General features: G+C 41.3%; 54 protein-coding genes and 1 pseudogene (2 of these 55 only partly in view). 21 read left to right on the forward strand and 34 right to left on the reverse strand.

The genetic code is table 11. The features are described 5' to 3' along the window. Positions 1-206 carry the 3' end of a succinate--CoA ligase subunit alpha gene (gene sucD / locus DQW11_RS18625; RefSeq protein WP_113925624.1) on the forward strand. 676 nt of this gene lie to the left of the window's left edge, so only the last 206 of its 882 coding nucleotides appear in the window; its start codon lies off the left edge, out of view; its stop codon occupies positions 204-206. Positions 207-345: 139 nt separating this feature from the next. Here the strand turns inward: sucD and DQW11_RS18630 are convergent, their stop codons facing one another. Next, positions 346-615: a hypothetical protein gene (locus tag DQW11_RS18630; RefSeq protein WP_113925796.1), complete on the reverse strand. Its 270-nt coding sequence runs from the start codon at positions 613-615 to the stop codon at positions 346-348. A gap of 412 nt (positions 616-1,027) precedes the next feature. Here DQW11_RS18630 and DQW11_RS18635 point away from each other — a divergent pair, with 412 nt between their 5' ends. Together DQW11_RS18635 and DQW11_RS18640 are read left to right on the forward strand one after the other, a co-directional pair. After that, positions 1,028-2,623: a phytoene desaturase family protein gene (locus tag DQW11_RS18635; protein WP_113925625.1), complete on the forward strand. Its 1,596-nt coding sequence runs from the start codon at positions 1,028-1,030 to the stop codon at positions 2,621-2,623. 220 nt (positions 2,624-2,843) lie between these two features. Beyond that, the gene (locus DQW11_RS18640; protein ID WP_113925797.1) at positions 2,844-4,481 is read left to right on the forward strand and encodes an ABC-F family ATP-binding cassette domain-containing protein; all 1,638 of its coding nucleotides are present in this window, start codon (positions 2,844-2,846) and stop codon (positions 4,479-4,481) included. A 231-nt stretch (positions 4,482-4,712) separates the two neighbouring features. Here DQW11_RS18640 and DQW11_RS18645 read toward each other — a convergent pair whose 3' ends face one another. The 11 genes from DQW11_RS18645 to rpsT form a co-directional block, all read right to left on the reverse strand. After that, positions 4,713-5,999, reverse strand: coding sequence for a M20/M25/M40 family metallo-hydrolase (locus DQW11_RS18645; RefSeq protein WP_113925626.1), 1,287 nt, complete (start codon positions 5,997-5,999; stop codon positions 4,713-4,715). A 92-nt stretch (positions 6,000-6,091) separates the two neighbouring features. Then, a complete protein-coding gene (locus DQW11_RS18650) occupies positions 6,092-6,508 on the reverse strand; it encodes a putative toxin-antitoxin system toxin component, PIN family (RefSeq protein ID WP_113925627.1) in 417 nt (138 codons plus the stop codon). Beyond that, positions 6,498-6,722 carry a hypothetical protein gene (locus tag DQW11_RS18655; protein ID WP_113925628.1) on the reverse strand — a complete coding sequence of 75 codons (225 nt, stop codon included), beginning with the start codon at positions 6,720-6,722 and terminating at the stop codon, positions 6,498-6,500. Before DQW11_RS18655 ends, DQW11_RS18650 begins: the two co-directional genes overlap by 11 nt. A gap of 66 nt (positions 6,723-6,788) precedes the next feature. Further along, positions 6,789-7,541, reverse strand: coding sequence for a zinc-dependent peptidase (locus DQW11_RS18660; RefSeq protein WP_113925629.1), 753 nt, complete (start codon positions 7,539-7,541; stop codon positions 6,789-6,791). 106 nt (positions 7,542-7,647) lie between these two features. Continuing rightward, complete coding sequence (gene rny, locus DQW11_RS18665; protein ID WP_113925630.1) at positions 7,648-9,213, reverse strand: ribonuclease Y; 1,566 nt, start codon at positions 9,211-9,213, stop codon at positions 7,648-7,650. A 73-nt stretch (positions 9,214-9,286) separates the two neighbouring features. Continuing rightward, entirely contained in the window at positions 9,287-9,571 is a 285-nt protein-coding gene (locus DQW11_RS18670; RefSeq protein WP_113925631.1) for a cell division protein ZapA, read from the reverse strand. Between the two features lies 1 nt (position 9,572). Continuing rightward, positions 9,573-9,857: a hypothetical protein gene (locus DQW11_RS18675; RefSeq protein ID WP_113925632.1), complete on the reverse strand. Its 285-nt coding sequence runs from the start codon at positions 9,855-9,857 to the stop codon at positions 9,573-9,575. A gap of 2 nt (positions 9,858-9,859) precedes the next feature. Further along, entirely contained in the window at positions 9,860-12,271 is a 2,412-nt protein-coding gene (gene pheT, locus DQW11_RS18680) for a phenylalanine--tRNA ligase subunit beta (RefSeq protein ID WP_113925633.1), read from the reverse strand. 141 nt (positions 12,272-12,412) lie between these two features. Beyond that, positions 12,413-13,033, reverse strand: coding sequence for a DUF1684 domain-containing protein (locus tag DQW11_RS18685; protein WP_113925634.1), 621 nt, complete (start codon positions 13,031-13,033; stop codon positions 12,413-12,415). Positions 13,034-13,036: 3 nt separating this feature from the next. Then, positions 13,037-13,738 carry a RadC family protein gene (gene radC / locus DQW11_RS18690; protein WP_113925635.1) on the reverse strand — a complete coding sequence of 234 codons (702 nt, stop codon included), beginning with the start codon at positions 13,736-13,738 and terminating at the stop codon, positions 13,037-13,039. 199 nt (positions 13,739-13,937) lie between these two features. Then, the gene (gene rpsT, locus DQW11_RS18695; RefSeq protein WP_113925636.1) at positions 13,938-14,192 is read right to left on the reverse strand and encodes a 30S ribosomal protein S20; all 255 of its coding nucleotides are present in this window, start codon (positions 14,190-14,192) and stop codon (positions 13,938-13,940) included. A gap of 204 nt (positions 14,193-14,396) precedes the next feature. On the opposite strand from rpsT, the gene DQW11_RS18700 reads away from it, so the two are divergent. After that, the gene (locus DQW11_RS18700) at positions 14,397-15,407 is read left to right on the forward strand and encodes a zinc dependent phospholipase C family protein (RefSeq protein WP_113925637.1); all 1,011 of its coding nucleotides are present in this window, start codon (positions 14,397-14,399) and stop codon (positions 15,405-15,407) included. Positions 15,408-15,515: 108 nt separating this feature from the next. On the opposite strand, the gene DQW11_RS18705 is transcribed toward DQW11_RS18700, so the two are convergent. Next, a complete protein-coding gene (locus DQW11_RS18705; protein WP_113925798.1) occupies positions 15,516-16,838 on the reverse strand; it encodes a pyridoxal phosphate-dependent aminotransferase in 1,323 nt (440 codons plus the stop codon). Positions 16,839-17,135: 297 nt separating this feature from the next. On the opposite strand from DQW11_RS18705, the gene DQW11_RS18710 reads away from it, so the two are divergent. Continuing rightward, positions 17,136-18,491: an ATP-binding protein gene (locus DQW11_RS18710; protein ID WP_113925638.1), complete on the forward strand. Its 1,356-nt coding sequence runs from the start codon at positions 17,136-17,138 to the stop codon at positions 18,489-18,491. A 162-nt stretch (positions 18,492-18,653) separates the two neighbouring features. On the opposite strand, the gene ettA is transcribed toward DQW11_RS18710, so the two are convergent. Further along, on the reverse strand, positions 18,654-20,333 hold the full coding sequence (gene ettA / locus DQW11_RS18715) for an energy-dependent translational throttle protein EttA (protein ID WP_113925639.1): 1,680 nt from the start codon (positions 20,331-20,333) through the stop codon (positions 18,654-18,656). A gap of 138 nt (positions 20,334-20,471) precedes the next feature. On the opposite strand from ettA, the gene DQW11_RS18720 reads away from it, so the two are divergent. Together DQW11_RS18720 and DQW11_RS18725 are read left to right on the forward strand one after the other, a co-directional pair. After that, positions 20,472-21,719: a DUF349 domain-containing protein gene (locus DQW11_RS18720; RefSeq protein WP_113925640.1), complete on the forward strand. Its 1,248-nt coding sequence runs from the start codon at positions 20,472-20,474 to the stop codon at positions 21,717-21,719. Positions 21,720-21,795: 76 nt separating this feature from the next. Beyond that, on the forward strand, positions 21,796-22,017 hold the full coding sequence (locus DQW11_RS18725; protein WP_008625540.1) for a DUF2795 domain-containing protein: 222 nt from the start codon (positions 21,796-21,798) through the stop codon (positions 22,015-22,017). A gap of 24 nt (positions 22,018-22,041) precedes the next feature. On the opposite strand, the gene DQW11_RS18730 is transcribed toward DQW11_RS18725, so the two are convergent. The 5 genes from DQW11_RS18730 to queA all read right to left on the reverse strand — a co-directional run bounded on the left by DQW11_RS18730 (position 22,042) and on the right by queA (position 26,580). Then, positions 22,042-22,776, reverse strand: a complete 735-nt coding sequence (locus tag DQW11_RS18730) for a LytR/AlgR family response regulator transcription factor (protein WP_113925641.1) — start codon at positions 22,774-22,776, stop codon at positions 22,042-22,044. After that, a complete protein-coding gene (locus tag DQW11_RS18735; protein WP_113925642.1) occupies positions 22,769-23,812 on the reverse strand; it encodes a sensor histidine kinase in 1,044 nt (347 codons plus the stop codon). The genes DQW11_RS18730 and DQW11_RS18735 overlap by 8 nt, the downstream gene beginning before the upstream one ends. A gap of 12 nt (positions 23,813-23,824) precedes the next feature. Next, a complete protein-coding gene (locus DQW11_RS18740) occupies positions 23,825-24,613 on the reverse strand; it encodes a LiaF transmembrane domain-containing protein (RefSeq protein ID WP_113925643.1) in 789 nt (262 codons plus the stop codon). Between the two features lie 129 nt (positions 24,614-24,742). Then, on the reverse strand, positions 24,743-25,423 hold the full coding sequence (locus DQW11_RS18745; RefSeq protein ID WP_113925644.1) for a 2-C-methyl-D-erythritol 4-phosphate cytidylyltransferase: 681 nt from the start codon (positions 25,421-25,423) through the stop codon (positions 24,743-24,745). Between the two features lie 107 nt (positions 25,424-25,530). Then, positions 25,531-26,580, reverse strand: a complete 1,050-nt coding sequence (gene queA, locus DQW11_RS18750) for a tRNA preQ1(34) S-adenosylmethionine ribosyltransferase-isomerase QueA (RefSeq protein ID WP_113925645.1) — start codon at positions 26,578-26,580, stop codon at positions 25,531-25,533. Positions 26,581-26,703: 123 nt separating this feature from the next. Between queA and DQW11_RS18755 the strand changes: the two genes are divergently transcribed. After that, a complete protein-coding gene (locus DQW11_RS18755; protein ID WP_113925646.1) occupies positions 26,704-27,948 on the forward strand; it encodes an ABC transporter permease in 1,245 nt (414 codons plus the stop codon). A gap of 92 nt (positions 27,949-28,040) precedes the next feature. Here DQW11_RS18755 and recA read toward each other — a convergent pair whose 3' ends face one another. Next, positions 28,041-29,072, reverse strand: coding sequence for a recombinase RecA (gene recA, locus DQW11_RS18760; protein ID WP_113925647.1), 1,032 nt, complete (start codon positions 29,070-29,072; stop codon positions 28,041-28,043). Positions 29,073-29,252: 180 nt separating this feature from the next. Here recA and DQW11_RS18770 point away from each other — a divergent pair, with 180 nt between their 5' ends. The 3 genes from DQW11_RS18770 (at position 29,253) to DQW11_RS18780 (ending at position 31,967) form a co-directional block, all read left to right on the forward strand. Then, positions 29,253-30,041 (forward strand): DUF3108 domain-containing protein, encoded by a 789-nt coding sequence (locus DQW11_RS18770; RefSeq protein ID WP_113925649.1) that lies wholly within the window; start codon positions 29,253-29,255, stop codon positions 30,039-30,041. A gap of 151 nt (positions 30,042-30,192) precedes the next feature. Further along, the gene (locus tag DQW11_RS18775) at positions 30,193-30,882 is read left to right on the forward strand and encodes a response regulator transcription factor (RefSeq protein WP_113925650.1); all 690 of its coding nucleotides are present in this window, start codon (positions 30,193-30,195) and stop codon (positions 30,880-30,882) included. A 2-nt stretch (positions 30,883-30,884) separates the two neighbouring features. Beyond that, on the forward strand, positions 30,885-31,967 hold the full coding sequence (locus DQW11_RS18780) for a sensor histidine kinase (protein WP_113925651.1): 1,083 nt from the start codon (positions 30,885-30,887) through the stop codon (positions 31,965-31,967). 16 nt (positions 31,968-31,983) lie between these two features. On the opposite strand, the gene DQW11_RS18785 is transcribed toward DQW11_RS18780, so the two are convergent. Together DQW11_RS18785 and DQW11_RS18790 are read right to left on the reverse strand one after the other, a co-directional pair. After that, the gene (locus DQW11_RS18785; protein WP_113925652.1) at positions 31,984-32,367 is read right to left on the reverse strand and encodes a DUF3037 domain-containing protein; all 384 of its coding nucleotides are present in this window, start codon (positions 32,365-32,367) and stop codon (positions 31,984-31,986) included. Then, positions 32,345-33,148, reverse strand: a complete 804-nt coding sequence (locus tag DQW11_RS18790; RefSeq protein WP_113925653.1) for a HipA family kinase — start codon at positions 33,146-33,148, stop codon at positions 32,345-32,347. Before DQW11_RS18790 ends, DQW11_RS18785 begins: the two co-directional genes overlap by 23 nt. 212 nt (positions 33,149-33,360) lie before the next feature. Between DQW11_RS18790 and DQW11_RS18795 the strand changes: the two genes are divergently transcribed. The 5 genes from DQW11_RS18795 (at position 33,361) to tsf (ending at position 36,770) form a co-directional block, all read left to right on the forward strand. Further along, positions 33,361-34,071: an RluA family pseudouridine synthase gene (locus tag DQW11_RS18795; protein WP_113925654.1), complete on the forward strand. Its 711-nt coding sequence runs from the start codon at positions 33,361-33,363 to the stop codon at positions 34,069-34,071. A gap of 121 nt (positions 34,072-34,192) precedes the next feature. Then, complete coding sequence (gene rplM, locus DQW11_RS18800) at positions 34,193-34,636, forward strand: 50S ribosomal protein L13 (protein WP_113925655.1); 444 nt, start codon at positions 34,193-34,195, stop codon at positions 34,634-34,636. A gap of 11 nt (positions 34,637-34,647) precedes the next feature. Then, entirely contained in the window at positions 34,648-35,034 is a 387-nt protein-coding gene (rpsI, locus tag DQW11_RS18805) for a 30S ribosomal protein S9 (RefSeq protein WP_113925656.1), read from the forward strand. 41 nt (positions 35,035-35,075) lie between these two features. Continuing rightward, positions 35,076-35,837 carry a 30S ribosomal protein S2 gene (gene rpsB, locus DQW11_RS18810; protein ID WP_113925657.1) on the forward strand — a complete coding sequence of 254 codons (762 nt, stop codon included), beginning with the start codon at positions 35,076-35,078 and terminating at the stop codon, positions 35,835-35,837. Positions 35,838-35,939: 102 nt separating this feature from the next. Next, on the forward strand, positions 35,940-36,770 hold the full coding sequence (gene tsf / locus DQW11_RS18815; RefSeq protein ID WP_113925658.1) for a translation elongation factor Ts: 831 nt from the start codon (positions 35,940-35,942) through the stop codon (positions 36,768-36,770). 74 nt (positions 36,771-36,844) lie between these two features. On the opposite strand, the gene DQW11_RS18820 is transcribed toward tsf, so the two are convergent. The 4 genes from DQW11_RS18820 to DQW11_RS18835 all read right to left on the reverse strand — a co-directional run bounded on the left by DQW11_RS18820 (position 36,845) and on the right by DQW11_RS18835 (position 41,115). Further along, on the reverse strand, positions 36,845-38,305 hold the full coding sequence (locus DQW11_RS18820) for an arylsulfatase (protein WP_113925659.1): 1,461 nt from the start codon (positions 38,303-38,305) through the stop codon (positions 36,845-36,847). A 39-nt stretch (positions 38,306-38,344) separates the two neighbouring features. Continuing rightward, positions 38,345-38,959 carry a DUF4230 domain-containing protein gene (locus tag DQW11_RS18825; RefSeq protein WP_113925660.1) on the reverse strand — a complete coding sequence of 205 codons (615 nt, stop codon included), beginning with the start codon at positions 38,957-38,959 and terminating at the stop codon, positions 38,345-38,347. A gap of 67 nt (positions 38,960-39,026) precedes the next feature. Beyond that, positions 39,027-39,722: a hypothetical protein gene (locus DQW11_RS18830; protein WP_113925661.1), complete on the reverse strand. Its 696-nt coding sequence runs from the start codon at positions 39,720-39,722 to the stop codon at positions 39,027-39,029. Between the two features lie 10 nt (positions 39,723-39,732). Continuing rightward, a complete protein-coding gene (locus DQW11_RS18835) occupies positions 39,733-41,115 on the reverse strand; it encodes a site-specific DNA-methyltransferase (RefSeq protein WP_113925662.1) in 1,383 nt (460 codons plus the stop codon). A 285-nt stretch (positions 41,116-41,400) separates the two neighbouring features. Here DQW11_RS18835 and DQW11_RS18840 point away from each other — a divergent pair, with 285 nt between their 5' ends. Then, positions 41,401-41,631, forward strand: a complete 231-nt coding sequence (locus tag DQW11_RS18840) for a hypothetical protein (protein ID WP_157966150.1) — start codon at positions 41,401-41,403, stop codon at positions 41,629-41,631. 209 nt (positions 41,632-41,840) lie between these two features. Here DQW11_RS18840 and DQW11_RS18845 read toward each other — a convergent pair whose 3' ends face one another. After that, positions 41,841-43,163, reverse strand: a complete 1,323-nt coding sequence (locus DQW11_RS18845; RefSeq protein WP_232826799.1) for an acetylxylan esterase — start codon at positions 43,161-43,163, stop codon at positions 41,841-41,843. 190 nt (positions 43,164-43,353) lie between these two features. Here DQW11_RS18845 and DQW11_RS18850 point away from each other — a divergent pair, with 190 nt between their 5' ends. Further along, positions 43,354-45,390 carry a S9 family peptidase gene (locus tag DQW11_RS18850; RefSeq protein ID WP_113925800.1) on the forward strand — a complete coding sequence of 679 codons (2,037 nt, stop codon included), beginning with the start codon at positions 43,354-43,356 and terminating at the stop codon, positions 45,388-45,390. Between the two features lie 224 nt (positions 45,391-45,614). Here DQW11_RS18850 and DQW11_RS18855 read toward each other — a convergent pair whose 3' ends face one another. The 4 genes from DQW11_RS18855 to DQW11_RS18870 all read right to left on the reverse strand — a co-directional run bounded on the left by DQW11_RS18855 (position 45,615) and on the right by DQW11_RS18870 (position 52,298). Continuing rightward, the gene (locus DQW11_RS18855; protein ID WP_113925664.1) at positions 45,615-46,259 is read right to left on the reverse strand and encodes a hypothetical protein; all 645 of its coding nucleotides are present in this window, start codon (positions 46,257-46,259) and stop codon (positions 45,615-45,617) included. A gap of 253 nt (positions 46,260-46,512) precedes the next feature. After that, a complete protein-coding gene (locus DQW11_RS18860) occupies positions 46,513-49,782 on the reverse strand; it encodes a S41 family peptidase (RefSeq protein ID WP_113925665.1) in 3,270 nt (1,089 codons plus the stop codon). 106 nt (positions 49,783-49,888) lie between these two features. After that, positions 49,889-50,785 carry an alpha/beta hydrolase gene (locus tag DQW11_RS18865; RefSeq protein WP_113925666.1) on the reverse strand — a complete coding sequence of 299 codons (897 nt, stop codon included), beginning with the start codon at positions 50,783-50,785 and terminating at the stop codon, positions 49,889-49,891. Between the two features lie 85 nt (positions 50,786-50,870). Further along, positions 50,871-52,298 carry a DUF1593 domain-containing protein gene (locus tag DQW11_RS18870; protein WP_113925667.1) on the reverse strand — a complete coding sequence of 476 codons (1,428 nt, stop codon included), beginning with the start codon at positions 52,296-52,298 and terminating at the stop codon, positions 50,871-50,873. A gap of 296 nt (positions 52,299-52,594) precedes the next feature. On the opposite strand from DQW11_RS18870, the gene DQW11_RS18875 reads away from it, so the two are divergent. Together DQW11_RS18875 and DQW11_RS18880 are read left to right on the forward strand one after the other, a co-directional pair. After that, positions 52,595-53,239 carry an outer membrane beta-barrel protein gene (locus tag DQW11_RS18875; protein ID WP_157966151.1) on the forward strand — a complete coding sequence of 215 codons (645 nt, stop codon included), beginning with the start codon at positions 52,595-52,597 and terminating at the stop codon, positions 53,237-53,239. Further along, positions 53,239-54,741: a M43 family zinc metalloprotease gene (locus tag DQW11_RS18880; protein WP_113925669.1), complete on the forward strand. Its 1,503-nt coding sequence runs from the start codon at positions 53,239-53,241 to the stop codon at positions 54,739-54,741. The genes DQW11_RS18875 and DQW11_RS18880 overlap by 1 nt, the downstream gene beginning before the upstream one ends. 181 nt (positions 54,742-54,922) lie before the next feature. Here the strand turns inward: DQW11_RS18880 and DQW11_RS22665 are convergent. Both DQW11_RS22665 and DQW11_RS18895 read right to left on the reverse strand, forming a co-directional pair. After that, positions 54,923-55,360 (reverse strand): annotated as a pseudogene (locus DQW11_RS22665) (PIN domain-containing protein). Beyond that, the gene (locus DQW11_RS18895) at positions 55,357-55,560 is read right to left on the reverse strand and encodes a hypothetical protein (RefSeq protein WP_113925672.1); all 204 of its coding nucleotides are present in this window, start codon (positions 55,558-55,560) and stop codon (positions 55,357-55,359) included. The pseudogene DQW11_RS22665 and the gene DQW11_RS18895 overlap by 4 nt, the downstream one beginning before the upstream one ends. A gap of 184 nt (positions 55,561-55,744) precedes the next feature. Here DQW11_RS18895 and DQW11_RS18900 point away from each other — a divergent pair, with 184 nt between their 5' ends. Next, a complete protein-coding gene (locus tag DQW11_RS18900) occupies positions 55,745-56,788 on the forward strand; it encodes a ThuA domain-containing protein (protein ID WP_113925673.1) in 1,044 nt (347 codons plus the stop codon). A gap of 128 nt (positions 56,789-56,916) precedes the next feature. Here DQW11_RS18900 and DQW11_RS18905 read toward each other — a convergent pair whose 3' ends face one another. After that, positions 56,917-57,511 carry the final stretch of a TonB-dependent receptor plug domain-containing protein gene (locus DQW11_RS18905; protein WP_113925674.1) on the reverse strand. 1,961 nt of this gene lie beyond the right edge of the window, so the window shows 595 of its 2,556 coding nt (coding positions 1,962-2,556); its start codon lies beyond the right edge, outside the window; the stop codon is at positions 56,917-56,919.

The raw sequence follows: 57,511 nt of genomic DNA on the forward strand, positions 1-57,511 counted from the left end.
GCAACAAAAAACCCGTAGTAGGATTTATCGCCGGACAGACTGCCCCTCCGGGACGGAGAATGGGTCACGCAGGTGCCATCATCGGTGGTGCAGACGATACCGCGATAGCCAAAATGCGCATCATGGCCGAAAACGGAATCCACGTAGCTGAATCTCCCGCTGAGATCGGCGCTGTGATGGCGAAGGTTTTGGGAGTTACAGCATAATCAATACACAGATTTTGTAATCTGATATTTATTGATATTGGATATTTGGATATTAAAAAAACCGTTCTGATTGATTTCAGAACGGTTTTTTGTTTTAATAAAAATTGGTAAATGAGTTCAAAAAAGAATTCCGGACAACTTATTCTTCTACGATATTCAAACCGTGTTTTTTCTCGAATTCGTCTCTTTTCAATTCAAATCTCCCCGCCTCGGCGTTGACCATGTCCAAGGACTCGTTGTATCTTGTAAACAATTCCCCTATATTTTTTTCCATTTCAGAAAAATTGAACTGCATGGCGTCAACCTGCAATTGGGAGGCTTTTTCTACCATGGCAATCTGACTGTTTTTGAGATCTTCTAACAACATCAAAGCCCTATCCATTTTTACTAATTTCTCTCTGTTATCCATTTTATTTGATTTTTTCAATAAATCATACAATAACTATTCCTAAGTCATATTTAAAATTGTTTTTGTTTTAATGGAGATTTAAGATTTGAGACGTGAGAAATGAGACAGCCGCAACAATCAAATAAAGTTAATCTAATTTAGCCAGCCTCAGGATGAATGGTTTGGATACTCTTTTTAGCTCTTTGCAAATTTCAGCCAATAAAGATGTGCTCCAATTTTTCAATCTTTTAATGTCTAAATATCTTTGACTTATTTTTGGATTATCCTGCCAAAGACTATTTCAGACAAACGGAATGTCCTTCAGTAGCTTATGGAATACGCTCTCTTCATAGCGCATTCCCTCTCACACAGTTTAAAGAAATTTCTACCGCTATATATTTCTATTGCATATATTTAAGTAAAAAGCCTGATCATGCGCAATTTCCCTTCCTACAAACAAAGTAAACCTTCCGGCCAATATGATGCTATTGTTATTGGTTCGGGCCTGGGCGGGCTTACCACGGCTGCCCTACTTTCCCAACACGGCCAAAAAGTGCTGGTACTTGAAAAACACTACACCATCGGAGGTTTTACCCATGTTTTCAAAAGAAAAGATTATGAATGGGACGTAGGAATTCACTATGTCGGCGATATGCACAATAACCAAAAACTTATGCCACGCCTTTTCCAGCACATCACTCAGGGGAAATTACAGTGGAAAGACATGGGAGAAGTGTATGATAAGATCGTTTTTGAGGATAAAACCTATGATTTGGTAAAAGGCCGAAAAAATCTTGTTGCCAAACTAAAATCAGATTTTGATTCTCCTGAAGACCATGCTGCCATTGACCGCTATATGGAAGCAGTGAAAAATGTAATTGTAAGCAGCAGGGGTTTCTACAGCATGAAGGTTTTTCCAGGTTTAATAGGAAAATGGCTGCGAAAATGGAATTCAAAAAAGTTCCTTAAATTCTCAGATATCACCACCCTCGAAATGCTCCGGACTTTTACGGATAATCAAAAACTGATCGGCGTACTTTGTGGCCAGTACGGAGATTACGGTCTTCCTCCTGCACAAAGCAGCTTTGCCATGCACGCCATCCTGGTCAATCACTATTTCAACGGAGGGTACTTCCCTGTGGGTGGATCGGCCAAAATTGCGGAAAACATCTATCCCCAAATCACAGCAGGAGGTGGGGATGTGTATTCCAATGCTGAGGTGAAGGAGATTATTTTCGAAGGAAATAAGGCAGTAGGCGTGCGCATGGCAGATGACCATGTGCTGAAGGCTGACCGCATCATCAGCAATGCAGGAGTATTCAATACCTTTCAAAAACTCATCGACAAGCAGCATCCACTTTATCCCAAACTGGAACGTCAATTTGATGGCTTGCGTGCTTCCGTGGCACATTTATGTCTGTATATTGGGTTGAAAAAAAACAGCCAAGAATTACAATTGCCCACTTCTAATTTCTGGATTTACCCCGGCTATGACCACGATAAAACTGTGCGGGAATATCTCGCCAATCCAGATGAGAAGCCGTTTCCCGTTGTCTATATTTCCTTTCCTTCGACCAAAGATCCTGATTGGGTGAATCGTTACCCCGGGACTTCCACCATAGAGATAATCTCGCTGGCTCCGTATGAGTGGTTTAAAAACTGGGAAGATACCCGTTGGGGAAAAAGAGGGGAAGATTACAATGCCATGAAAGAGAAATGGTCCTTGCGGTTATTGGAAAACCTCTACAGCCAACTTCCCCATTTAAGAGGACAGGTAGATTATTACGAGCTTTCCACGCCTCTATCCACTAAAAATTTTACAGGCTACCAATCAGGTGAAATATATGGGCTCGAACATAGTCCTGAAAGATTTCGAAATGAACACCTCACTCCACATACTCCCTTTAAAAACCTGTATCTGACCGGGCAAGATATTGTTTCCTGTGGGATCGGAGGCGCGCTTATGAGCGGTCTGATTACTTCATCCGCTATTTTGAGGAAAAACCTAATTAAAAGTATTATGAAATGAAGATAAGTTCTTCTTTGGGAGCATGGCAACAAATAAACAAAGTTGAGAACAAGAAAAGAAGCAGAGAATTTCAGATTTCAAAGTCAAGGAATTTGTTTTTAGTAGCATTTAATACTTTAAGAACTTCTATCACCCAATTTTGAAATTTTCCAATCTTCCAATCCGCCACGGCGGACAAGTTCTTTCAATTCCTTACCTTTGCGGCTTCAATTTCTTTTCCATGATTTCAGTAGACAATATTTCCGTCATCCATGGCGGCAAAGCCCTTTTCAGTGATGTATCATTTTCCATCAACGAAAATGACAAAATAGCCCTTATGGGCAAAAACGGCGCTGGCAAATCCACCATGCTCAAAATCATCGCCGGCGGGACCAAACCATCCTCAGGGGGCGTTTCCGCTCCAAAAGGCGCGGTAATCGCTTACCTGCCACAGCATCTGTTGACGGCGGATGATTGTACGGTTTTTGAGGAAACATCCAAGGCATTTGCTTCCTACCTCGATATGAAAACCGAAATCGAAAGGCTCAATGAAGAACTGACTGTTCGTACTGACTATGACTCCGAAGATTATTATAAAATCATCGAGCAGGTTTCCGAACTCAGTGAAAAATTTTATGCCATAGAGGAAGTCAATTACGAAGCAGAAGTAGAGAAAGTGCTTTTGGGATTGGGATTTGAAAGGAAAGATTTCAAAAGATCGACGTCGGAGTTTTCCGGTGGATGGAGGATGAGGATCGAACTTGCCAAGATTCTTCTGCAAAAACCTGATTTGATCCTTTTGGATGAACCGACCAACCACCTTGACATAGAATCCATCCAATGGCTGGAAGATTTTTTGACCCAAAAAGCTAAAGCCGTGGTGGTCATCTCCCACGACCGGGCATTTGTGGACAACATCACCACCCGGACTATTGAAGTAACGATGGGCCGGATCTATGACTACAAAGCCAAATACAGCCATTACCTTGAATTGAGAAAAGAGCGCCGCGAGCAGCAACAAAAGCATTTCGAAGAGCAGCAGCGGACCATTGCCGATATTCAGGAATTCATCGACCGCTTCAAAGGGACTTATTCCAAAACCCTTCAGGTTCAGTCAAGGGTGAAAATGCTGGAGAAAATGGAAATTATTGAGGTGGACGAAGTAGATACTTCAGCCTTGAAGTTACGCTTCCCGCCTTCTCCAAGATCAGGAAAATATCCCGTGATCGTCGAAGAACTTACCAAATCCTATGGCGACCATGTTGTGTTCAAGGATGCTAGCATGATCATTGAAAGCGGTCAGAAAATCTCCTTTGTAGGTAAAAACGGTGAAGGAAAATCCACGATGATCAAAGCCATCATGGGTGAAATTGATTTTCAAGGAAAATGTGAATTGGGCCACAATGCCATGATCGGCTACTTTGCGCAGAACCAGGCTTCTTTATTGGATGAAAGTCTCACCATATTCGAAACCATTGATCAGATCGCTGTCGGAGAAATCAGGGGTAAGATCAAGGATTTGTTGGGCGCCTTTATGTTCAAGGGAGACGACATCAATAAAAAAGTGAAGGTCCTATCCGGCGGGGAAAAGACGAGGTTGGCGATGATCAAATTGCTTCTTGAACCCGTCAACCTTTTGATCCTCGATGAACCTACTAATCACCTGGATATGAAAACCAAAGACATCATCAAAGATGCTTTGAAGGCTTTTGACGGCACTTTGATCATCGTTTCCCACGACAGGGATTTCTTGGATGGTTTAGTGACCAAGGTATTTGAATTTGGAAACAAACGGGTGAAGGAGCACTTCGAAGATATCAATGGATTTTTGAGGAATAAGAAATTGGAGAATTTGAGGGAAGTTGAAAGGAAGTCGTAGCGAAGCGAAGATTCCGAGGATGAAGTAATTCGGAATAGAAATGATATATACTTCGTGATATTGAGAGATACATACTTCGTGATATACGTGGATATATTGCCTGCGGCGATATAATTGCTAAGATCTTGACCTTGATGCTAGAATCAGGGCTTTACAAATAATATCTAAAAATATCCTAATATCCACAAATATCAGTTTGATAGACCTCCTCTCAAAACTCAAGAATTATCCTTATTTCCATCCCCCCTGCATCAACACAAGCAACAAAGCCTGCTGAATAGCCAAGTAGCCATCTTTGTTGATGAAATACTCTCCTAGGCTGTGTGCACCATATCCGATGCCACCGCGGCCGATGGTCACTGCGGGAATTCCTTTGGAAAAAGGCACATTGCTGTTGGTAGAGCTTGAGCTTAGCTCTGGTTTTTTTCCACCTGTCAGGTAATCAGCGACGGCCATGGTCTGTTGGATTAAAGTCGATTCAGGTGATGCGATTCCACTTGGACGGTCTCCTACTTTTTCGATGTCGACAGTCAGGGCTTCGCCTCTGCGGATGATTTTGTTTTCTTTGGCCAAACCTTCCTGCATGGATTCCAAGAATATTTGGTTGATGCCCTTCAGCTTTTCCTGACTTTCGGAACGCATATCCACGAGCATCCACGATTCAAAGGGAATGGAATTGACCGAAGTTCCTCCACCCAAAACAGAAATGCTGTATGTTGTTTTCAAACCCTCTTTGGTAAATTCATCGGCTTTTGGAACAAATGAAGCAACTGCCTGTGCGAGTGCATTGTGTGGATTTCCAATCCCAAAAGCCCCATAGGAATGTCCCCCAGGGCCTTTGAAAGTTACTCTGTAACGGAGCGAGCCAATTCCACCATTGACAATATCTTCCAATCCTCCACCGTCAATGGCAATAAAAGAAGCAATAGGTTGCCCGCCATCGCGGAAAAGATGCTTCATGCCTTTCAGGTCACCGAGACCTTCTTCCCCGACAGAACCTGTAAACCAGATATCGCTTTCGGTCCTGATGTTTTGACTGCTCATCGTTTTGACCAAAGCCACCACTACTGCCAATGCCCTGTTGGCATCTGTGATTCCCGGAGCAAATAAGGTATCTCCTTTTTGTTTGACTTTCACATCAGTGCCAAAGGGAAAAACCGTATCCAAATGCGCGTCGACCACGATAGTCTTGTCCGATTTGGTTCCTTTTCGCAGCGCAATGACATTACCTACCTCATCAGTCCAAACGGAGTCGGCCCCAGCTTTGCGTAGCATGTCTGCATAGACAAGACCTTTTTCCTTTTCGTGGAAAGTCGGCGTCGGGATTTCTGTGAGTGTAATCATATCCTGAATGGTAACCGCATCGATCTCGATAATGTACTCAAATGCCTTTTTTATGGCAGGTTTCTTGGCCAGTTCCTGTACTTCTTTTTGGTATTTGGGTTGGATAGTCTGTGCAAAGACATGGTTTCCAATTACCAGGGAAAATACAAGAAGGAAGGTCAGATTCAGTTTCATTTTTGATGGGATTTGATCAAGCGAATTAGAATAAATTCAGGAAAAGGGACAATACCGTCTATAAATATCTCAATGAGAATCATTTAGTTTTTTTACAAATCTTCTGAAAGAAAATCAATAGGCCTTATGATTTTAATATTTTGGAAGGGATTCAAAACCAATAGATCAGGATCTCCTGACATGAGATAGTCTGCATGTCCATCAACAGCCAAATTCAAAAACATATCATCTTTTGGGTCTCTGCTTAATTTCAAGACACTGGAAACAGGGATTAAGGAGGACATTGCTATTAACCTTTCCCCGAATTTCACCCTCTTTTCTTTTAAAACATATTTATCAAATTTCTCTCTCTGAAGGACTTCAAAAAGCTCTGCAATGGTTTCATTGCTAAAAACAAGTACTCCATGATTGGTTGCTTTTTCAACCGCTAATCGACTTGTATTGGATGGAGATAAAATCACACTTACCAAAACATTGGTATCCACCACAAATCTGAAATCAGCCTTCATTCAAAATTTCATTAAGCTCTGCCTCAGTTAATCCATTTGCTTTAGCTTCATTTCGAATTTCATCAACAAATAACCAAAAATCATTATTCCCTTTTTCTAAGCTTGCCTTAAGCAATTGGTCAATTTTTTTTGCAAGCAATTTTTTCTTTTCCAAGGAAATTCTATCCCATTTTTCAGCAGTTTTTTTATCTACTTCAATGACAATTTTTCCCATAATTTGATAAGTTTTCAACAATATACAAATAATTGAATTTGAGTGAAAATAGTTTTTTTCACCGAATCACGATCCTCCATTACTCAAAACAATCGGATCTTGCTTCAATAAAAAGACCAAAGATTGGTACAGGCCGCTATCATAATCCTTTAGCCTTTGGGGATTTTCAAAAAACGATTCCAACGCCACTGCAAAAAACTCATGGGGATTGTTGGCCGCCGAATCCCTAAATATGGAGTCTTCCCCGTCCATAATTCGCTGGATTTCATTTTTGGCTAAAACCGAAAAATCCATCCATCTCTTGGGGTTAAAAAAATTACTCTGCCCGTTGTAATGGATTTGATTTTCTAGCTTCAGTGCATGTGCCATTTCATGTATCCCAAGGTTGACGCCGTCTGCCCCATTTGCCATTCCCTTGACAAAATTTTTCCAAGAAATCACAATGATTCCAAGCCTCGGATTGACTTCACCCTGATGGTATTGTTTGTTGATGGTGGAATAATAATTGTCATTGTAGACCAGTATCTTTTTGAAATGCTTCAAATTGACATCCCGAAAGCCAAATGAAATCATGACTGCTGTGGCACCGATCAGCAGTTCCATTTCCCGGGTTACCATTTCTATTCCTCTTGGGACAAATTTTTTGATGGCTAGAAAATAAACAAGCCGCTTCTCAAAATCTAATTTATGTTTTGGGTTAAGTTGGCGGTAATAGGCAAAAAAACCTTCCAAAATATCAACATCTTCCTTCGTCAACTTAAGAATTCCAAGCCGGATTTTGACTTTTTGGAAAAGGTAAAAAAACAGACTATATCGCATGTGGGTGGGTGAAATTGAACTTACACTATCCCGATAAAAATATAAAAAGAAAACCGAAGTTCAACTCAATGAACTTCGGTTTTCTTACTTCACTTTAATCTTGAATTTATTTTGCGTAGTTCACAGCCCTCATTTCACGGATCACCGTGATTTTGATCTGACCGGGATATTGCATTTCTTTTTCGATTTTTTGGGAAATGTCAAAGGAAAGCTTGCTTGCAGTCTGATCGTCCACATTGTCTGCATCTACAAGTACGCGAAGTTCACGTCCGGCCTGCATGGCAAAGCATTTGTTGACCCCATCAAAAGCCAGCGCAAGTTCTTCTAATTCCTTCAGACGCTTGATGTAGCTGTCCATGATTTCCCTTCTTGCACCCGGTCTGGAACCAGAGATCGCATCAGAGGCCTGCACTATTGGTGAGATCATCGAGGTCATCTCAATCTCGTCATGGTGGGCACCGATGGCATTGATGACTTCAGGATGCTCCTTGTACTTTTTAGCAAGCTCCATACCTAGGATGGCATGTGGCAATTCCGCTTCTTCAGGGTATACTTTTCCGATATCATGAAGCAGACCTGCTCTTTTTGCAAGCTTGGCATTCAATCCCATTTCGGCAGCCATGGTTGCGCATAACTTGGCTACTTCTCTTGAGTGCTGCAATAAGTTCTGTCCATACGAAGAACGGAATCTCATCCTTCCGACCATTCTGATCAGCTCTGGATGAAGTCCATGGATTCCAAGATCGATACAGGTTCTTTCGCCGATCTCAACGATTTCCTCCTCGATGTTTTTCTCTGTCTTGGCTACAACTTCCTCGATCCTTGCAGGGTGGATTCTACCGTCCTGCACCAATCTGTGGAGAGACAACCTCGCCACTTCTCTTCTTACAGGATCAAAACCCGATATGATGATCGCTTCAGGCGTATCGTCCACGATGATTTCCACTCCGGTAGCGGCTTCTAAGGCCCGGATATTTCTTCCTTCCCTGCCGATGATTTTACCTTTGACATCGTCTGATTCAATGTTGAATACAGAGACGCAGTTTTCGATCGCATGCTCTGTAGCTGTTCTTTGGATGGTGTCAAGAACGATTTTTTTGGCTTGCTTGGTAGCTGTCAATTTGGCCTGGTCCAAGATATCCTTGATATGGGAAGATGCTTTGGTGTTGGCCTCATCTTTGAGCATTTCGACCAATTGGTCTTTGGCTTCATCTCTTGTAAGTCCGGCGATTTTTTCCAAATCCGAGATCCGCTGACTTGTCACTTTGTCAAGTTCATCCTTCTTTACCTGCACGGAATGTAGCTGTGCAGAAAGGTTTTCTTTCTTGCTGTCGAGTTCCGCTTCTTTTCTTTTGATTTGCTCCAGTTCTTTGGCTAAAACCTGTTCCCTTTGCTTGATCTTGTTTTCATTGGTGATGATGAGGGCTTTCTTCTTGTTGGCATCTTCTTCAAACTCCAGTTTCAATTTCAGGTATTTCTCTTTGGCCTCAAGCATCCGCTCTTTTTTGATGGCTTCAGCGTTGATTTCTGCTTCGCGGATAAGGCTCTTGGCCTTTTCTTTGGCTTGTTCTTCGAGTTTTTTACTGTTGTTTTTTACAAAAAGACCGGCTGCAACCGCGCCAAGCCCCAGGCCTAAAATGCCTGCAATAATGATGTATAATGATGATTCCATAGGTGTTTTGGATAGATATATATTACCTACCGGAAAAAAAGAAAAACCTTCAAAAATGAGAGTGGAATTGGTATTACAAAAGGGAATTCAGTTGCTCATTGATCCTGTCGATACTTGATTTAATCAATTCACTGTCATCAGTATTGATCATATTCTGTTCCATGGATTCAACCATTGAATCAAAAGCCACCATTGCCAACAGGTCCTGACGGTCGTCCAGCCCAAATTCTTCCCTGTATCTTTTTATTTTATCATTAATCAATTTACCTGCATGTCTGATTTTGGCTTCGTCTTCTGTCTTCACCTTCATGGGATATTCGCGATCCCCGATTTTTAACCTTATAGAAAGTGTTTCCATATCACTCAGACAAATAGGCAATTATATTATCGATTTCCTTTATGTAATTATTGATTTTTTCTCTCAATTCAGCAGATTCCATTTCCTCTACCGGTATGCTGTTTACAAGTTTAGCTATTTTTATTTGATTTTTAAAATCCTCCAAGGCCCTCTCTTTCTCTTCGAGTTTGGAACGAAGCAAAAACGACTCTTCTACTAAAGCCTTATTGTCTTGTTCAAGTTGCTGAAGTTTGCGGCTGACCTGTGCAGCCAGCTTCTCTGTGCGCTGAAGTTCTTCGTGAATCATTTTTATTTTCTGATAAATGCCCCCACTTCTTTTTCAAAACTTTCAATAAGTCGGGACATGGCTTTGTCAATCACTTTGTCTGTAAGGGTCTGTTCATTGTCCTGAAGGTAAAAACTCAAGGCATAGGCTTTTTTCCCAGACTCGATTTTATCTCCCTGATAGACATCAAAGACGCCCACTTTCTGCAAAAGACTTCCTCCGGCTTTGTTGGCTACTTTTTTGATCTGGTCAAAAGTGACTTTTTTATCAATCACCAAGGACAAGTCCCTTCTAACTTCCGGGAATTTGGAAATTTCGCCGTACTTTTTCAAGCCTTTCGATTTTTTTGTTATCAATTCCCAATTCAGGTCCGCAAAAAAGACCTCCTGCCTGACCTCAGCCAACTTGCCGATTTCTTCTTGAACCAAACCTATTTTTCCTAATTCCTTTGTACCAAGATTGATTTGGAGGGCGTAGTCAAAAGGCGCTTCATGGACAATCTGAACCTCCGAATTGTCGATGCCCATTTTTTCCAAAATCAATTCAACAACAGCATAAATATCTGGAAAGGACACTGGTTTGGAAGGTGCCAGCCAACTTTCGGAAGCCTTGTCTCCGGTCAGGTATATCGCCAATCTCTTTTCTTCACGATAACCTGATTCTTCTTTGAAATAAACAGTGCCGAATTCAAATAATTTCAGGTCTTTCTGTCTGCGGTTGATATTATGTGACATCACTTCCAATCCGGAAAACAACAAAGACTGTCTCATCACGCCTAGATCCTCACTGAGTTTGTTTAGGATTTCAACATTTTTGTTTACTTCCAAAAAGCCCGATTTTTCAGCATAAACAGGTTTGGTCAGCGAATTGGTGATGATCTCAAAATAGCCCAATCCGGATAAAATTTCGCTAAGCCTGTATTGCAGCTTGTTCAGGTCCTTTGTAGGATGTTCGGCAAGGTAATCCGCTTTCAGATTCTCGGACAAAGGAACATTGTCAAATCCATGGATTCGCAAGATCTCTTCAATGACATCCGCTTCTCTCGTCACATCTACCCTGTACGGCTTTACCGAAACTGTGAATCCGGTCTCTGATTCTGAAAGTATCTTGATGTCAAGATTTTCCAAAGTGGTTTTGATCTCTTCCTTAGCGAGTTCTTTTCCTATCAATCTCTTGATATTGGCATAAGTCACTTCAACAGAAAGATCAGAAACAGGATGTGGATAAAGGTCTATGATATCCGAAGAGATTTCTCCTCCGGCTATTTCTTTGATGAGCATTGCTGCTCTTTTCAAGGCATACACAGGCATATTCGGATCTGTCCCTCTTTCAAAACGGAAAGAAGCGTCTGTCTTCAACCCATGAAACTGACTTCCCTTGCGGATAATATCAGGAGAGAAATACGCGGACTCCAAGAAAATAACAGTAGTAGAATCAGAAACACCCGATCCTTTTCCTCCAAAAACCCCGGCAATGCAAAGACCTCCCTTTTGATCACAGATCATCAGTTCTTCGCCGGAAAGCTTTCTTTCCTTGTCATCCAAGGTGACAAAAGAAGTCTCTTTAGGCAATTTTTTTACAATGATTTTTCCACCTTCAACTTTATCGGCATCAAAAGCGTGAAGCGGCTGACCCAAATCATGAAGAATAAAGTTGGTAATATCTACGATATTATTGATCGGCTCGAGGTCCAAAGCCCTGAGGTAATTTTGAAGCCAATTGGGAGAAGGTCCCACGTGGATATTGGAAACCGTCAATCCGGAATATCTGGGGCAATCTATGGCGCTTTCTACTTCCACAGGAATTGACCTTTTGTTATAGTCAATCTTGAATTTATCCACAGAAGGAAGGCAGATTTCTCTTTTCAACAAAGCTTTCAAATCCCTCGCCACACCAAGATGGGAAGCGGCGTCTGCTCTGTTGGGAGTCAGCCCAATTTCCAAAACATGGTCACTGACTACTTCGAAATATTGTGAAGCAGGAGTTCCATTTTGCAAATCCGTGTCCAACACCATGATTCCGGCATGGCTGTGACCGATGCCGATCTCATCTTCCGCACAGATCATTCCCTGGGAAACTTCCCCACGGATTTTTGCTTTTTTGATTTCCAAAGGTTCACCTGACACAGGATACAATACTGAACCTTCCTTTGCTACCACTACTTTCTGCCCTTTGGCAACATTGGGAGCTCCGCAAACAATGGGGACAATCTCTCCTCCAACGTCAACCGTGGTTACACTCAGTTTGTCTGCATTGGGATGTCTCTCACAGGTCAATACTTCACCGATTACCACACCTTCCAATCCTCCCCGGATGGATTCAAAACGCCCGATTCCTTCCACCTCCAACCCTGATCCTGTCAAGAGCGATGCGATTTCTTTGGGTGAATGGTCTAAAGCAATAAAATCCTTTAATCTATTGATGGAAATTTTCATGAATGCACGGTTATTTCAGAACAAGGCACAAATTTAAGAGAATTGGTGGAGGCGGGAAGGTAATGAATGAAAAATGTCAAATGATAAATGAACAAAGCCTTATGGGAAAATTGACTTATGAACTTTACATCTAATTATACTTCACTCTTTCTTATAATCTTTTTCACCTACCGGAATCGGGATTTGCATGATATTTTCCTTGGGAGGCAATGGACAGGCAAAATCAGGATTATAGGCACAATATGGGTTGTAGGCCAAATTGAAGTCAATGGTAATGCTGTTTTTCCCATCTTGGCGGAGATTGATATATCTTCCACCTCCATAGGTTTCTTCACCACTTGTTTCGTCAGCAAAGGCAAGGAAGAAGTTTCGCTTGTCCGCTTCTTTCATGGACTGGAGCAAAAGCAATTTTTGCGGTTTGCCATTTAAGTCAAATTCGGCGAAGGAATGTTTGAGATACTTCTCCACCGATCCGTCTGTCATAGGAAGCTCAACCATCTTTTTTTCTTCCAATTCCACCATTTTTGCTCTTACCTTATAGCTTGGATCAATGGTATAAAAATCAAGTTCTTTGAAGGCTTTTTTCTGCTCTTCAGTCAAAGGCGAGTCGATATTGAATTTGATAAATTTGTATTGCCTTTCACGTTCTTTTTCTATTTTCTCCAAATACACCTCGGGACTTTCAGTTCCGGTCATGGTATAGATTACAGCAAGTGCGACAACAGTCAATACGCCAATAATTAAAATATTTTTTGATTTCATAAACTACAAAATGCCTTCATCGGCGAAGCTAAAATAGGCAACATCTGTGAAAATCACATGGTCAATCACCTGCACTTCGAGATTTTCACCCACATGCTTGAGTTTATCGGTCAAAACCCTGTCTTGTTCTGATGGCCTCAGGTTCCCCGATGGATGGTTATGTACGAGTACAATCGAACATGCCAATGAATCCAAAGCATATTTGAATATGATTTTGGGATCTGCCACAGTACCGTTTGTGCCACCGGAACTTATCAATTGTTTCTTGATCAAATGGTTGCTCCGATTGAGCAGCAACACGTAAAAGTGCTCCACTTTTTCGTCCATAAGTTCACGTCCCATCAAGTTAAAGACATCTTTGGAACCGTTTATCTTTATCTTTTTTGGCTGATCGCTGACTAGTTTTCTCCTTCTTCCCAATTCCAATGCGCTGACGATGGAAATAGCTTTGGCTTCTCCTATTCCTTTAAATTTTTTGAGGTCCGGAATACTCATCTTGGCAAGCTCTCCCAAGTCATTGTTTACTGCAGAAAGAATATGTTTGGAAAGGTCCACTGCACTGAGTGACCTGGTACCCGAACCGATCAGGATGGCGATCAATTCCGCATCTGAAAGTGCTGATTTGCCTTTGAGAAGAAGTTTTTCTCTTGGTCTGTCCTCTTCTGCCAAAGCAGAAATTTTTATGGAATATTGATAGTCTTTCATAAACAGATTTTAAAAAGAAATTTTTCCTTAGTTGGAAAATTATCCTGTTTTTAAAAGTACATAATGCCAAAAAACAATGAAAGTCCGAGAGGCTTCCAAGGGGCATATTAAACGTTTAATTTTTTTCTTCAAAAAAACATGGAAACAAAAAAAGCCTTGGTGGAATCACCAAGGCTATTCTGATCTTAAAATTTCTTTGTTAGGCTAGTGCGTTGACAAACTTGGTCAATTTTGACTTTCTGTTGGCAGCGTTGTTTTTATGAATGATATTCTTTTTTGCAAGTTTATCGATCATAGAGGTAACTGTTTTCAAAAGCTCTTGCGCTTCCACTTTGTCAGTCACAGCTTTCAGTCTCTTGATGAAAGTTCTTGTAGTCTTGTGCTGATATCTGTTTCTCAAACGCTTGGCTTCGTTTGCACGGATTCTTTTTAATGCCGATTTGTGATTTGCCATATCCTTATTTTACTTAATTTCTGTTAATACACCCTACCCTAAACGGAGTGCAAATGTAATTGATTAATTTTGAAACACAAAAGGATTTCCGAACTAAACCTAGTAAAGTCCAGAAATCTGATAGATTTTTCAGATTCCGCCGTTAGGTTGCAAAGGTAACACAATTTCATTTTACAGAAATGGAAATTATGATTATTTTTAGAAATGCGTAAATTTTTGATTCTGAGCTTGATTTTCATTTTTTCCATCCCCGATCTTGGGGCTTGGGGGTTCTTTGCCCATCGAAGAATAAATAGACTTGCTGTTTTCAGCCTTCCCCCAGAAATGATGGGATTTTTCAAAAGCAACATAGATTTCATCGCCGAAAATGCAATCAATCCTGACAGAAGAAGGTATGCAGTCAATGGGGAGGCGGAAAAACACTTTTTGGATGCGGACGCTTACGGGGACAGTGCCATATATACCCTTCCAAGGTATTGGAATCAAGCATTGGAGATATTTACGGAAGAAGAGTTGCGTGCCCATGGCATCGGACCGTGGAATGCCTACCATACCAAAATCCAACTGACAGAGGCTTTCAAAAGAAAAGATACCAAAGCCATTCTGAGGCTTTCGGCCGATCTTGGGCACTACATTGCGGACATCAATGTCCCTTTGCATACCACCAAAAATTATAATGGCCAACTGACCAACCAATATGGGATACATGCATTTTGGGAAAGTAGGGTTCCTGAGTTGCTCTCAGATGATTTTGATTTTTTTGTGGGAAAAGCCGAATACTTGGAAAAACCACAACTTGAAGCCTGGGACGCAATTATAGTGGCGCATCTGGCGTTGGATTCAGTTTTGAATTTTGAGAAAAACCTGACCGAAAGCTTCTCGGAAGACAAAAAATACAGCTACGACGAAAGAGGCGGCATCAGCACCAAAGTCTATTCAAGGGATTTCACCATCGCTTACAACAACATGCTTTCAGGGCAAGTAGAAAGGCAGATGCGCCGATCAGTTAAAATGATCTCAGATTTTTGGTACACGGCTTGGATTGACGCCGGTCAGCCCGATCTGAATTCATTACTGAAAAACCCAATTGACTTGGAGGAAGAAAAAATCGAAAACCCAAAATCACTGAAAGTCCGTGAACACGAAGGAACGGCAAGCAGTGAAAATCCTGAGGAATTGAGAAGAGCCTTCTTCAGAAGTATGTGGAGGCCTTAAAAAATTGATATTGATAGATATTAGATATGATGGATATTATTTTGGTAGTGTGAAAACTTGAGTTAATAGAGGTCAGGGAGATGAAGGTAGCTCTTGCACATTGAGTATTTAAACCAATTCCTTTTTGGAAGAATTGAGGTAAAAGCGGATGGCTTCCCCCAATCTTTCGAAAGTCTGACGAAAAACAGATTCATCTTCTTCCAATAGAGTTACTCTAAAACCTCTCAGATCAGAACAGAACGAACTGATAGGAACCACACAGATATTGGCAGATGCCAAAAGATAATATACAAATCGCTTATCCAAAGGCATATTTTCCTCCTTTAGCCAGCCGTCCAACAACTCCTGTAGCTTTGGATTATTGATAGGCAAAAACTGCTTTCCGTCCAAAAAAGTCTCATCAAATACCACAGTATTGTAAAATGCGCCCTTTGTTGGATTGAATTTGATTCCGGGAATTTGCCCCAATATCTCTTCCATGATGCGGCTTCTTCTGCCGATTTTTTCATTGGCCTCCTGCCTGTATTCAAAGTATGCAGGATGACTCATGATTTTTGGAATGGATAACTGTGGAAGTATTGTCGAACACACTTCTATCATTTTTGCATTTTCCAAAGTCTGACAAAACTTTGCGAATTCCTTGGAAGCATTTCTGTTGTAAAATTCCATCCATCCGCATCTCGAACCCGGCCACGGGAATTCTTTGGAAATACCTTTCAGGGAGATTCCCGGCAAATCCCCGATTACTTCCGAGAGTGCTACGGCTTTCACGCCATTATAGGTGATATTCTGGTAGATTTCATCTGCAATCAACAGCAATTTGAATTCCTTGGCAATTTTGACAAAACCTTCCAAAACCTCTTTAGGATAAACCATTCCTGTAGGATTGTCAGGATTGATGATCAAAATCCCAACGATGGAAGGATTGTATTTTACCTTGTTATAAAGGTCCTCCATGTCCGGAAGCCATTGGTTATTGGGATCCAAAGTATACGTAATGGGTGCTGTATTGGCATGCGCTGCTTCCGCCGAACTATGTGTGCTGTAGGCTGGTGAAGGCCCGATGATCCTGGCGGTCGGTGTTAGGAACTGATAGACTTTGGCGATGGCATCCCCGAGTCCGTTAAAAAATAAAATATCTTCAGCTGTGATCTGAGATCCTCCTTTTTGGTTGTTCAATCCTGCCAAAAACTTTCTCGTTTCTAGAACACCTTTGGAATCCGCATACCCATACGTGCTGTCTTGGCTTACAAGGTCAGACACTATTTCTTTCATCCAAGAGGGGACGATATTATGTTTTTGGATAGGATCACCGATATTTTCCCATGTGATCTCATAACCCAAAGCTTCTACCTGACGGGCTTTTTTGACAATGCCCCTGATTTCATAATTCAATTCTTCGGCTCCCGGCCTCAATAACAATGTCCTCATCATGCTGGTGTTTGGAAATCGAAAACAAATAAACAAAAAACGAAATGAATGATTGCGGATTCATTAAAAAAGATACAACCTGATTGGGGTATTGAAAAAAAATCCATCTTGAATTTATACTGTCTGTTAAATCAAATTATTAAGACAAAAGGTGTTATTTGATTAACTTGCCCTTACTCTGTTACAAGAAATGAAAGAATTTACCCTTATTTTGTTACATAAAAAATGAAAATTGCCCTTACTTTGTTACAATGAAACCAATATTTTACCCTTACTTTGTGTCATAATCCGATAAATATGAGTTTCAATAGGCAGATATTCAAACATTTAGAATATTGGAAAAATAACAAGCAAAGAAAACCCTTGATCATTCGCGGTGCAAGGCAGGTTGGCAAGACCACTTTGGTAAAAGATTTCGCAAAAACCTACCCAAATTCAATACTTCTAAATCTTGAAAAACAAGTAGATAAATCTTTTTTTGAAGATTTAAACGATGTAAAAAGTATCCAAGAAGCTCTTTTTCTAAGCAACAATATCAATGCTGCAAACTTAGGAAAGACACTTCTATTTTTGGATGAAATTCAGGAGTCTCCTAAAGCCATCCAATTACTCAGGTATTTTTATGAAGAAATGCCTGAACTCCATGTCATTGCAGCAGGATCTTTATTGGAGTTTGCCATGAAAGAAGTAAAAAGCTTTCCTGTTGGACGGGTGGAATTCCTCTACCTTCATCCCATGAACTTTCCGGAATATCTTGAAGCGCTCGGTCATTCCGCCGCTTTGGAACAATTTTACCAAGTTCCAATTAAGCCCTTTGCCCATAAAGTTTTGATGGAGCTATTTCATCGATATGCAATTATTGGAGGAATGCCTGAGATAATCAAAACCGAAATCCAAAAAACAAATCTTGCCAGTTTACCACAAATTTACGAAAGCATTTGGGGAACCTATAAAAACGATGTTGAGAAATATACTTCCAATGATACTGAGAGAAAGATCATCAAACATATCATGGATATTGCGCCTTTGGCGATGGATCAAAGGGTGAAATTTCAAGGTTTTGGAAATTCTACTTACAAATCAAGGGAAGTTGGTGAATGCTTCAGAATATTGGAAGATGCTAGAGTATTGAGGCTGATTTATCCTACAACAGATGTGGTTCCACCAATTCAGTATGATGTCAAAAAATCACCCAGAATCCAAATTTTGGATACCGGCCTTACCAACTACACAATTGGCATTCAAAGCCAGCTTCTAGGAATGGATGATTTAAGCAGTGCCTACAAAGGCGCCTTGGTTCCGCATTTGGTAACTCAAGAATTGATATCAACCCAATCCATTTCAGATAAAAAACCAAACTTCTGGGTGCGCGAAAAGAACCAATCGAGTGCCGAAGTAGATCTGGTTTTTACCCATAAAAATAAAGTTATTCCTATTGAGATTAAGTCAGGTCCGACAGGATCACTGAGGTCTTTGCACCAATTTATCGACGCAAGCAACCATCCATTCGCCGTCAGGATTTATGGGGGAGAATTCAAAACTGAGGAAACCAAAACCCCTGGAGGCAAACCATATTATTTGATGAATCTACCATACTATTTGGGAACTAGGATTAAAGAATTTATTGATTGGTTTGTTCAGAGAAATGGTTAAAGAATCAAAAGCTTGTATTTGAAATACAAGCTTTATATAAACAACTCATATTCAGTATTTTAATCAAATAAAAACCTGACTCGGAGTAAAATCATGCCATAAAAAATACCTCCAACCCGCTATCTCAGGTTGGAGGTTTCAATATTAATTTAAGCTTAAATCTTACTTTAATTTCTTATACTTAATCCTTTTAGGAGCCACATCGCCTAGACGCTTTTTCTTGTTTTCCTCGTAATCGGAGAAATTTCCTTCAAACCAATACACTTGTGAATCCCCTTCAAAAGCAAGAATATGAGTACATATCCTGTCCAAAAACCACCTGTCGTGGGAAATGACTACTGCACAACCACCGAAATTTTCCAAAGCCTCTTCGAGTGCCCTAAGGGTATTTACATCCAAATCATTTGTCGGTTCATCGAGAAGTAGCAGGTTTCCACCTTCTTTTAATGTAATGGCCAAGTGTACCCGGTTTCTTTCTCCACCGGAGAGAATGCCTACTTTTTTCTCCTGATCGGATCCTACAAAGTTAAACTTGCCTACATATGCCCGGGCATTCATTTCTTTGTTGCCAAGTTTGATGATCTCATTTCCTTCTGATATGGTTTCATAAACCGATTTGTTTGGATCAAGTCTGTCATGTTCTTGATCGACATAGGCAAGTTTCACGGTTTCTCCCACCTCAAAATTCCCCGCATCGGCCTTTTCTTGACCGGTGATTAATTTGAAAAGTGTGGATTTACCTGCTCCGTTTGGACCGATGATCCCTACAATTCCTCCCTGAGGTAAGTTGAAGGATAAATTTTCGAACAATAATTTATCCCCATAGGCCTTGGACACACCATTGACCTCCAGAACTTTTGCCCCTAATCTTGGACCCGGCGGGATATACAATTCTAGCTTCGCTTCTTTCTCTCTTCCCTCTTCGCTGATGAGTTTGTCATAAGCGCTGAGCCTGGCTTTTCCCTTTGCCTGTCGGGCTTTTGGAGTCATACGGATCCATTCAAGTTCACGCTCCAAGGTTTTCTGCCTTTTGGACTCGGTCTTTTCTTCTTGTTTCAGACGGTTTTGTTTTTGATCCAGCCAAGAGGAATAGTTTCCTTTCCAAGGAATCCCTTCCCCCCTGTCGAGTTCCAAAATCCATCCGGCAACGTTGTCCAAGAAATACCTGTCGTGCGTGACTGCGATAACGGTTCCTTTATATTGCTGTAAATGCAGCTCAAGCCAAAGTACCGACTCAGCATCGAGGTGGTTGGTAGGTTCATCGAGAAGCAACACATCCGGTTCCATGAGTAAGAGTCTGCAAAGTGCTACCCTTCTTTTTTCTCCTCCCGAAAGGTTCCCTATAATGGCATCACTTGGTGGAAGGCGTAGGGCATCCATCGCTTTCTCTAACATGGTGTCCAATTCCCAAGCGTTGGCTGCATCGAGTTTTTCCTGTACTTCACCTTGTTTGGTGATCAGCTTGTCCATTGCATCCGGGTCATCCATAAGACCGGGATCCATAAATTTTTCATTGATCTCTTCAAATTCCTTGAGGAGCGCAACGGTGGAAGCTACTGCTTCTTCCACGATATCTTTGACGGTTTTGGTAGGGTCGAGTTTGGGTTCTTGTTCCAGCATCCCGACGGTATATCCCGGAGACCAAACTACTTCACCCAAAAACTCCTTGTCAACTCCGGCAATGATTTTCAAAAGGGAACTTTTCCCGGATCCGTTGAGACCCAAGACACCGATTTTAGCTCCATAAAAAAAAGAAAGGTATATATCCTTCAAAACTTTTTTCTGTGGGGGGTAAATTTTTGACACCCCCGCCATAGAAAATATGATTTTTTCTGCACTCATATTTAATATTTGATTGATTTGTAAACGATGATGGACAAAGATGGCAAAAAAAGGTCTTTCTTAGGATAAATGATTTTGAATTAATTAATTTGCAGAAACTTAGAATAACCATACCACAAACCAACCTATTAAATCGAAATGGAGCATCCCTACGGGTACATTAAAGATAACAAGGTTTATCTCAGGAAATTTTTGAATCAGCCGGATCGGGTGATTGGAGAAGTAAAAGAAGACGAGGCGTCTACTATCAAATACTTTGAAGACAGGTTTTCAACCTTAAAAGAAAAAATAGGACAACTCAAAAGAGACATTGAAGAGAACCAAAACAAGGGTTCTTTTCTAATGAAATTGATCCATTTAAAAGATTCTTTGCTGGAATATGATGCTTTGGGCGATTTTGTCCCTCTCATTGATGACTTAGAGCAGCAGCAAGTATACCTTGAAGACATCATCAAGAAAAACAGGGAGAAAAATCTCGAAATCAAACGTGGCTTGATTTTGGAAGCAGAAGCTTTAAAGAACAGCACAGAGTGGAAAGAAACTGCAGAAGAATTCAAAAACCTGAAAATGCGTTGGATCAAAACAGGTCCTGTTGAAAAGGAATTTGAGGAGGAAATAGAAGAATTATTTAATAAAGCGATCGATAAGTTTTTTGATAATAGAAAAAACTTTTTTGAGGACATGGCCGTACAGGCAGAAGTCAACATCAAGATATACGAACGACTTGTCCTTGAAGCCCGAGCCGCATTTGACAATCCCGATGCCAAAAGGGCATTTGAAATATCCAAAAGAATCCAAAAAGAATGGAAAGCTGCAGGAAGGGTGCCGGCCGAAAAGCGTCAACCACTTTGGGATGAGTTTTCCAAACTGAACAACAGGATTTTCAGCAGGTTTCGCAGGACCATGGAAACTGGTCCACAGATGAAGCCCTGGGAGCTGATGAAAAAAATGGAGTCCATGACGGATGAAATGAAAAAACTGGCCTATGCTGAAACAAATCCCGATGGGGTCTCGTCTGCAAAGAGATTGCAGGCAGAATGGAAAAAACTCCCACAGCGAAAGCCGAAAGAAGCCAATCTGATCATGCGTTCCTTTACCTTCTTTTCAGAGATTGTTTTTGAAAAATTGTTTTTGGAAAGGTTGGCTTTATCCAAGTATGAGGACTTCAATCAAAGAGACAGGGTAGAGCAGAAAAAAATTAAATCAGCAATCTTACGCGATCTAATCCATAGGGATGAAAGTGAGTTGGCAACGGTAAAGGACAATGCGGAGAATTTCAGAACAAATGAAGAAGATTTTGAAGTCATGATGAGAAGAAAAATCGGCACATTCAAAAGAAAAATTGATGTGAAAACTTTCATTCTCAAAGAACTTTCAAATAAATAATAAGTTAACATTGAAAATTTAAAACAATTTCTATTTTTGCAGACCGCTAAGGCTGTAATCATTTAAACCTCACACTATGTATTGGACACTAGAACTTGCGTCATATCTTGAAGACGCGCCATGGCCTGCAACCAAAGACGAATTGATTGATTATGCAATCCGTTCAGGTGCTCCTCTGGAAGTTGTTGAAAACCTCCAAGAATTAGAGGATGACGGCGAGCCTTACGAAAATATCGAAGAGATATGGCCCGATTATCCGACAAAAGATGATTTCTTCTTTAATGAAGACGAATATTAAAAAAGCCCAATTTTTGGGCTTTTTTTATAAACCCAAAACAGCCTTGAGTTTTGGGAGTCCAGATTTGCTTACAGGAATGCCTTCGCCGCCCTTAAGTTTCAGCAGGTATCCTTCCTTTTCGTAGGGTTCGATCTTGGTGATCTCTGAGATATTGACAAGATAGGACCTGTGTACCCTTACAAACTGAGAGGGTTCCAAAGTTTTTTCATAGAAAGAAAGCGTTTTGTTTTTAAGAAATTTGCCCTCTTTGGTATAAATATTCACATAATCATCATTGGCTTCAAGGTATTTGATATCCTGAACGGGAATGATTTTGATTTCATTTTTTACCTTCAATACCACCCGGCTGGCAGATTCCTGATTTACCCCAGCTTCATTTTTGAAGGCGTTGATAGATTCTGAATTGTTTCCCTGTAGTAGGAATTTTTCCAATGCCTTAGCAAAACGGGTTTTGGAAAATGGCTTGAGCAAATAATCCACAGCATGTGCATCAAAGGCCTTGAGCGCAAAGGCATCAAAGGCGGTGGTAAAAATCACTGCGGGCGGATGGTCCAGTAATTCCAACAATTCAAATCCGGTAAGTTTGGGCATCTGAATATCCAAAAAAATCAGGTCAGGCTTGTGTTCCTGAATGGCTTTCAAGCCTTCAAAGCCATCATGACAGACTTTTTGAATTTCAAACTGGGGAAAATCGGCCAGATATTCCTTGACCAATTCAGTTGCCAATGGCTCATCATCGATTATCAGGACTTTAATCATTCCTTTGAGGGATTTTTAAGTTGACAGCAAATACCTTTTCTTCTACTCTAGTTTCCAACAGGTCATTTCTTCCAAACATCAAATATAACCTCCTTTTGACAGCATCAAGGCCAAATCCTGTACCTTTTGCCTGTCCTGCTTCAAGGTCAAAAGGGTTTGTCAAAGACACATTCAGGTAATTATTTTTGATCTCAAAGTTTATGGTGATCAAAACTTCGCCTGTTACCCCATATAAACCATGCTTGATTGAGTTTTCAAGTAGCGGTTGTATCATCAAGGGTGGGACTTTTGCTGCCAATGCAGGTTCACCGATCTGAAATTCAACCCTTAATCTATGACCAAACCTAACTTTTTCAATATCAAGATACAGGTTAAGGTAATCCTTTTCTTCTGCCACAGTTAGCCAGTTTTGGTCATCTTTTTTGATAGTCCCTCTGAGAAATTCTGCCAACTGCAGCACCATTTCCCTGGCTTTCTCCGGCTGGCTTTTGATCAAAGAACTGATGGAATTCAGGCTATTAAATAAAAAATGGGGCTGAAGCTGCTGTCTCAAATGATAAAGTTCAGCATCTTTTGCCATCTGATTTATTATTTCCTGACGCTCTTTGGTTTTGAGCTGGTCCTCGATTTTAGCATTGAATACCAAAAGAGCTGCCCAAGAAACAAATAAGATGAATGCTACCAAACCTTTGAGTAGCATGATATGATTTGCAAAATTTTGATATTCCGGTTCATCTGCCATAAAAATTCTGAGCAGATAATTCCCTGCAAATACCAAAGCCGCTGCGAGCATCCATCCAAGGTTCACGACCATCCATACCTGGGAATTTCTGGGGAGGTAATATTTGAATATATTTTCCATCAACCAAAACCCGAATAAAACCAATACGGAATGGATCGAGGCGTCTATGAGGGCAGGTTTTAATGGAAATCCATAAAAAGTAATCAGGTAAGCCAAAGCCACTATCCAAAGTAGGACAGCGGCCAAGGCTTTCAACCAATCAAAATTATTGCGCGAAATTAGATTTCTCAGCATCAGATAGCTTGATTAGAAAGATTTGATCTCCAAGCCACCAAAAATGATAGATCCATATATTCTCAAAACTTTGGTTCCGTCGTTAGGAGTTTGCGGATACATTCTTTTATCCTCAATTCCCGCAAAGATATTGGTGACATTGATCTGGAGGTCCCAATGTGGCGGCACCACCAATTTGACTCCGCCAAATGCCACTTCCACATTGATGATCGCCCCATCGGCGAGGTCTGCCTGGGAAAAATCAATATCGGTTCCTCCGAAAATCGCGGAAACTTTCCCACCCTGAAAGTTTTTGGACAAAACTCTTTTTTGGATTCCTGTAAATAGAGCCTGGGCATTGATGGTGTCTCCATTATCGGTATATGGGATTCCCTGTGGCTTGGCAAAGGTGGCGGTGGACTGATCGGAGGTAGTTCCGAGTGGCTTATCTGACTTATTATATGTTTTGAAGAAATCCTCAGTGAATCTGTTCCTATCATTATTTCTCTTGAGAATCAAGAAAATCCCGAGTATGATCAATCCTATCGGAATCAGGAAAGGCTGGATTTCGTTGGGAATTCCAAGTTCTTTTTTGACTAAGAAGAATGAGCCAAACAACAACATAAATACTCCGAAGCCACTTTGGAAGTTATGTTTGATAAGGCTGACTACACCGATAGCGATGAAAATCATCGGCCATGAAAACACCCATGAAGGGAACCAAAAGCCAATTGCTTTCAATAACAACACCCCGCCGATCGCGAGAATGATAATGCCTGCTGTCAGGTCATTGTTTTTGGAGGAAAATTTATTCTTTGCCATGATTGAGATAATTTTATTTATTGATTTGATGATGACAAAGCTATATCATGGGGTAAAAATATGGGCATTGTAATAGGCTATCACCTCCGGTTTCTCGGTGAATGAAGGAAATCGGTAGGTAAACGGAATTTACTTATTCTTCCTTTGGATCAAAAAGTCGGCGTATGCCATATCCTCAGGACTGGTTATTTTTATGTTTTCCGGATTTCCCGAAATCAATTCCACCTGCCATCCCTGATGCTCATAGACTGTGGCATCATCGGTAAAATGGTACAATTCTGTCACTTCAAATGCCTTTCTGATTTTTGACAGCAAAAAAGTCTGCGGTGTCTGCACCAATCTGAAATTCTGCCTTTCCTGAAAAAAAGACTTTCCATCATCCGTCAATTTTCGGAGGGAATCTTTCAGTGCGACTACAGCTATGGCAGAACCGGATTTGTTGGCAACTTCAAAACTTTCCCTAATCACTGAAGGATTTACAAATGGTCTGACGCCGTCATGAATAGCAACTATCCCTTCTTCTTGAAATATGGATTCTAATCCATTTTTTACAGACTGGAACCGGCTGTTACCTCCATTCACAACCGAATGGGGGATTTCAAATTGATGTTGACCGCACAGATCAGCCCAATATCCAAAGTCCTTTTCAGGAATTACCAAGATCAATCGGATGTCTGGCAAGGTATTGTGAAAAACCTCCAGGGTATGCATAAGGATAGGTTTTCCCCCTACCTCTAAATATTGCTTGGGGACCGGCGCGCCCATCCGGGTACCGCTGCCTCCTGCTACAATGATGGCGAACTTGTTCATCAAAGGGACGGATGGTCAAAAATTGAAGCTGATTTCTTTTCCATAATTCACGCAAGATGAAAAAATCATAATAAATAAAAAAAGGCTCTCAGGAGCCTTTTTTTATTTTAGAGAATCAACATGGCATCTCCATAGGAGAAAAACCGATATTTTTCTTTGATTGCTTCTTTATAGGCCTTCATCACCAAATCATATCCTCCAAATGCAGATGCCGTCATCAACAAAGTAGATTCTGGCAAATGGAAATTGGTGATCAATGAATTGGCGATTTTGAAATCATAGGGAGGAATGATAAACTTATCCGTCCAACCGCTGCTGACTTTCAACCGGTTATTGGCAGTTACAGAAGATTCCACGGTTTTCAACGTAGTAGTGCCTACTGCAACAACCCTCTTTTTGTTATCCAAAGCTTCATTGACCAAATCAACAGTCTTTTGAGGGATATCATAATTTTCAGAATCCATTTTGTGCTTGGTAAGGTCTTCGACATCAACCTGTCTGAACGTTCCCAATCCTACATGTAGGGTAATTGGACAAACTTCCACACCTTTTAATTCCAATCTTTTTAGCAAATGTGGAGTAAAATGAAGACCTGCCGTCGGTGCTGCTACAGCGCCTACATGCTTTGCAAAAATGGTCTGGTATCTTTCTCTGTCCTCGGCTTCGACTTTTCTCTCGATGAATTCCTTTAGGATGGGGGTTTCTCCAAGGGTGTCAATGGTTTTGTAGAATTCCTCATCAGAACCGTCAAATAAGAATCTGATGGTTCTTCCACGAGAAGTGGTATTGTCAATAACCTCAGCTACCAAGTCACTGTCACCAAAATAAAGCTTGTTGCCTACCCTGATTTTTCTCGCCGGGTCAACCAACACGTCCCACAGCCTCAAATCTTGGTTAAGCTCTCTCAAAAGAAAAACCTCAATTTTTGCACCTGTTTTTTCTTTGTTTCCGTACAACCTTGCAGGGAAAACTTTGGTATCATTCATGACAAATACGTCACCGTCTCCAAAGTATTCAATGATATCTTTGAAAATACGGTGCTCAATCAGACCGGTTTTTCTATGGACCACCATGAGACGGGATTCGTCTCTATTGGGAGTGGGATATAAAGAAATTAATTTTTTGGGGACGTCGAATTTAAAGTCTGATAACTTCATAGGTTATGAATATGATATGCTAATTGCTTGGTCTTAATTTTAGATTTAAAAACCGCAAAGATAAAAATAAAAATCCCGAAATCTACTTATATTGCCAATTACTTTTAAAACAACTTCTAAGACGTGATATTTCTAAAATTAACCTGGGAAAGCTTGAGGTTTGCGATGCAGGCCCTCAAATCCAACTTGACAAGAACCATTCTTTCTCTTTTGGGGGTGACAGTGGGGATTTTTGCCATCATTGCCGTATTTACTTTGGTAGATTCTCTTGAAAAAAACATCAAGTCAAGTTTCAGCTTTTTGGGAAGCAATGTAGTTACAGTCAACAGATTCCAATTTGTGGGAGGACCGGATTATCCTTGGTGGAAGTACTTTAGGAGACCATATAGCACCTACTCGGAATATGTATTCCTCAAAGATAAATTGAGAAATGCGGAAGCTGTGTCCTTTTCAGCAGGCGCCAACACCACAGTCCAATTTGGAAGTAATTCTTACAAAGGAACTAATTTGAGCGGGGTTTCATATACTTATAAGGATGTCTATGAAGTACCTGTGCAATCAGGGAGATTTTTTACAGAATCAGAAATAAATGGTTCCAGAAACGTTGCCATAATCGGCGAAAAAGTGGCGAATACTTTATTTCCAAATTCGGACCCCATAGGAAAAGAAGTCAAAATCAAAGGCGCAAAATTCGTTGTAATTGGCCTTTTTGAATTAGAAGGCGAAGGTTTGTTTGAAATTGCCTCAAAAGACGAAGCGGTCATGATACCTTATGGCAGTTTTACGAAATTGTTTTTTGTAGGTAAAAATGGAATTGAACCAAGTATTGCTTTCAAAGGAATGGATAGCGATATCGGAATGGTGGCATTAGAAAATGAAATCATTGGGTCTTTGAGAGCCAAAAGAGGTTTGAAGCCTACAGAGGAAGATAATTTTTCTCTTAACAAATCGGAGTTTATCATGAACACTATCGGATCTATATTTGACGTCATCAGTGCGGCTGGATGGGTGATCGGAGGGTTTTCAATCTTGGTGGGCGGTTTCGGGATTGCCAATATCATGTTTGTATCCGTAAAGGAAAGGACCAACATCATCGGTATCCAAAAATCCCTTGGCGCAAAAAATTATTTCATTCTTTTTCAGTTTCTATTTGAGGCCATTTTCTTGAGTTTGATTGGTGGATTTGCAGGAATCATAATCGTCTATGGTTTGACTTTTATTCAGTTGGGATCGTTGGAATTGGTATTGTCATTTAAGAATATAGTCCTCGGATTGGGAATTTCTTCCATAATTGGAGTTGTATCCGGAATAGTCCCTGCCACACTTGCAGCAAGGCTCGATCCTGTAGAAGCCATCAGGGCAACCTAAATTAGGTGACTAAAAAAAATAAAAGCCCCCATAAAATTTAATTTTATGGGGGCTTATTTATGCGACAAATCAAGAGGATGAAACCCCTTGGACTATTCTTCTCCTTTTTCCTCTTTCAAAGCGACAACTCCCAAACCGGCTTTCTCCTTAATTTTCTTTTCGAGTTCTTCCATCAGCTCGGGATTGTCCAGCAAAATCGCTTTTACTGAATCTCTTCCCTGTCCCAATTTGTTTCCTTCATAAGAGAACCAAGAACCTGCTTTCTTGATGATTTCAAATTCAACACCGATATCAATGATTTCACCTACTTTGGAAATCCCCTGACCATACATGATGTCAAATTCCACTACTTTGAAAGGTGGTGCAACTTTGTTTTTTACGACTTTCACCTTTGTTCTATTTCCCAAAATATTGTCCGCACCTTCTTTGATCTGTCCGATTCTTCGGATGTCAAGTCTGACAGAAGCATAGAATTTTAGGGCGTTACCACCGGTAGTGGTTTCAGGATTGCCAAACATCACACCTATTTTGTCCCTCAATTGGTTGATGAATACACAAGCACAACCTGTTTTATTGATCGCTCCGGTCAATTTTCTCAATGCCTGCGACATCAATCTTGCCTGAAGCCCCATTTTGCTGTCACCCATTTCACCTTCCAGTTCGCCCTTTGGCACCAAAGCAGCAACAGAGTCAATCACGATGATATCAATGGCTCCTGAACGGATCAAGTGCTCTGCAATCTCCAATGCCTGCTCGCCGTTATCAGGTTGGGAAATCAGCAAGTTCTCGGTATCGATCCCGAGCTTTTCGGCATAACTTTTATCAAATGCATGTTCAGCATCAATGAATGCGGCAAGACCTCCGGCTTTTTGAGCTTCAGCGATGCAGTGAAGGGTCAGGGTTGTTTTACCCGAAGATTCAGGACCGTATATTTCTGTTACCCTTCCGCGTGGGATTCCACCGATACCCAAAGCCATGTCCAAGCCCAAAGAACCGGTGGAAATAGCCGGAATATCCTGTACCTTGTTGTCACTCAATTTCATGACAGTACCTTTGCCGTAGGTTTTTTCTAGCTTGTCTATGGTAAGCTGAAGTGCTTTTAATTTTTCAGTGTTTACGCTCATATTTGAATATTTTCAAAACTTTGATTTGAATTTGTTAAATTATTGGTTGATAATTGGAGACCGAACACTTCAAAAAAGGATTACGTATTTATACTTTGTGGCACCAAGAATCCGTATTATTAAATATATCGCTAATATTGAAATAAGAATTGAAAACCTTTTGGTAGAACAGAAAAATTAATGAAAAAACGGTTTAAAAAGTCAGTAATTGTCTCAATATTTTTTCTTTTGGGATGGTATTCTGGTTTTGCTCAAAAAAATACTGCTTTTCAAAAAGGTGAAGAACTGCTGTTTAAGGTTACTTATGGTTTCTTTGATGCAGCAGAAGCAAGGATGGTGGTCAATCCCGAAATTTCAACTATCAATGAAATACCCACTTACAAAATCGATGTTTTTGGTCAAACTTTGGGGGTTTTCAAGCTTTTCTATGTAAATGACAACTGGGGCAGCTATTTGGATACAACCAAAATAATCCCCTACCATTCTTACCGACATATCGAAGAAGGACGGTACCGCAAACATGAAAGGGTCAACTTTGACCATAAAAAGAAAAATGCCCATGTGAAGTTATACGACAGGGATAACCAAAATGTCATCGACACGAAAGATTATAAGATCCCAGCGCAGGTCCAGGATATAGTTAGTGGATTTTACTACTTAAGAACGATAGATTTTAAAAAATACAAACCCGGCGACACCATTCACCTTGTGGGTTTCTTTGACAAAGAGATATATAACGTAAAATTAATATTCAAGAAAAAGGAATGGATAGAAACAAGCATAGGGAAGTTTGAATCTTATGTCCTAGTGCCCGAAATTCCTAAAAACAAATTATTCAGAGGAGATCAGCCCGTCACTGTATGGGTGTCTGGGGACAAAAATAAAATCCCGCTGAGGATAAAAGCAAAGTTGATGATCGGATCTTTGGATATGGAAATCATGGAAGCCAAAAATTTGCGTAACAATTGATTAATGGCTATTTAATATTTAAATAACATTAGACGGCTGAATAAAAATTTTATGTTGTGTTTGGTGCCTTTGACATCATTAAAACATTTTTTTGTAATGGCTTTTTATAAATTAGCATCACATTAGCGCAAATATAACCCGCTATTTTACCATGAGTGACAAACAAAAAGTCAAAATACTGGTCGTTGACGATGAACCAGACATCGTAGATATTCTAACATACAACCTCAAAAAAGAAGGATATGATGTCGAATCCGCGGAGGATGGTATAAAAGCCGTAAAAATTGCTGCCAAATTTCATCCGGACGTCATTCTGCTTGACATCATGATGCCAAATCAAGACGGCGTAGAAACATGCCGTCAAATCAGAGATATCCCAGAACTCAAAGGAACATTTATCATATTTCTTACCGCAAGAGCTGAAGAATATTCTGAAGTAGCTGCTTTTGATGTCGGTGCTGATGATTACATCACCAAGCCGATCAAACCAAGAGCGCTCATGAGTAGGATTGCGGCACTCTTCAGAAGGGAATCCAAAAAAGAAAATGAAGTCGCCCAAATTAAAATCAAAGACCTTATCATTGACAGGACAAGCTATACAATAGATAAAAACGGCAAAACCATCACCCTTCCCAAAAAAGAATTTGAACTCCTTTATTTTCTAGCCAAAAACCCAAATATAGTTTTCAGTAGAGATGATTTATTGCAGAATATCTGGGGAACAGATGTATTTGTATTGGCAAGAACTGTCGATGTCCACATCAGAAAAGTCCGTGAAAAAATTGGGGAAGATTACATCACCACTGTGAAAGGAGTGGGTTATAAATTCGAATTGAATTAAGTATGCTCACCACATCGAGGGGTATTTCATTGATTTTGGCTTTGGCAATTTCTGCCCTGACAATCGCATTTTTATTACTATTGGATGATGCGAGTCCCACTGTTTTGATTGTGGCTGGGAGTATTTCTTTTTCAGCCTCGTACATATTGACGAACATCACCCTAGAGTTTTTGGTGTTCAAAGAAATCAGCGGCATCTACAATGTCTTGGAAAAAATCCAAAAGAAGGACTACTCCAACATCCCAGAAAAATCCGATAAGTTGTCTATTTCTCCCTTGAGAAAAATAAACACCTCGATCAATACCTACGCCCAGACGAAGAATAAAGAAATCGAAGCTCTGCAAAAGAATGCTGTTTTCAGACGAGAATTCATTGCCGACATTTCGCATGAATTGAAAACTCCGATTTTTGCGGCACAGGGTTACATACATACCCTGCTCGATGGCGCTGTGGATGACAAATCCGTCAGGCTGAAGTTTCTCAAGCGGGCTGCAAAAAGCCTCAATGCGTTGGACAAACTTGTCCAGGATCTTCTCACTCTCAACCAAATGGAAAGCGGTGTGGTCAAATTCCATTTTGAAACTTTCGATTTAAAGGATTTGATCCATGAAGTCATCGAGGACTTGGAGCATAAAGCGGCAAAGCGGGACATGTTGATCCGGTTCTTTTATGACAAAGAAAAATCCTTCAAAACGGTCGCAGATAAAGAGAAAATCTTCCGGGTTTGCCAAAACCTCATTTCCAATGCCCTTAAATACAATAATGACGGCGGCGAGGTGGAAGTACACCTCAAAACCCACAAAACCCATGTAACAGTTGATGTCAAAGACAACGGCAAAGGAATTCCTCCGGAAGACCTGAAACGAATTTTTGAAAGATTTTACAGAGTGGAAAAAAGCAGGTCCCGCGAACGAGGCGGCACCGGACTCGGACTCGCAATCGTCAAACATATCCTGGAAGGGCATAAAAGCAAGATATCTGTCAGCAGTACTTTGGGCAAAGGCTCCATATTCAGTTTTGAATTGCCACTAGAAAAAGCTCCGGTAAATACTGTCCTAAAAACCCTGAATTCCTTGTTTGTCTAAATACCTGATCTCTTGGTCAGGCTACAAATTGGGCAAAAAGTTCATCCAACGTTTTATTCAAATCATCCGAAAGCCCGCCATGCGGCCTTGAGGTCTGTATCATGGAACTCCGCTGCGCTGTCAGCCACCTGAATCTTGAAGCAGGATCCATCTCAGCTATAGGACTACCGGATTTTGTTCCCTCACAAATTTTGGTAAATGAGTCCAAATAATCGCGTAGCAATTCCAAATCCACTTCAGGATCCAAAGCCAACAACTTTCCTTCTTCTAGATGTATTTTGCTTTCTAGGAATTTCTCTTTTTTAGAACATAGAATTACGCCCACATTGACAAACTCCTCACGCTCCACCCGTGGCACTACACGGATGACCGCATACTCATATAAGTGTTTGCCTTGCATCTTGCGCTTCTTTTACAAATAAATCCGAATGTTCCAATCTGAGTGAAAGGAATTGTTTATACACTGACCTTGCCTCATCAGCCGTCTCCACATCTCTGGAGGCCAAAAGCCAATCATCAGGAAGAACTTCAATCAAGGTATTAACCTGATCCATTTTAAGTTTCTTTCGGAATTCCCTATTCACTTCCTCTAGCCTATCCGCGTACGGCAAAAGCACATGGTCTTTGATCGAAGGAAAAGGTCCGGTGGCATGTCTCTCCCAATTGTCCCAAGAATGGTGGAACAAAAATGCCGCCCCATGGTCAATCAACCAAAGTTCGCGCTTCCAGATCAGCATATTGGTATTGCGGAAAGTCCGGTCCACATTAGTAATCAACGCATCAAGCCATACAATCTTGGAAGCCAGCAATCCATCGACTTTGGAAGCTCCGGGATCGAAAGTCAGTGCTTTGGATAAAAAGTGAAGCCCAAGATTCAGCCCCTGACTGCCTTTGAGCAAATCCTGTATTTCTTCATCCCCCTCAGACCTTCCAAAGGCCTCATCTAGATAAGCAAACACCAATTCCGGAACTTTTAGCCCAAGCATTCTTGCGATTTCCCCACCCAACAATTCTGATATCAGGGCCTTTTCCCGCTGACCTGCGCCCCGGAACTTGAGCACGTAATCAAACCCATCGTCGGCTTCCGCCAAGGCAGGCAATGAACCTCCTTCACGCAGCGGCATCACATAGCGCATGACATTGACCGTACGAAGGTGGAGATTTTGAAAAGTTGTATCCATGATTAATTCAATAGGATGATTTCAGATTGTAAAGTTATTAGATCTTAGTATATATTCACCGAAGTATATTAAGCTGAATCATATTAGAAAATATTGTATTTCTAAATTAAATCAGGAATCAGTTTGGTGAAGTCTGTCAACAATATTCTGACAAAATTTTTTGCACTGATATTAATTCTCTAATTTTGCGCCCCTGTTAGGAGAAGATAAGCATGAAAAAAATTGATTTTAAGGACCTTATTCTGTTTGAAAGCGAGGATTACCTTGTCATCAATAAACTTCCCTATTTGTCGACATTGGACGACCGGCACGAGGCGCAAAACATCCTCGATCTTGCCAAACAGTATATCCCGGATGCACAGGTATGCCACAGACTCGACAAGGAAACCTCAGGTTGCTTGGTCATCGCCAAAAATCCCGAAGCTTATCGGAATATTGCGATCCAGTTTGAAGACAGGAAAGTAAATAAAGTCTACCACGCTGTGGTGGAAGGCATTCACGAATACAAAGAGGTAATGGTGGACAAAAAAATCCACGCAAACAATAAGGGTATTGCAAAATTGACCAAGGACGGCAAACCGGCCCAGACCATTTTCAATACAATCAAAACTTATTATGCCCATTCGCTAATCGAGTGCAAACCGATAACCGGAAGACTGCATCAAATCAGGATTCACCTTGCCTATCTGAGATCCCCGATATGCGGCGATGAAACTTATGGTGGCAAGCCGGTGTATCTTTCCGCACTTAAGAGGCGGTTTAACCTCAAGAAAGGCACAGATGAATTGCCAATCATGCAGCGGGTATCGCTCCATGCCTATTCAATTGGATTCAAAGGAACCAAGGAAGAAAGGATTGAAGTAGTCGCACCTTACCCAAAAGACTTTGATGTATTGATCAAACAATTGGAGAAAAACGCCTAACTCAAAGAAAATGTGGGCAATAAATTTGTTTCTTTTGCAATAAAAAGAAATTACTTCTATCTTTGTGTCCCTTTTTGAGGGTGAAGTATATTTAACAAGCTAATAATTAAACATTTACACAGTGGATACATTAAGCTACAAGACCAAATCAGCGAATGCTGCTACTGTAGAGAAGAACTGGGTGGTAGTGGATGCCCAGGCTGCAGTATTAGGTAGATTTGCGAGTGAGGTTGCAAAAATCTTGAGGGGTAAGCACAAGCCTTACTACACCCCTCATGTAGACTGCGGAGACAACGTGATTGTCATCAATGCAGACAAGGTAAGGCTGACCGGCAGAAAAATGGACGAAAAAGTCTATGTTCGCCATACAGGCTACCCAGGTGGGCAGCGTATTTCTACCCCAAAATTGTTGAAGGCGAAATCTTCTTCAATATTGGTAGAAAAAGCTGTCAGAGGTATGCTTCCAAAGACCAGACTTGGAAGCCAATTGTACAGAAATCTGTTCGTTTACAATGGTCCTGAGCATCCACATGCTGCCCAGCAACCAAAAGAACTCAAATTCTAATCCTCGGATACATGGAAATTATCAACACAATAGGTAGAAGGAAGACATCAGTCGCCAGAATCTACATGCAACCAGGAAAAGGTGAAATCACTGTAAACGACAGGACGATTGAAACTTATTTCCCATTCGAACTTCACCAGATCATCGTTAAGCAGCCTTTGGCACTAGTAGGTGTTTCAGGTTCTTATGACATCAAAATCAATTTAGATGGTGGTGGTATTACAGGACAAGCTGAAGCTGCAAGGATGGCAATATCCAGAGCGCTTTGCGAATTCGATGCCGAACACAGATCAGCTTTGAAAAAAGAAGGTTTCCTTACCAGAGATCCAAGAATGGTCGAGCGTAAGAAGCCGGGACGTAGAAAAGCAAGAAGGAGATTCCAGTTCTCCAAACGTTAATCAGGAATTCTTTGAATTTTATATCGTAACTATATTTATTAATGGCACAAATAGAATATAAAGACTTACTGGATGCTGGTGTTCATTTTGGACACTTGACGAGAAAGTGGGATCCAAGAATGGCCCCGTATATCTTCATGGAGAAGAACGGTATCCATATCATTGACCTAAACAAAACGCTTGTTTGCCTCGAAGAAGCATCCAACGCAATCAAGCAGATCGTACGCTCAGGAAAAAAAGTAATGTTCGTCGCTACTAAAAAGCAGGCGAAAGACTTAGTGGCTGAAGAAGCACGCAGACTTAACATGCCTTACGTCACTGAAAGGTGGTTGGGCGGTATGCTGACTAACTTCGCTACTATCCGCAAGTCGTTGAAAAAAATGTCTACCATCGATAAAATGATGAAAGAAGACGCTTACACCAACCTTGCGAAAAAAGAGCGTTTGATGATCACAAGACAGAGAGAGAAAATGGAAAGTGTTTTGGGAGGTATAGCTGACCTTACCAGACTTCCTGCGGCTCTTTTTATAGTAGACATCAAAAGAGAACACATTGCGATCGCAGAAGCACAAAAGCTTGGTATCCCTGTTTTCGCTTTGGTAGATACCAACTCGAACCCAAATGAGGTAGAGTTTCCAATCCCTGCCAATGACGATGCATACAAATCCATCTCTTTGTTGATCAAAGCGTTTGGTACAGCTATCGAAGAAGGTCTTTCCGAGAGGAAAAGAGACAAAGAAGATGCTAAACTTACCGAAGAGGAAGAAGCAAAAAAAGCTGTCGACGCAGAGACACAAGAGTAATCCACTTTGATATACTGATTACAAAAATTGAACATAAGGTACCGCCCTGTGTTCAATTTTTTGTTTAATAAGAAATTCTTAAATAAATAAAAGACAATAACAATGGCTATTACTGCACAAGAAGTAAACAAACTGAGACAAATGACAGGTGCCGGTATGATGGACTGCAAAAAAGCCCTTACCGAAGCTGAAGGTGATTTCGAAAAAGCGATTGACATCCTTAGAAAAAAAGGTCAGAAAGTTTCAGCTTCAAGAGCTGACAGAGAAACCAAAGAAGGAACTATCGTCACTCATGTAAGTGCTGACGGAACTGTCGGTACTTTGCTTTCATTGACTTGCGAAACTGACTTTGTGGCCAAAAACGAAGGATTCGTAACCTTTGCAAATGAATTGTTGACTATCGCAACGAGCAATCATTGCGCTTCAACAGCTGAAATTCTTGCCCTCCCATATGAGTCAATCACTGTTCAGGACAAGATCATCGAAATGACAGGAAAAATCGGTGAGAAAATCGAAATCTCCCACTACGAAGTCATCAAAGGTGAAACAGTAGTTCCTTACATCCACTCCAATGGCAAATTGGGCGTATTGGTTTCTTTGGTAAACACCAAAGGTGCTGACGTCGAAGAAGCAGGAAAAGACGTAGCTATGCAAATTGCAGCGATGAATCCTGTGGCTGTTGACAAAGATGGTGTAGACGCATCTACTGTCGAAAGAGAAATCGAAATCGGCAAAGACCAAGCAAGACAAGAAGGCAAGCCTGAAGAAATGTTAGAAAAAATCGCTTTGGGTAAATTGCAGAAGTTCTACAAAGAAAGCACTTTGCTTAGCCAGGCATTTGTAAAAGACAACTCCAAGACCATTGCGCAATACCTTGACGGTGTGAGCAAAGGTTTGACTGTATCTGTTTTCAAAAGAATTACTATTGGTTAATTGGTCCCGATAGCTCGGGATGGTTAATTGGTTATTAAATAATAAGAACCTTCGGTCAAAAGCCGAAGGTTTTTTTATTCAAACAACTTAAAAACAGGATTGGGAACATGTGTCGACTCAAAAAGCTTGGCCATTTCTTTGACCAATTCAGGATTAGAAGTTGCCACATTTCGGGATTCTGAGGGATCATCTTTAAGGTTGTACAGTTCAATGGGAGCATTCCTGTCTTTTTTGACATTCAGCCTGACTGCTTTCCAGTCTCCTTTTCGGATGGCCTGCCTTCCTCCCAATTCGACAAATTCCCAATAGAGGTATTCATGCTGTATTTGGCCTGACTCGCCTTTTAAGGTGGGGACAAATGAAATCCCGTCAATTTTGCTTTCGATTTTTTCCCCAATGATCTCGGCAAAAGTGGGTAAGAAATCCCAAAAAGCTGAAACATGGTCTGTCTGTGTCCCTGGCTTGGTTTTTCCAAGCCACTTCACAATCAGTGAAGTCCGGATTCCTCCTTCATACAAATCTCTTTTGTACCCCCTTCTCCCTGCATTGCTTTGGAAAAAATCGGGGTCGTTGCCACCTTCCTGATGTGGTCCGTTGTCTGAAGCAAAAATGATGATGGTGTTTTCGGTCAATCCGAGTTCTTCGAGTTTTTGGATTATCTCCCCGACTTGCCTGTCCAATTGCTCCACCATAGAAGCATAAACCGCACGGGGATATTCCACTGACTGATATCCGGGAATAATGATATCCGGACCATAATCATGTCCTTTGGGGGCTAGATACGGTTTTTCATCCCCAAACTTCTCTCTATACTTTTTTAATAAGACAGTGTCGGATGTCGCCAACTCGGCATGTGGTGTCACCATGGGCACGAACATAAAGAATGGCTTGTCTTTATTGTTTTCGATAAATTTTAAGGATTCTTGATGGATGACTTCTGGCGCAAAGGTGGTTTTGTTGGTCCAGTCATTCCCTGAGAGCATCACCTTTTGATTGTTGTCCCAAAGGTATTCAGGATAGTAGCGGTGGGCATAGCGTTGACAATTGTACCCAAAAAACCTGTCGAAACCTTGATTGTTGGGATCACCCGAGGTTCCTATAAAACCCAATCCCCACTTGCCAAATGCTCCGGTTGCGTAGCCTGCCTTTTTCATCATTTTTGGAATGGTCATGATGCTATCAGGCATCGGATATTGCCCTTCAGGTTGTACTTCAAAATTCCCCCTGATCGGAGTATGTCCGGTATGCAATCCTGTCATCAAAGCGGACCGCGAAGGCGCGCAAACAGTTGCCCCGGAATAGTGATTGGTAAACAGCATTCCATCCCCTGCAAGCTTATCGATATTTGGGGTTTCGATTTTTGTTTGCCCTGTTACCCCCAAGTCTCCATAGCCAAGGTCATCGGCGAGTATAAAAATAATGTTTGGTTTGGCGGTTTCTGTGGGTTCAATAGTTTTTTCCTTGGATGGGCCGCAGGAAATCAGCCCAATGAACAGAATTAGAAAAAAAAAGAAAAGGGATAATTGAAGTTTCATGGTTCGGATTTCGCTACGGTGGTGTTTAGGTAAAAACCCTTAGCGTTTCAAATTTTTCATTTGCTCCGGGTTCTCAATGATGACTTCATTGTACATCAGCGTCCAGCCCATGGATTTGGTGAGTACGTAGATATTGACCAACTCGCTCATCAGTCTCTCTTGGGCATTGTCCTTGAGGCCTGAGGATTCTATTTTCTTGCGGAATTGGGCAGTCACAGTGTTCTTGATTTTATTGTAATCATTGGCTTCAAATTTATTGAAGTAATCCTGTGTCACGTCGTAATATTCGATTTCAGGATAGATATTGATGACGGGTTCCGGGATTTTGGTGATTACCACCGTCTTGTTGTCCTCATCAATCCTCGTTTCCAACTGTCTCAGGTCATACTCAACCGTCGCTTTGGCGTTTGCCACAACCAAGGCTTTTTTGTCCGAAGTGACGATATCCAAAAAAAGATTCTGTGAATTTTTGAAAGTAAATACCTGTGAAAAGTACCCTTCTGTCACAATCAGTTTTCCAACATTTTGGATTTGTTGCTGAATCATGGCCGAGTTGGCGAGGATCTCGTCTTTGTTTTCCCTTTTTCCTACAAAATACCAGATACTGCCAAGTACCAAAAGTGCCGCAATAAAGCCGAAAATGAATCTATTCATGATCAAAGATTTTGGTTAAAGTTGGGGAAAATAAAGTGCGTTTACAAAGAAATCTGGAGGATCTAAATCAAATAGATTTTAAGAAATGGACCAGTTCAGCAGGTTTGTTTGATTCCAGAATCCTACAGGACCAAAACTCCCGCTTTGACTTCTGAAAAGTCCAAGTCCTTTCTCTTTCTCCCATAAGATTTATCCTTTTCACCAAAGTAATTTTATCAATCCAACCTACAAAAAACAAGTCCGACTTGTATCTCTTGGCACAAAAAGCATCATACAGGAATTTAGGATCTATAAGGCCCAAATCAACCTTTAAAGCCTTTAACCAATCGTCTTTTGCTTTTCTCCTTTGGTTAAAAAAAACCTGCAAGTGAATATCCCCTCTAAGGTTTTCGATTTTCTCTTCCCTTCTGATCAGTTTGATATCTCGGTTTAGAAGGGCATTTTTGACTGTTTGGTCCGCATCGGGAACCAAGGAAGTCTTGAGTTCAATATTCTTGCCTTTGTATACAAAGTCTATGTCTACCTGATCGTCCTCCAATATCAGATTCGTCCTTTCTACCTCAATCCCATTTTCTTTGAGCCATTTCTGGATCGCAAACTCGCCCAAATATCCTCTGATCATGCAATCAAACTGGATGTTTGGATGACGGAAACGGAGGTTGTCCAATTCCGAGATATTGGTATTTTCAATTGCTTTTTGGATCGATTCGAGGATTTCTGATTCGGTCAGAGGAAGGTGAAGGATATGCTCGAAACTGACCATTTCTGTTTTCTCAAGATTTAAAAATGGGACTTTCTTCCTGGTGGTTTTCTTTTGCTTTCTCCAAAAATCCAGTTTTAAAATATTTAAGATTCTGTGCAATCGGAGCATGAAGTTTTTTGGGTCCCTGATAGCCTTGGATCACCTTAGAAACACGCGTATAGGTCACTTCTTCGCAGATATTGTTCTCATTGTTGGTACAGAGGACGAACTGTCTTTTGCCGCTATCCGCTTCGTTGGCCTTCAAAACTGCATGCCCGGTCGTCCCCGATCCGGCAAAAAAGTCCAGCACGGTGATTTCTTTGGATTCAAACAAATCGATACAAAACCTGATCAAGCCTATCGGTTTGGGGAATTTGAAAATACTTTGCGCCACCACTTCATTCAGTTCCTGACTTCCTTCCGAATTCAAAAACTGGATCAAAGCCCGGTAGGGAAGCTGCCGCTCACGTCGCCTGTTCAGGTTGTCGACAAATTGGTACTGTTTGATATAGACTTTCCATTGCTTGTTGGTTTTTTTGAATACAATAAAGTCGTTTTCAATTCCCCATTTCAATTTGTCCTGATTCCACCTCCAAGTGTTGGGCTTCCCAAATTTTCCTCCCGAAAGCATCTCTGTTCCATCGGGCGCGGTAATCACATAATCCATGCTTTCACTATACGACCCTCGATAATCCAAATCACGGAGGTAATATTTCCCCCTAAACTCCACATGTGCGTCCGAAAGCCTATACTTCTTGTCACTTTCTACATCGAGCCTCTCCTTAGCAAACTTCAATTCGGCTTTATTTTTTGCGAAGCAAAGCATGTAGTCAAACTCCACTGCGACCTGACCGCTGTCATGTCCGGAACCTGCTTTATTCTTTCTGACAAATTGGGCTACAAAATTTTCCTCCCCAAAAATTTCCTGACAGAGCAACTTCAGCTGCGCAATCTCATTGTCATCGATGGAAATAAAAATAGCTCCTGAAGTTTTCAGAAGGTTTTTTGCAAGATTGAGCCGCTTCCACATAAAGGACAGCCACTTACTGTGTCGATACCCGTCATTGATGTCCACATACCGGTCATTGTATAGGAATTCATTTTCCTTTCCGGTATTGTACGGCGGATCAATGTAAATGAGGTCAATCTTGCCCTGATGGGTCTGATTTAAAACTGTAAGTGAGTGAAAATTGTCGCCTTCGATCAGCAGATGGGTAGGTTGACTGGCACTGTTGAAAATCTCCCTGTCTTGGATTTCCTGCAATACCGGAATTTTATCCTGAATTTCAGCAACCACTTTTTCAGGTTCCTTTTCTTCCTCCCATACCAATCCATACTTCCTGCTTCTGTCCAAGTGGTGGATCATTTCAAGAAGTTGTTCTTTGGAAAGGTTACTGTAATCGGATTTGCTCATTCAGATTCTAAATTGAAACACTAAAAATACAATTAATTCCCAAAAGCACTTGGTTTAGATTAAAAATAGCCGTTATCCCTTGGGATTACTAAAAAATGCATGGTTTTTGCAACCTAGGTAAAAGTTAATTATTTGAGGAAAAGATTGGGTTTAACCAATTTCGCCCGGAAATATTTTCAGTCCTTAACAAAACATTGGGTAACATGAATTGTAACTGTTTTGTGATTAAATTAGTGAATGTTTAACCGCAGTCTCAGAAAAACGGACTGCACAAATATAAAAGTCATGTCACAGCTATTGAATTCAATATTTAGAATCGCCAAAAAAAGCCTCAAAACCGTTGAGCCTGCCGTGATGCTATTTTCAGGTACATACCTGTTGACACAGGGCATTCAAAATAAAAATCTTCCGATGGGTCTTGCCGGAGGAATGCTCGTCTTCCGAGGAGGATTAGACTTGGGCAAAGTCATTGAAGAAAGTGATTTGAAAGAATTAGAGGCGGAAAAAATCAAATAGTCCATCCATTCAATATCGGTCTGTAGTCCACTTTGACTGACTTTGACCCTCCAAACCAAGCCTCTGATGTTTCTCTCAAGAAACATCAGTTTTATTATTTTGAGTAAAATATCCTCCCGCATCTATCTCGATCTCATTGAATCTTTCTTTTATGAAACCGAAACAGCTGCGGGAGTATTTATGTGTAATTACTTTTTGCAGTCGAAAACTCATTTTCCAAACTTTCCAAAAATCCAGTCGTCTGCTTTTTTGCCTTGCTCAGGATAAGTCCAATGGCCTGTCTCAGGTACGACAAACACATCTTTCGAAGCCTTGATTTCATTGAAAGCTGAATAGTAAGAAGTCGGTGGACAAGTGTCATCATTGTATCCCCAAGTGTAAAATCCGGGGGTTTTGAGAATCCTTGCAAAATTGACCACGTCATAATAACCGATGGTTTCGATGACTTCGGGTTTGTTGAATTTCTGTAAATTATTACCTGCAAAAACATGGGGCCAACCTCCTGCCCTTCCTTCGAGATATCCTGTCATGTCACTCATCGCCGGATACATGGCAGTGAGGTATTTGATCCGCGGATCCAAAGCGGCTGTAATGATCGACAACGCGCCACCCTGACTTCCGCCTTGGATGCCTAGATTTTTGCCGTCATACTCCGGTAAGGAAACCAAAAAGTCAACGGCACGGATACATCCTAAATAAACCCTCTTGTAATAGTAAAGGTCTTTGTCCCAGATGTTAAAAGTCGGATAACCATTTAAGGCCGCAGAACCAAGGTTGTTGTAAACTTCCTGATTCATGTCAATCGGAATTCCGTGAATTCCGATCTGCAAGGTAATCGCGCCACGGACAGATTTGTTGGCGTCACCGAAGTAAGGCCTGATGCCTGCACCGGGGACCAACAAAATAGCAGGATATTTAGCGCCGCCTTTGGGTACAGTCAAGACGCCATAGATTCGGCTGTTTCGCACATTTTGAAAATTGACATGATATACATCCACTTGGTCTGTGCTTCTTTCAGGTTGGTGGATCATCTTGGCATCCATCGGGATTTTGGCAAGTTCAGATTTTCCTGTATTCCAAAACTCCTCAAAATCCTTTGGCATTTTGACGGTAGGTTTGATATTTTCAGGTTCAAATCCTGCGGTTCCGATTCCTCTGTATTCCTTTCCATCAATGGTCGCAAATACTTCACACCTGAGGAATCCGGGATTCTTCATGGTGAATTTTTCGATGGTTGCCTTTCCATCTTTCAGTTTCAAAGAGCCTTCTTTGATCGGTTCCATTTTTTCTTCTTTGACTACATAGCGGACATTTTCTACAGCTACCGGTCGGCCTGATTGGGTGACAGAAACAGAAAACTCCACGTTCTGACCTGTTTTATAGGTCCAATCTTCCCTGTCAGGGACTACAGAGATTTCGAGGAATTGCCTTGGGATCTGGGAAAAAGATTCAACAGAAATGCTAAAGCAGAGCAGAAGCAGCATCCCAAAATGGAAATGCAGGTTTGGTTTGAAAGTTGATTTTTGATTCATGGTCATTTTGGTTTGTCGAAGTAATATACCTTGAAATCTGCAAATTTTATGAGCAAATAGAATCCTGTACCTTCCTTCTATTCATGAATTTCCACTTAGATATTTCATTTTAGGCATTTAAATGGGAATGCATTATCTTATATTCAATTTCAATAAAATCAAAATGTCATCTATCAGCCAAACATCCGTTATGAAACGCATAATAAGCTTCTTACCCATTTTATTACTCCTTTTTTCCTTTGAGACTTTTGGACAGACAAAGTCCAACCTGACACTTTTGGACCTTTTTGATCTGGAATATGTATCCGATCCGCAGATTTCACCGGATGGTAGCAAGATCATTTATGTCCGCAATTTCAAGGATGTCATGACTGACAATGATCTCTCCAATCTCTGGATGGTCAATTTTGACGGAAGTCAAAACAGGCCGCTGACCCAAGGCAATCAGCGGGATTTTATGCCGAGATGGTCACATGACGGCAGCAAGATTGTATTCAAATCCAACATGCAGGATGAGAAAACAAAGCTTTTCCTGATGTGGCTGGATACAAAAGAAACCGTTGCATTGACCAATTCGGCAATTGCACCTGGAGAAGTGTCATGGTCCGGGGACGACAAACAACTGGCGTTTTCCATGTTTGTCCCAAAAGAAAACAAGTCAACATTGCTTAAAATCCCCACCAAACCTGAGGGAGCAAAATGGAACGATGCGCCGATTTACATCGATCAGATGGTTTACAGGAGCGATGGTGCGGGCTACTTAAAAAGCGGGAACACACAGATTTTTACTTTGGGAATCGACGGCGGAAAACCTACCCAACTCACTTTTTCTGAATTGAACCATGGAAATCCAATTTGGTCCAAAGACGGAAAGTCGCTCATCTTTTCTGCAAACCTCCACGAAAAGCACGAGCTCGAACCATTGAATTCAGAAGTTTACCAACTCACCTTGGCTGACGGAAAAATCAATCCTTTGACCAAAAGATTTGGTCCGGATTCTAATCCTGTACTGTCTCCTGATGGCAGCAAAATCGCCTATTTGGGATTTGATGACAGGTTTCAGGGATATCAAGTGACCAAACTCTATGTAATGAACGCCGACGGAACAGATTCCAAAATGCTAGGTGGGGATCTTGACCGAGATATTGAAAACATCATTTGGGAAGGAAACAGCAGGGGAATCTATTTCCAATATGGCGAACATGGAAATATCAAAATAGGCCATGTTGCCTTGACTGGAAAAGTAAGAACCATTACCGAGGGACTTGGTGGCTTAGATTTAGGAAGGCCATACGTTGTCGGCCAATTTACAGTATCTGCCAACAACAGATTCGCCTATACTTCGGGAGGAACAGAGCATCCTGCGGATTTGGGTACTTGGGGAGATGGAAATACCAACAGGCTCACAAGAGTCAATGAGGATTTATTCCACTCAAGAAAAATAGGAAGTGTAGAAGAAATCTGGTGGGAATCGTCTTTTGACAAAAGGAAAGTTCAGGGATGGATCATCACGCCACCTGATTTTGACCCTAACAAAAAATACCCGATGATCCTCGAAATCCACGGAGGTCCATTCACGATGTATGGCAAATCATTCACTTATGAATTGCAGGCGATGGCTGCTGCAGGTTATGTCGTGCTCTATACCAATCCAAGAGGAAGCACCGGATATGGAGAAGAATTTGGGAACCTCATCCACCACAATTACCCGAGCAACGACTATGATGACTTGATGTCGGGCGTAGATGCGGTAATTGCCAAAGGCTACATCGATACCAAAAATCTTTTTGTCACAGGAGGAAGTGGCGGCGGAGTGCTGACCGCTTGGATTATTGGAAAAACAGACCGTTTTAAAGCTGCAGTAGTTGCCAAGCCTGTCATCAATTGGTATAGCCATGCCCTCTATGCTGATAATCCGGCGTTCTTTACCAAGTATTGGTTCCCGGGAAAACCTTGGGAAGAAACCGAAAATTATATGAAGCGCTCTCCGATTTCCTTGGTCGGCAATGTCAAAACCCCGACTATGTTGCTGACAGGAGAATCAGATTTCAGAACCCCAATCGGAGAATCCGAGCAATACTATGCAGCATTGAAGTTAGAAGAAGTCGAAACCGCCATGGTCAGAATCCCCAATGCTTCCCATGGATTGGTAGACAAGCCAAGTATGCTGATGAGTAAAGTGGCAGCGATATTGAGTTGGTTTGATTATTATAAAGCGAAGCCTTGATTTTGCCCTCTTGGCGTAGTTTGTAACTACGCCTTTTTATGATTTTGAATTTGTAATTCTACCTTTTCAACAATAACTTAAAATTGTTTTGTAAAGCCAAAATTCCAATTACAAATTGGAAGGATAAAAGGGTGGAATAACATATCCCACCCAGTCCACTATTCACCGTTTGACTACTCCCAGGTGTGGGGCAAAGTGGCAGCGATCTTAAGCTGGTTTGATTATTATAAAGAAAAACCCTGATTTTCCCATCTCGATAAAATCAGATTTTCCCTGATCAGTTTTTTGATCGCAGGAATATTGGCATAGTCAATATTCTTGCCTTCAAAAAACGCGGGAAGATCAGTCATGCGGGTAATTACCTGATCCAATTCTGCATCCCTAATCCCTGATTTCAACAGTTGCCTTCTGAGCTCTACCATCAGCGCCAAAAGGCTCCAGTTCTGAAAATCCCCATTGAGGAAATCTCCCTTTTTCCCTGAAGATTTATCCAAACCCAAGGCGATTTCACGTACATCGTCTATACTCGCAGTGACTAGAATCTGGGAATTTTCACCTTTTTTATCGCTAAGTTCATCGATAAAATATATCACCCGATTGAACTTGTAGCTGATCTCCAAATCAAGTTTTTCCACCAATTCGGTTCGGGATTTTTTGTCTTCCTTTTTCTCTTTATAATCATCATAGGCCACCACCCCACCGGAGAGAAAAACAGCAGACAATATCCAAAGACCGAGTTTGCTGTTGAAAAAATAGATCACTTTCCCCCATCCTATCTTTTTGTCAGCTTCATTTTGAAGTTTTTCCCTGACTTCAAACCGGCAAGTTTCCCTTAATCTGATAAGCTCTTTTTCTTCTTCTGACAACATATTAAAATCAATTTTTGGATTATTGATTTGAATTTATTGGAAAAAAAATTAGGGTTAAATGATTATTTGCCAATAATCCAAAAATCCTTACCAATCAGGAAAGAAAACCCTGCTGTAAAAAAAATCCCAATTCCGGCAAGGGTGGATCTTGCCGGAATTGGGATGGTAATTTTAATATTACTTCCATTCTCCTGCTTGTGTCTTCACAAGCAGCAACCCTCAATTAAAATCCCAATTGATGAGTATTTTAATCTTACTTCTTCTTCATTCCTTTCGCCGTCCTGTCTTCATATGCCGGAGCCGGAGTCATGGTAGATGGATTGGTAGGAATGAGTTTCAATACTTCTTGAACTACTCTTTCCATCTGAGGATCTCTTCCCTGCATCATCAGGTTAGGGTCATCCCACACGACGATATCCGGGCTTACACCTTCACCTTCCCAAAACCAATGTCCTGCATTGTCATAGAGTCTTGCATCCGGAACGGTGATTCCTCCACCGTCTATCAACTGATGTCCTGTAGCCGGTCCAACCAAAATCCCGAGTGTATTTTCTCCGACAATCGGTCCTGCCTTCAACACCTTGAAAGCCCAAGGAAGTCCATCACCGCCGGATCCGGCCCAACCGTTGATCAACATACCCATCGGTCCGGTATTGGCTTTGATAGGGTTGGTATGGTCACGGCCATGTCTCCAATGCAGGTTGTAGACCACCGGTCTTTGGAGCAATTCCAAAAATCTGTCTGCCAATTGCCCGCCGCCATTGAATCTTTCGTCGATGATAAATCCTTTTTTGTCCAATTGGCCATAATACATACTGACCAATTCCCGCTGACCGTCACCGGAAGTATTGGACATGTAGACATAGCCAAGCTGTCCATCAGAAAGCTTTTCGACAAGTTTTCTGTTATTCTCAAGCCATTCTAGGTATCTGAGGTTTGACTCTTCGCCCGGCGAAAGACAGGTGATGACCACGTCTCTGCTTGATTCCGAATTGCCGTTTTTCTGCCCCACTGTCAAGGAAACAGTCTTTCCGCTCAAACCTTCAAATGCCGCATAAGGATCTTTGTTGGGATCGAGCTTGATGCCATTGACAGCAAGGATAAAATCCCCTTCCTTCACCTCCACGCCTGATCTGTCAAAAGGCGACCTGACTTCGGTATTCCACGCAGCAGGTTTTACAATCCTCTTTATTTTATATCGGTCTCCGTCTTTTGCCCACTCGATTCCAAGAAATCCCGTCATCAATGGCGTCACTGATTCTACATCACCGCCATTGGTATAGGTATGGCCTGCGGCAAGTTCTGCCTGCATGTTGGATTGGATATTGGTAATGTCCCAACGTGTTCTGGCATCTTTGATCAAAGCTCCATAACGTTTCCTCATATCCTCCCAATCCACACCCTGCATATTGGGATCGTAGAAGAAATCCCTGTATCGTCTCCAGGTATCATTGAAAATCTGATTCCATTCTTCCCTCGCCACCCAATTCATGACAAGACCGGTGGTTGGGATAGGCTTCTCCATTTTTTGTGCTGCATTTGCTACAATGATTCCAAACTGACCATTGCTAGAAATCAAAATGGATTTGCCGTCAGCAGAGACAACATAGTTGTTCACCTTATCCAAAATGGTTTTTTCCTCCCTCTCCTTGATATCATAATACATCAAAGTCGAACCATTGTCTCCCGATCCGGTCCTTGGGTACCGCATGAAAACCAATTTGTCGTCGATGGCTGTCATCTTTCCAAAATTCCCCGGCTTGACAGGAAGGATTACCACCCTAGACTCCAAACCATCAAAATCAATGGATACCTGAACGCCATTGGCCTTCTTTTCTTCGGGTTTCTTTTCGTCAGGCTTCTTGTCCGCGGCAATTGTAATGGTGTCATTTTTTGGAGCCAAAAGAGAAGCCACAGATTTGTTCAGGCTGATTGCACCGATTTGGGTTGCATTGGGATACACCCATGTACCGTCACCCAAAGCTGAGTAAACAGGATCCATATTCCGGTTGGTCTGGAAAAAAAGGTATTTTCCGTCCTTGCTAAATGTCGGAGAATCATCTGAATAATACCCTGAAGTCGCCTGAGTCAATTTGTTTCCTTCTACATCGTAGATGAAAATGGCCGTATTGGCATTTTCAAGGCCAATCGGGAAAGTAACATATTTAGAATCAGGAGACCAAGAGATCGGAAAACCGGGCGCTCCACCATGTCCGATGACCCAATGGGTATTGCCGGCTTTTTTGACCTGACCCGACACGGCATCTACTATGGAGATATCATGCTTTTCATCTATGAACGCTAATTTTTTGCTATCAGGAGACCAATGCAAGGTGTATCCAAATCCACCTTTTCGGTCGGTAAGTTTTTTGGCTTCCTGATTTCCTTGGGTATTTTGAAGGTATATTTCATTTTCCCCTGATCGGTCGCTCCAATAGGCAACTGATTTGCCATCAGGAGACCAAGCAGGGCTGTGGTCCAAAGCACCGCTTGATTGGGTCATGTTGAGGGTGAAACCTTCCTTCGAAGGGACATTGAACAGCTCGCCTCTTGCCTGAAAAACAACCCTTTTGGCATCCGGTGAAACGGTCATATTGGCGATGTTTTTGCTCACATCTTTTTGTTGAGCCATTTCAACAGATAGGTCACTGACTACGTGGACATCTACTTTTTTGTAGTTTTTGGTAGCAAGGTCCATCAGGTAAAGGTCGCCGCCCATTTCAAAAACCAGTTCCTTTTCACTTGCTGAAAGGTAGGAAATATCAAAATCTTTGAAATTGGTAAGCTGCGACATGGCTTTGGACTTGGTGTCATAAGCCCAGATATTCAGTCTCATGTCGGGGTTTTCATCCGAAAGAAAATAAACCGTGGTTCCCGACCAGGCCGGTTTGCCATCAATGGCTATCCTGTTGGTGACATTTTCGACCTTTTTGGAAGCCATGTCATAGATCAGGATATCGGAGTTGTTGCCGCTGCGGATTCTTTTGAAAGGATAATTTTCAGTGATTTTGGTAATGTAAGCCAATTGCTTTCCATCAGGAGAAAAACTCGCCAATTCTCCATAGGGCAAAGGCAACTTCTCAGGAAAACCACCTTCTTTATTGACTAGAAAAAACTGGTTTAACAACCTTCTTCCACCCAGTTCACCTGTGGAACCGAAAAGCAACTGCTTCCCATCAGGATGCCAGTCAATCATGCGGTCAGGGAAGGACTTGTACGTAACCCTGGTTGGTATGCCACCGGTAACCGGCATCATGAACACGTCAAGATTGCCATTATAGCTCGCTGAAAATGCGATGGATTTCCCATCAGGGGAAAATCTCGGCCATGATTCTTCTCCGGGAGAACTAGTCAATTGGGTGGCCATGCCTCCCGCTTTGGGAACTGTCCAGATATCTCCACCAAATACAAATGCAATCTGGGAATCCGAGACATCCATATACCGCATCAACTTCGCATTGATCTGGGCAATGGATGGTGAAACTGTACAGATCAAAAAGAGTAATGTGAAAATTTTTTTCATAGTGGTTTGGGTTTTGGTATTTTTCAAAAGTTAGAAATTAAACATGGTTTTCTAATAACCTTGGTTTAAAAATGGGAGATTATGGGAAAGAAATCAAAAAAGGCCTTTATAAGGCCTTCATCCATTTTTCGACATCATCCATCCAACGGACTTCGGAAGTGGGATTGATCATGCCATAACCGTGTCCCCCTTTTTCGAAGTAGGTATGGGAAACGGGAACATTTTTTTGCTTCAACGCCGCTTCAAAAAGGTAAGAGTTTTCAATTTTGACAGGATCGTCTTTAGCATGGACAAGGTAGGTGGGAGGCGTTTCGGCGGTAACTTGCTTGTCATTGGAATAAAGGTCGATCATACCTTGTGGCGGTTTTTCCCCGATCAGGTTTTTGGAAGAACCACTGTGCCCTACTTCTTTATCAAAGGTAATCACAGGATACACCAAGACCATAAAATCCGGCCTCAGACTGGTTTTCTTTGGGTTTTCGATTACTTCCCGTTTGAAATGTGTGCCGGCAGTAGAAGCCAAATGACCACCTGCCGAGAAGCCCATGATTCCAATCTGATCTGGTTTTACATTCCATTTGGCTGCATTTTCCCGAACCATTTGGATAGCGCGCTGTGCATCCTGAAGTGGCCCGATGCTTTTGTCCTCCATGGCCAATCCATTTGGCAACCTGTATTTCAGCACAAAAGCAGCCACTCCCCTTTTGGCAAATTCCTTTGCCACATCATGGCCTTCATGCCCTGCCGCCAACAACCAATATCCGCCACCGGGACAAATGATGATGGCTTTTCCTGTTGCCGTTTCTTTGGACGGAAGATAAGCAGTCAGTGTGGGGACGGTTACTTTGCTGATGATCAAAATTCCATCATCCCTCACCTCAGAAGTTTCTACATTGGGCACGTCCTTGGAATTGGGAATCGGTCCCTCATATAAAGGCATTTCGGTTTGGGAGAAAAGCAAAGAAGACATCAGACAAAAGCAAAAAAGGAAAAGGAATTTCATGATTTGGGATATTTTTGAAGGATGCAATTTATAATGAATATTCTACGGCTAAAGGCAATTTTATAAAAGTTTGTTTTCAACTCTCTCAATTCCCCAACACCACTCTTCTATAAGATACCAAAGAAGGGCTACCTGAATCCTCAACTTCGAGGATAATATGCAAGGTTTGGCCATCACCCAATTCAGGCATGACAAATTCAATGTCCATGGCATGCGGATCGAAGAGTTCCATATCTCCTGTATAAGCGCCTGCTTCCTTGTATATCCACCACTTGTACCTGATTTGGTCTCCGTCGGGATCCATGCTTCCCTTTGCAGAAAGCTTTACTGTTTTTCCTTTTTCAAACTTACCAAAAGCCAAAGCTTTTCCTTTGTTCCCATTGAGTACAATGACAGGATTGTGGTTGGCTTTTTTATAATCATCAGCGATATTCCAGTCCATTCTTGCCGCGAAATCATGCTGATAGGCTTTTCTCCACCTCCAGATTGTCGCCTGATTGGATGCTTCCTTCCTGCCATCGGCCAAAGTGATTTCATCTTGGGTATTGATCGATGATGTCCAAATTTTATCCTTTTCTCCATAAGACTGCCACCATTCATATCGCCCGGCCCAGCCGCCATAAGTAGGGCTTTTGTACCATCCCAAACCGTTATTGATCAAACCAAAAAAAGATGGCGTATCCCCTTCCATGATATAAATCACATCAAGGTAATTGGCTCCCAAAGGACCGTGGTTTTCCTTGATATTGGCATTCAACCATGGATTGTCGACCAACTCAAAATCAACCATTGGGGCATTTTTGTACCAACGGTCCCCTGCTATTCCTGTCCAGGTGGCTTTGTAATATTCCCTCCAATTGTCTCCCGCACTTGCATCCACGATATAAAAGATTCCAGAAAAATTATTCCTGACCCAAGGACCAGCAAAATCCTGATCAGAGATAGCGTAAACCCGGAGTTTGGAAACAAATTTTGCGACCTCAGCTTCTGACCTGGTGTTTTTTACTTTCCAAAGTGCCTGCGCCAGACAATTTGCCCCACCCCAAACAGAAACCCATAGCGGCCTGTCATCGGCTTTGTCCACGGCTTTGATCAGCATTTCCGAACCTGGAGAATCTTTGCCTTCCCCGACCCCTTCCATGCTAAACAAGGGAAGGTGCTGAGTCGTCACGCTGAGCAGATAGTCCATCGTTGGAAATCCTGAGGCATGTTTGTCGAGATTTGATTTGACCTTTCCATAGTTGCGCACCAATTCTTCGATTTTGTCTTTTCGGATTCCGTTTCGCAAATGGGTAGAAGTGGTAGCCACGATTCCCTCGATATCATATTCATTGGAATAAACCAGCAACCGTACTAAGGACTGTTGGTCGTCCGGTTCATTGGTGATGTCTGTGAGGACAAAAAGCCGCTGCTTGATGGGTTCTTCGAAAGTAAGTGCTGACTGTGCAACCAAAATATGATTTACAGAAAACAAGAAAGTAAAAGCAATGAGGAAGAATGATCTTTGCCGCATGGATATTTTGGGAATATTTTGATTTTTTAAGATAAGGATAATAAAAATAAGACCACTTTCCCCAAATTAAAAATGAGGTAAAAAACATACCTTTTCAGACTTTTTATCATTCATATCCAACATTTTTTAAACTAAACCAGCTATCAAAGCGGAATTTTAAATCGGATTCAATAGTTTAGGGTTTTTATAAGATTTGTTTGGTTTGGTATTCCGGAATATGCTTCGAAATAAATTACGGACCTGATGAATTTAAAAACAAAGCATGAATGAAATTCGCCAATATGAAATGTCCCCCAATGAAAAAACCTTTTTCACTTCTTCTTTTCATGATATGCCTTGTCATGTCAGGATTCGAGGCAAAAGCTGAAAGTCAGAATGACAGCATTCCTGAGAAAACACGTGAAATGAAAATGGGAATCCGGTTTTCTCCTTCTCTCAATTTTTTTGATTATGGTGATTTGTCTTTTGGACAGGTGGCATCTGATTATAAAATCGGGGCGGCTTTGGGAATGGTCTTTGACTGGAAAATGAGCGAATACAACCGCATCAGACTTGAGCCTTATCTGGAATACCAAAACATCAATAACAACTCCATCAATCCGGATATCGAAGCAATCACCTCATTTAGCAATGTGTCTTTCGGATTGGATGCAATTCCTTTGGTATTGACCTATGGAGGAAAATACAAAGGGACGCTGTCGGTGGGAGGTTTTGCAAAATATATCCTGAACAGCTCCCAAAGCACGACTTTAAACGGAAATCCCGTCAATAACTTCAATGTCGAAATCAACAAACTCCAGTATGGTCTCTCCTTTGGTGCGGGGGCATATCTTGGAAAAAGGCTGATAGAGTTTCGGTATTATCAGTCCCTCAATGATTTTGTAAATAATCCTGTTGTCCCCAACAGCATCAATCAGGTCCAACTCATACTTGTATACTAATGAAAAAGATCCACTTACTCTACAGTTTTTGGGTACTGTTAATCTTCAATTCCTGTGTGACTGACAGGGAGTCTGAAAATTCATTTTACCTCAATCAGATCAACAGAATCCAACTGATCTCTTCCAAAACCATATTTTTTGCGGAAAATCTCCAAGAAGATCTTAACCTGACCGTAAGCTTTTTTGACAGGGACAACAGGCCTTTTTTAAACAACATTGATGTTCCTTATGAGATCTATCTTGGTGATTCGGTGATCAAAGAACCTAAACTTGATCTTGCCCGACCCGGGAAATATAAGCTTCGGGTCATGTTCCCAACAAGAGAAAATACCTTCAGCAACGAGGTTGAAATCGAGGTGGTAGAAGGAGATTATATTTCAGAACTGGTTTTGGATTTTTCAAATGAGACCAGAAATGAATTTACCTTGGCCAACAATGGAACCTACGATTTTACGCTCCGGGCATTTGGCCCCAATGGAGAAATACCGGGTGTGCAAGAACAAATCAGAAGAAATTTATCCTTAAAAGCAGGGAATTTAAACACCAACAAACTGACAGGTATTGCGATAGAGCAAACAGGGCTGATTGAAGTGCAGGCCTCTGTTTTCGGGGTAAACAGCAATATTCTCAAAATCAATTCGCGCTCAGATATTTCCTATCCGATTAAAGAATTTCAGGTAGTATTTCATGTCTTTTCCAATGTCTTTAATCCAACACCGCTTCAAATAGAGACCCAAATAAACATGGCAAACCTTGCTTTCGGTGGTGGTGTCCGGTCTTCTTTTCGAAGGAATTTGAATGCTGTAGATGCAGGTTTCAGGTTCAAGTTGGCCGACAGAAATCCCGATGGCACACCCATGAATACAAAAGGTATCAACAGGATTTTTACTGATAAAATATACCAAGATGCACAGGACCCTGAATTATTGGGATTGAAGTTCAACAGTATCTGGGATCCAACCCAATATATCAACGTGTTTGTAGAAGACCTCAATAGCATGGGTGCAGCAGGTTACGCTTACCTGCCGTTTTTGACAAGTCCTGTTGTCGGTGGACTTTCACCAATATTGACACCTGACACAGAATTGTTTTACCCAATTATGGTGGCTCTTGATTTCAGACTCTTTAACGGACAATACAGGGATGACAATGTATTGGCGCATGAATTGGGCCATTATCTTGGGCTGTATCATACCTTTCAGGATTGTCAGACAGGGGATTTTTGTGATGATACCCCTTCCCATACCCTACCATCTAATCCATCTTTAAGATTCAGCAACAACAGGACAAACTGTTTAAATGCTCCTTTCATTTCCACCAATTTTATGGATTATATCAACAGCGTTGACAATTTTACTTTTGACCAAAAAGAAAGAATGGTCAAGATATATGAAAACGCGTTGTTTATGCCCAAAGACCTCAATAAGCCGGATGCGAGGCTGAAGCCATTTAGGCGAGGACAGCTTGACCCAAGCATCAAGCCAATCATCTGTAACTTCTGATTGGATAAGGACTCCAGGTTTAATGATGACAAATTGATTTGCATCATTTGAGGCTTAGGGATTAAATATCGCCGGTGAACAATTGTTTGTAGCTAAAAAACAAAGGTTTCTATTGATTGGGTAGGTCATTATCATTGAAAATTTCTTACCCATGAGGAGTTTGAGAGTGCCAATGCAATAACTATTTATCTCTAATCATTTTAATCTGTTCGGTTCCAAGGATCCAATCAATATTCATTTTTTCCAATCCCCTTTTGAGTTTTTGATCACCAGTCCAAAGGGGAGATTTGAGTTCTAAGCATAAGGCAATAAACGGAGTATCAAAGACATCAATGTTTTTTGTCAATTCACCCGCTTTAAGCCAAGATTCTTTTGATACGAGATCAAGATCGAATTATTCGATCTTCTTTAGAATCATTAATTTCAAAAAATCTATTTCATCTTCATTATATCCAGATAACCCAACTAATTTATTGTGGTGACGGTCTAGTTCATCCATAATTATTGTTGGGGCAAAAAAATCAAACAGTTCAGAAGAGTTCAAAAGTAAATCACTAATAGCACCATTTGGGCTTAAGATACAGCTGAATACGATATTTGTATCAACTACAACTATCACTTAATGTATCGCCTTTTATTTTCTTCCCACCAAGAGGATTTTGCCTGTTTAGCCAAATCATCGATTTGTTGCTGAGTCGCTTTACTTTTTGAGGTTATCTCACGGAATTTGATAAAATCTAAAAGCCGCTGTATACCTGTAAGGTCTGTTCCCTCATCAACCCTAATTACGATTTCATTGTCTCTTCTTTCGATTTCCATGTTAAAATTTAGGAATATTATTGAATCAAATTAAATCTTAGATGAACAATCTCAAATTAATGAAGCCTGGAATTTTCAAAATCATTTATAATTCCCATCAAATTTTTCTTTTTTCAAACCCACTTTCAAAGTATCTTTTGGAAAGTGAAAAGATCCTGAAATTTCCATAAAACCAAATAACCCTATGTCAACTCAAATTGTGGTTTCCCAAAAGTATTTTTCTAAATATTTATTCTTAAGCCTTGGCTTTTTCCTGATATTTTCCATCAGCTGTCAGGCACAGCAGGGTAAAACCTGGTTGCAGTTTGAAGGAAAATCAGGTCCCGGCAAAGGAAAACATATCGTTCTTGTCAGCGGCGATGATGAATACCGCTCTGAGGAAGGGATGCCCATGTTGGGCAAGTTATTGGCGGAACATTATGGATTTACATGCACGGTGTTGTTTCCGATCGAACCGGAAACCGGCAATATCGTCCCTTCTTACCAAAACAACATACCCGGATTGGAACACCTGGCAAAAGCCGATCTGATGATTTTGCTTACCAGATTCCGAGAATTGCCTGATGAGCAGACCAAATATTTCCACGACTTCATTATGGCAGGCAAACCGATCATCGGAATGCGGACTGCTACCCATGCTTTCCACTACGAAAAAAACAAAAACAGTCCCTATGCCAAGTATGATTGGAGAAACAAAAGCGCCGGTTGGGAAGGAGGATTCGGGCAGAAAATCCTCGGTGAAACATGGGTTGCCCACCATGGCGAACATGCCAAAGAAGGCGCCCGTGCGCTGATCGACGGTCCTGCCCAACTTGCAAACCATCCTATCCTTCGTGGAGTCAATGATATTTGGGCGGCGTCTGATGTGTATACTGTCAAGAACCTGACCCAAGATGCGCAAGTGCTCGTCTATGGCCAACCCACCAAAGGCATGACTCCCGATACGCCTTTGATCTGGGAAAAATCCGTGATGCCTATGGCTTGGACCAAAGATTATCAGGTAGAGGGAGGCAAAAAAGGAAAAGCATTCGCTACCACGATGGGCGCTTCGGTTGATTTGCAAAGCGACGACCTGAGGAGACTGATCGTGAATGCGGTTTTTTGGGGATTGGATATGTCGGACCAAATCACGCCTGACCTGAACGTTTCCATCGTCGGCAAATACGAACCGACCATGTTTGGTTTTGGAACATTCAGAAAAGGAATGAAAGTGGAAGATTTCAAATAAAAATAGACAGGAGATTTGGGACATGAGATTCTAGACCCAATTGGCAAGAAATGGAAGATGAAACTGCAAAAACCATAAACTTTTCGAAAAGGCTTTTCCTTGTCATCTCAACGAAGGAGAGATCTTTTCTAAAAACTCACCTGATAGGAAAGTGTAAAAGCCCTCAAAGGCAGCCAGGTAGAAGCACCATCAATTCCAGAGGAATAAAAGTTGTCATTGTATTCAATATGCTCATCCGCTAGCCATACCGACTTAGCGTTAAGTCTCGCCTCAGGATCTGCAGCTGAATACGAAGTGATGAAAAACAGGTTATTTGCGATCAGGGAAATTCTGCTTGACACTTTTTTATTTTTGATCAAAAAATTCAAATCCCTTGAAACAGAAAGGTAATGAAGGGAAAAGAATCCGGATTTTTCGATAAAGTAACTACTGAACCTGTTAAATTCTGTCAGGCCTTGATCCTTAAGGTTCTGAAATGAACGGAGTACATTTTGGTTGAAAAACGTCACTCCACCGTACATCAAGTTGGTTTCATTGGCATTGATATGCCCAAAAACTCCCCTAAAAAATGCGTCCAAATGCCATTTTTTCCATTGCAGCTGATGGTTCCAACCCATCCACCATTTGGGTACAGTCTGACCTTGAGGCACATAATCATTCATCCAATCCTGTTGGTTATTGTCCTGTTGCAGTATCCATTTTCCTGTACTGCGGTCTATTCCC

The sequence above is a fragment of the Cognataquiflexum aquatile genome (genome assembly GCF_003316845.1).
Classification (GTDB): Bacteria; Bacteroidota; Bacteroidia; order Cytophagales; family Cyclobacteriaceae; genus Cognataquiflexum; species Cognataquiflexum aquatile.

What these genes read in the sequence shown, in the direction of transcription:
- DQW11_RS18630 (WP_113925796.1), bottom strand. Translation starts at nt 615, where the DNA reads ATGGATAACAGAGAGAAATTAGTAAAAATGGATAGGGCTTTGATGTTG.
- DQW11_RS18795 (WP_113925654.1), top strand. Translation starts at nt 33,361, where the DNA reads ATGAAAAAAATTGATTTTAAGGACCTTATTCTGTTTGAAAGCGAGGAT.
- DQW11_RS18735 (WP_113925642.1), bottom strand. Translation starts at nt 23,812, where the DNA reads ATGCTGAGAAATCTAATTTCGCGCAATAATTTTGATTGGTTGAAAGCC.
- DQW11_RS18780 (WP_113925651.1), top strand. Translation starts at nt 30,885, where the DNA reads ATGCTCACCACATCGAGGGGTATTTCATTGATTTTGGCTTTGGCAATT.
- DQW11_RS18675 (WP_113925632.1), bottom strand. Translation starts at nt 9,857, where the DNA reads ATGATTCACGAAGAACTTCAGCGCACAGAGAAGCTGGCTGCACAGGTC.
- ettA (WP_113925639.1), bottom strand. Translation starts at nt 20,333, where the DNA reads ATGAGTGCAGAAAAAATCATATTTTCTATGGCGGGGGTGTCAAAAATT.
- DQW11_RS18700 (WP_113925637.1), top strand. Translation starts at nt 14,397, where the DNA reads ATGCGTAAATTTTTGATTCTGAGCTTGATTTTCATTTTTTCCATCCCC.
- DQW11_RS18865 (WP_113925666.1), bottom strand. Translation starts at nt 50,785, where the DNA reads ATGAAATTCCTTTTCCTTTTTTGCTTTTGTCTGATGTCTTCTTTGCTT.
- DQW11_RS18725 (WP_008625540.1), top strand. Translation starts at nt 21,796, where the DNA reads ATGTATTGGACACTAGAACTTGCGTCATATCTTGAAGACGCGCCATGG.
- DQW11_RS18855 (WP_113925664.1), bottom strand. Translation starts at nt 46,259, where the DNA reads ATGTTGTCAGAAGAAGAAAAAGAGCTTATCAGATTAAGGGAAACTTGC.
- DQW11_RS18770 (WP_113925649.1), top strand. Translation starts at nt 29,253, where the DNA reads ATGAAAAAACGGTTTAAAAAGTCAGTAATTGTCTCAATATTTTTTCTT.
- DQW11_RS18740 (WP_113925643.1), bottom strand. Translation starts at nt 24,613, where the DNA reads ATGGCAAAGAATAAATTTTCCTCCAAAAACAATGACCTGACAGCAGGC.
- tsf (WP_113925658.1), top strand. Translation starts at nt 35,940, where the DNA reads ATGGCTATTACTGCACAAGAAGTAAACAAACTGAGACAAATGACAGGT.
- DQW11_RS18850 (WP_113925800.1), top strand. Translation starts at nt 43,354, where the DNA reads ATGAAACGCATAATAAGCTTCTTACCCATTTTATTACTCCTTTTTTCC.
- DQW11_RS18830 (WP_113925661.1), bottom strand. Translation starts at nt 39,722, where the DNA reads ATGGTCAGTTTCGAGCATATCCTTCACCTTCCTCTGACCGAATCAGAA.
- DQW11_RS18880 (WP_113925669.1), top strand. Translation starts at nt 53,239, where the DNA reads ATGAAAAAGATCCACTTACTCTACAGTTTTTGGGTACTGTTAATCTTC.
- DQW11_RS18650 (WP_113925627.1), bottom strand. Translation starts at nt 6,508, where the DNA reads ATGAAGGCTGATTTCAGATTTGTGGTGGATACCAATGTTTTGGTAAGT.
- DQW11_RS18635 (WP_113925625.1), top strand. Translation starts at nt 1,028, where the DNA reads ATGCGCAATTTCCCTTCCTACAAACAAAGTAAACCTTCCGGCCAATAT.
- DQW11_RS18835 (WP_113925662.1), bottom strand. Translation starts at nt 41,115, where the DNA reads ATGAGCAAATCCGATTACAGTAACCTTTCCAAAGAACAACTTCTTGAA.
- DQW11_RS18655 (WP_113925628.1), bottom strand. Translation starts at nt 6,722, where the DNA reads ATGGGAAAAATTGTCATTGAAGTAGATAAAAAAACTGCTGAAAAATGG.
- DQW11_RS18895 (WP_113925672.1), bottom strand. Translation starts at nt 55,560, where the DNA reads ATGGAAATCGAAAGAAGAGACAATGAAATCGTAATTAGGGTTGATGAG.
- DQW11_RS18785 (WP_113925652.1), bottom strand. Translation starts at nt 32,367, where the DNA reads ATGCAAGGCAAACACTTATATGAGTATGCGGTCATCCGTGTAGTGCCA.
- DQW11_RS18875 (WP_157966151.1), top strand. Translation starts at nt 52,595, where the DNA reads ATGAAAAAACCTTTTTCACTTCTTCTTTTCATGATATGCCTTGTCATG.
- DQW11_RS18820 (WP_113925659.1), bottom strand. Translation starts at nt 38,305, where the DNA reads ATGAAACTTCAATTATCCCTTTTCTTTTTTTTTCTAATTCTGTTCATT.
- rpsT (WP_113925636.1), bottom strand. Translation starts at nt 14,192, where the DNA reads ATGGCAAATCACAAATCGGCATTAAAAAGAATCCGTGCAAACGAAGCC.
- DQW11_RS18670 (WP_113925631.1), bottom strand. Translation starts at nt 9,571, where the DNA reads ATGGAAACACTTTCTATAAGGTTAAAAATCGGGGATCGCGAATATCCC.
- recA (WP_113925647.1), bottom strand. Translation starts at nt 29,072, where the DNA reads ATGAGCGTAAACACTGAAAAATTAAAAGCACTTCAGCTTACCATAGAC.
- DQW11_RS18900 (WP_113925673.1), top strand. Translation starts at nt 55,745, where the DNA reads ATGTCAACTCAAATTGTGGTTTCCCAAAAGTATTTTTCTAAATATTTA.
- radC (WP_113925635.1), bottom strand. Translation starts at nt 13,738, where the DNA reads ATGAAAGACTATCAATATTCCATAAAAATTTCTGCTTTGGCAGAAGAG.
- DQW11_RS18745 (WP_113925644.1), bottom strand. Translation starts at nt 25,423, where the DNA reads ATGAACAAGTTCGCCATCATTGTAGCAGGAGGCAGCGGTACCCGGATG.
- DQW11_RS18710 (WP_113925638.1), top strand. Translation starts at nt 17,136, where the DNA reads ATGAGTTTCAATAGGCAGATATTCAAACATTTAGAATATTGGAAAAAT.
- DQW11_RS18705 (WP_113925798.1), bottom strand. Translation starts at nt 16,838, where the DNA reads ATGAGGACATTGTTATTGAGGCCGGGAGCCGAAGAATTGAATTATGAA.
- DQW11_RS18825 (WP_113925660.1), bottom strand. Translation starts at nt 38,959, where the DNA reads ATGAATAGATTCATTTTCGGCTTTATTGCGGCACTTTTGGTACTTGGC.
- DQW11_RS18870 (WP_113925667.1), bottom strand. Translation starts at nt 52,298, where the DNA reads ATGCGGCAAAGATCATTCTTCCTCATTGCTTTTACTTTCTTGTTTTCT.
- DQW11_RS18645 (WP_113925626.1), bottom strand. Translation starts at nt 5,999, where the DNA reads ATGAAACTGAATCTGACCTTCCTTCTTGTATTTTCCCTGGTAATTGGA.
- rny (WP_113925630.1), bottom strand. Translation starts at nt 9,213, where the DNA reads ATGGAATCATCATTATACATCATTATTGCAGGCATTTTAGGCCTGGGG.
- rpsI (WP_113925656.1), top strand. Translation starts at nt 34,648, where the DNA reads ATGGAAATTATCAACACAATAGGTAGAAGGAAGACATCAGTCGCCAGA.
- DQW11_RS18660 (WP_113925629.1), bottom strand. Translation starts at nt 7,541, where the DNA reads ATGCGATATAGTCTGTTTTTTTACCTTTTCCAAAAAGTCAAAATCCGG.
- DQW11_RS18840 (WP_157966150.1), top strand. Translation starts at nt 41,401, where the DNA reads ATGTCACAGCTATTGAATTCAATATTTAGAATCGCCAAAAAAAGCCTC.
- pheT (WP_113925633.1), bottom strand. Translation starts at nt 12,271, where the DNA reads ATGAAAATTTCCATCAATAGATTAAAGGATTTTATTGCTTTAGACCAT.
- queA (WP_113925645.1), bottom strand. Translation starts at nt 26,580, where the DNA reads ATGAAGTTATCAGACTTTAAATTCGACGTCCCCAAAAAATTAATTTCT.
- DQW11_RS18860 (WP_113925665.1), bottom strand. Translation starts at nt 49,782, where the DNA reads ATGAAAAAAATTTTCACATTACTCTTTTTGATCTGTACAGTTTCACCA.
- DQW11_RS18685 (WP_113925634.1), bottom strand. Translation starts at nt 13,033, where the DNA reads ATGAAATCAAAAAATATTTTAATTATTGGCGTATTGACTGTTGTCGCA.
- rpsB (WP_113925657.1), top strand. Translation starts at nt 35,076, where the DNA reads ATGGCACAAATAGAATATAAAGACTTACTGGATGCTGGTGTTCATTTT.
- DQW11_RS18845 (WP_232826799.1), bottom strand. Translation starts at nt 43,163, where the DNA reads ATGAATCAAAAATCAACTTTCAAACCAAACCTGCATTTCCATTTTGGG.
- DQW11_RS18790 (WP_113925653.1), bottom strand. Translation starts at nt 33,148, where the DNA reads ATGGATACAACTTTTCAAAATCTCCACCTTCGTACGGTCAATGTCATG.
- DQW11_RS18730 (WP_113925641.1), bottom strand. Translation starts at nt 22,776, where the DNA reads ATGATTAAAGTCCTGATAATCGATGATGAGCCATTGGCAACTGAATTG.
- DQW11_RS18720 (WP_113925640.1), top strand. Translation starts at nt 20,472, where the DNA reads ATGGAGCATCCCTACGGGTACATTAAAGATAACAAGGTTTATCTCAGG.
- DQW11_RS18640 (WP_113925797.1), top strand. Translation starts at nt 2,844, where the DNA reads ATGATTTCAGTAGACAATATTTCCGTCATCCATGGCGGCAAAGCCCTT.
- DQW11_RS18775 (WP_113925650.1), top strand. Translation starts at nt 30,193, where the DNA reads ATGAGTGACAAACAAAAAGTCAAAATACTGGTCGTTGACGATGAACCA.